The 54,956-nt window shown below is 61.9% G+C and carries 56 protein-coding genes and 3 pseudogenes (1 of these 59 only partly in view); 19 read left to right on the top strand and 40 right to left on the bottom strand.

Annotated features, from left to right (window positions below; translation table 11 throughout):
* Positions 1 to 34: 34 nt before the first annotated feature.
* Positions 35 to 646 carry a L,D-transpeptidase gene (locus tag FHX14_RS28865; RefSeq protein ID WP_184380343.1) on the top strand — a complete coding sequence of 204 codons (612 nt, stop codon included), beginning with the start codon at positions 35 to 37 and terminating at the stop codon, positions 644 to 646.
* A 175-nt stretch (positions 647 to 821) separates the two neighbouring features.
* Here the strand turns inward: FHX14_RS28865 and FHX14_RS28860 are convergent, their stop codons facing one another.
* The 3 genes from FHX14_RS28860 to FHX14_RS28850 form a co-directional block, all read right to left on the bottom strand.
* On the bottom strand, positions 822 to 1,232 hold the full coding sequence (locus tag FHX14_RS28860; RefSeq protein ID WP_184380341.1) for a hypothetical protein: 411 nt from the start codon (positions 1,230 to 1,232) through the stop codon (positions 822 to 824).
* Between the two features lie 119 nt (positions 1,233 to 1,351).
* Positions 1,352 to 3,520 carry a bifunctional diguanylate cyclase/phosphodiesterase gene (locus FHX14_RS28855; RefSeq protein ID WP_184380339.1) on the bottom strand — a complete coding sequence of 723 codons (2,169 nt, stop codon included), beginning with the start codon at positions 3,518 to 3,520 and terminating at the stop codon, positions 1,352 to 1,354.
* A gap of 216 nt (positions 3,521 to 3,736) precedes the next feature.
* Complete coding sequence (locus tag FHX14_RS28850) at positions 3,737 to 4,048, bottom strand: hypothetical protein (protein WP_184380484.1); 312 nt, start codon at positions 4,046 to 4,048, stop codon at positions 3,737 to 3,739.
* On the opposite strand from FHX14_RS28850, the gene FHX14_RS28845 reads away from it, so the two are divergent.
* From FHX14_RS28845 to FHX14_RS28830, 4 genes and pseudogenes are all read left to right on the top strand, one after another.
* Positions 4,024 to 5,388 (top strand): TadE/TadG family type IV pilus assembly protein, encoded by a 1,365-nt coding sequence (locus FHX14_RS28845; RefSeq protein WP_184380337.1) that lies wholly within the window; start codon positions 4,024 to 4,026, stop codon positions 5,386 to 5,388. The two genes, FHX14_RS28850 and FHX14_RS28845, sit on opposite strands and share 25 nt — an antisense overlap.
* Positions 5,385 to 5,915 (top strand): TadE/TadG family type IV pilus assembly protein, encoded by a 531-nt coding sequence (locus FHX14_RS28840; protein ID WP_184380335.1) that lies wholly within the window; start codon positions 5,385 to 5,387, stop codon positions 5,913 to 5,915. The genes FHX14_RS28845 and FHX14_RS28840 overlap by 4 nt, the downstream gene beginning before the upstream one ends.
* Before the next feature lies 1 nt (position 5,916).
* A complete protein-coding gene (locus FHX14_RS28835) occupies positions 5,917 to 6,501 on the top strand; it encodes a TadE/TadG family type IV pilus assembly protein (RefSeq protein ID WP_184380333.1) in 585 nt (194 codons plus the stop codon).
* A gap of 113 nt (positions 6,502 to 6,614) precedes the next feature.
* Positions 6,615 to 7,135: pseudogene (locus tag FHX14_RS28830) on the top strand (hypothetical protein).
* Positions 7,136 to 7,162: 27 nt separating this feature from the next.
* Here the strand turns inward: FHX14_RS28830 and FHX14_RS28825 are convergent.
* Together FHX14_RS28825 and FHX14_RS28820 are read right to left on the bottom strand one after the other, a co-directional pair.
* A pseudogene (locus FHX14_RS28825) lies at positions 7,163 to 8,016 on the bottom strand (hypothetical protein).
* Between the two features lie 115 nt (positions 8,017 to 8,131).
* Positions 8,132 to 9,184, bottom strand: a complete 1,053-nt coding sequence (locus FHX14_RS28820; RefSeq protein ID WP_184380331.1) for a proline racemase family protein — start codon at positions 9,182 to 9,184, stop codon at positions 8,132 to 8,134.
* Positions 9,185 to 9,410: 226 nt separating this feature from the next.
* On the opposite strand from FHX14_RS28820, the gene FHX14_RS28815 reads away from it, so the two are divergent.
* The gene (locus FHX14_RS28815; protein WP_184380329.1) at positions 9,411 to 10,412 is read left to right on the top strand and encodes an Ldh family oxidoreductase; all 1,002 of its coding nucleotides are present in this window, start codon (positions 9,411 to 9,413) and stop codon (positions 10,410 to 10,412) included.
* A 4-nt stretch (positions 10,413 to 10,416) separates the two neighbouring features.
* On the opposite strand, the gene FHX14_RS28810 is transcribed toward FHX14_RS28815, so the two are convergent.
* The 8 genes from FHX14_RS28810 to FHX14_RS28775 form a co-directional block, all read right to left on the bottom strand.
* The gene (locus FHX14_RS28810; protein WP_184380327.1) at positions 10,417 to 11,094 is read right to left on the bottom strand and encodes a GntR family transcriptional regulator; all 678 of its coding nucleotides are present in this window, start codon (positions 11,092 to 11,094) and stop codon (positions 10,417 to 10,419) included.
* Between the two features lie 184 nt (positions 11,095 to 11,278).
* Positions 11,279 to 12,193: a myo-inosose-2 dehydratase gene (gene iolE, locus FHX14_RS28805; RefSeq protein WP_184380325.1), complete on the bottom strand. Its 915-nt coding sequence runs from the start codon at positions 12,191 to 12,193 to the stop codon at positions 11,279 to 11,281.
* A gap of 18 nt (positions 12,194 to 12,211) precedes the next feature.
* Positions 12,212 to 12,586: a MurR/RpiR family transcriptional regulator gene (locus FHX14_RS28800; RefSeq protein WP_246713485.1), complete on the bottom strand. Its 375-nt coding sequence runs from the start codon at positions 12,584 to 12,586 to the stop codon at positions 12,212 to 12,214.
* A gap of 8 nt (positions 12,587 to 12,594) precedes the next feature.
* Positions 12,595 to 13,617, bottom strand: a complete 1,023-nt coding sequence (locus FHX14_RS28795; protein ID WP_184380323.1) for a Gfo/Idh/MocA family oxidoreductase — start codon at positions 13,615 to 13,617, stop codon at positions 12,595 to 12,597.
* A 26-nt stretch (positions 13,618 to 13,643) separates the two neighbouring features.
* Positions 13,644 to 14,438: a TIM barrel protein gene (locus tag FHX14_RS28790; RefSeq protein ID WP_184380321.1), complete on the bottom strand. Its 795-nt coding sequence runs from the start codon at positions 14,436 to 14,438 to the stop codon at positions 13,644 to 13,646.
* 85 nt (positions 14,439 to 14,523) lie between these two features.
* Positions 14,524 to 15,312 carry an ATP-binding cassette domain-containing protein gene (locus tag FHX14_RS28785; protein ID WP_184380319.1) on the bottom strand — a complete coding sequence of 263 codons (789 nt, stop codon included), beginning with the start codon at positions 15,310 to 15,312 and terminating at the stop codon, positions 14,524 to 14,526.
* Positions 15,312 to 16,433, bottom strand: coding sequence for an ABC transporter permease (locus tag FHX14_RS28780; RefSeq protein ID WP_184380317.1), 1,122 nt, complete (start codon positions 16,431 to 16,433; stop codon positions 15,312 to 15,314). Before FHX14_RS28780 ends, FHX14_RS28785 begins: the two co-directional genes overlap by 1 nt.
* A 123-nt stretch (positions 16,434 to 16,556) precedes the next feature.
* Complete coding sequence (locus tag FHX14_RS28775) at positions 16,557 to 17,510, bottom strand: sugar ABC transporter substrate-binding protein (RefSeq protein WP_012555813.1); 954 nt, start codon at positions 17,508 to 17,510, stop codon at positions 16,557 to 16,559.
* Positions 17,511 to 17,687: 177 nt separating this feature from the next.
* Here FHX14_RS28775 and FHX14_RS28770 point away from each other — a divergent pair, with 177 nt between their 5' ends.
* Positions 17,688 to 18,683: a LacI family DNA-binding transcriptional regulator gene (locus FHX14_RS28770; RefSeq protein WP_184380474.1), complete on the top strand. Its 996-nt coding sequence runs from the start codon at positions 17,688 to 17,690 to the stop codon at positions 18,681 to 18,683.
* Positions 18,684 to 18,694: 11 nt separating this feature from the next.
* Here FHX14_RS28770 and FHX14_RS28765 read toward each other — a convergent pair whose 3' ends face one another.
* From FHX14_RS28765 to FHX14_RS28715, 11 genes are all read right to left on the bottom strand, one after another.
* Entirely contained in the window at positions 18,695 to 19,450 is a 756-nt protein-coding gene (locus FHX14_RS28765; RefSeq protein WP_184380315.1) for an SDR family NAD(P)-dependent oxidoreductase, read from the bottom strand.
* A gap of 9 nt (positions 19,451 to 19,459) precedes the next feature.
* Positions 19,460 to 20,224 carry an SDR family oxidoreductase gene (locus FHX14_RS28760; protein WP_184380313.1) on the bottom strand — a complete coding sequence of 255 codons (765 nt, stop codon included), beginning with the start codon at positions 20,222 to 20,224 and terminating at the stop codon, positions 19,460 to 19,462.
* 8 nt (positions 20,225 to 20,232) lie between these two features.
* Positions 20,233 to 21,267, bottom strand: coding sequence for a proline racemase family protein (locus FHX14_RS28755; RefSeq protein WP_184380311.1), 1,035 nt, complete (start codon positions 21,265 to 21,267; stop codon positions 20,233 to 20,235).
* The gene (locus tag FHX14_RS28750; RefSeq protein ID WP_184380472.1) at positions 21,264 to 22,754 is read right to left on the bottom strand and encodes an aldehyde dehydrogenase family protein; all 1,491 of its coding nucleotides are present in this window, start codon (positions 22,752 to 22,754) and stop codon (positions 21,264 to 21,266) included. The genes FHX14_RS28755 and FHX14_RS28750 overlap by 4 nt, the downstream gene beginning before the upstream one ends.
* 31 nt (positions 22,755 to 22,785) lie before the next feature.
* Positions 22,786 to 24,036, bottom strand: a complete 1,251-nt coding sequence (locus FHX14_RS28745) for an FAD-binding oxidoreductase (protein ID WP_184380309.1) — start codon at positions 24,034 to 24,036, stop codon at positions 22,786 to 22,788.
* 15 nt (positions 24,037 to 24,051) lie between these two features.
* The gene (locus FHX14_RS28740; protein ID WP_184380307.1) at positions 24,052 to 25,086 is read right to left on the bottom strand and encodes a proline racemase family protein; all 1,035 of its coding nucleotides are present in this window, start codon (positions 25,084 to 25,086) and stop codon (positions 24,052 to 24,054) included.
* Positions 25,087 to 25,176: 90 nt separating this feature from the next.
* A complete protein-coding gene (dapA, locus tag FHX14_RS28735; protein WP_184380304.1) occupies positions 25,177 to 26,055 on the bottom strand; it encodes a 4-hydroxy-tetrahydrodipicolinate synthase in 879 nt (292 codons plus the stop codon).
* Between the two features lie 31 nt (positions 26,056 to 26,086).
* Positions 26,087 to 26,755: an amino acid ABC transporter permease gene (locus tag FHX14_RS28730; RefSeq protein ID WP_184380302.1), complete on the bottom strand. Its 669-nt coding sequence runs from the start codon at positions 26,753 to 26,755 to the stop codon at positions 26,087 to 26,089.
* 9 nt (positions 26,756 to 26,764) lie between these two features.
* On the bottom strand, positions 26,765 to 27,427 hold the full coding sequence (locus FHX14_RS28725; protein ID WP_179612470.1) for an amino acid ABC transporter permease: 663 nt from the start codon (positions 27,425 to 27,427) through the stop codon (positions 26,765 to 26,767).
* 10 nt (positions 27,428 to 27,437) lie between these two features.
* Positions 27,438 to 28,220: an amino acid ABC transporter ATP-binding protein gene (locus tag FHX14_RS28720; RefSeq protein ID WP_184380300.1), complete on the bottom strand. Its 783-nt coding sequence runs from the start codon at positions 28,218 to 28,220 to the stop codon at positions 27,438 to 27,440.
* 62 nt (positions 28,221 to 28,282) lie between these two features.
* Positions 28,283 to 29,113 (bottom strand): transporter substrate-binding domain-containing protein, encoded by an 831-nt coding sequence (locus FHX14_RS28715; RefSeq protein ID WP_184380298.1) that lies wholly within the window; start codon positions 29,111 to 29,113, stop codon positions 28,283 to 28,285.
* A 201-nt stretch (positions 29,114 to 29,314) separates the two neighbouring features.
* On the opposite strand from FHX14_RS28715, the gene FHX14_RS28710 reads away from it, so the two are divergent.
* Genes FHX14_RS28710 through FHX14_RS28700 form a run of 3 tightly spaced genes read left to right on the top strand, consistent with a single transcriptional unit; the run spans position 29,315 to position 31,279 of the window.
* Positions 29,315 to 30,034 (top strand): GntR family transcriptional regulator, encoded by a 720-nt coding sequence (locus tag FHX14_RS28710; RefSeq protein ID WP_003592247.1) that lies wholly within the window; start codon positions 29,315 to 29,317, stop codon positions 30,032 to 30,034.
* A 4-nt stretch (positions 30,035 to 30,038) separates the two neighbouring features.
* Entirely contained in the window at positions 30,039 to 30,824 is a 786-nt protein-coding gene (locus FHX14_RS28705; protein WP_184380296.1) for a pyrroline-5-carboxylate reductase, read from the top strand.
* Between the two features lie 5 nt (positions 30,825 to 30,829).
* On the top strand, positions 30,830 to 31,279 hold the full coding sequence (locus tag FHX14_RS28700) for a DUF5086 family protein (protein WP_184380294.1): 450 nt from the start codon (positions 30,830 to 30,832) through the stop codon (positions 31,277 to 31,279).
* 13 nt (positions 31,280 to 31,292) lie between these two features.
* Here FHX14_RS28700 and FHX14_RS28695 read toward each other — a convergent pair whose 3' ends face one another.
* Positions 31,293 to 31,841 carry a cupin domain-containing protein gene (locus FHX14_RS28695; RefSeq protein ID WP_003592244.1) on the bottom strand — a complete coding sequence of 183 codons (549 nt, stop codon included), beginning with the start codon at positions 31,839 to 31,841 and terminating at the stop codon, positions 31,293 to 31,295.
* 143 nt (positions 31,842 to 31,984) lie between these two features.
* Here FHX14_RS28695 and FHX14_RS28690 point away from each other — a divergent pair, with 143 nt between their 5' ends.
* On the top strand, positions 31,985 to 33,319 hold the full coding sequence (locus FHX14_RS28690) for an aspartate aminotransferase family protein (RefSeq protein WP_184380292.1): 1,335 nt from the start codon (positions 31,985 to 31,987) through the stop codon (positions 33,317 to 33,319).
* Positions 33,320 to 33,389: 70 nt separating this feature from the next.
* Here the strand turns inward: FHX14_RS28690 and FHX14_RS28685 are convergent, their stop codons facing one another.
* The 3 genes from FHX14_RS28685 to alr all read right to left on the bottom strand — a co-directional run bounded on the left by FHX14_RS28685 (position 33,390) and on the right by alr (position 36,940).
* Positions 33,390 to 34,409 (bottom strand): AraC family transcriptional regulator, encoded by a 1,020-nt coding sequence (locus FHX14_RS28685; protein WP_184380290.1) that lies wholly within the window; start codon positions 34,407 to 34,409, stop codon positions 33,390 to 33,392.
* Positions 34,410 to 34,490: 81 nt separating this feature from the next.
* Positions 34,491 to 35,777, bottom strand: coding sequence for a D-amino acid dehydrogenase (locus tag FHX14_RS28680; RefSeq protein ID WP_184380288.1), 1,287 nt, complete (start codon positions 35,775 to 35,777; stop codon positions 34,491 to 34,493).
* 29 nt (positions 35,778 to 35,806) lie between these two features.
* Positions 35,807 to 36,940, bottom strand: coding sequence for an alanine racemase (gene alr, locus FHX14_RS28675; RefSeq protein ID WP_184380286.1), 1,134 nt, complete (start codon positions 36,938 to 36,940; stop codon positions 35,807 to 35,809).
* Positions 36,941 to 37,066: 126 nt separating this feature from the next.
* Between alr and FHX14_RS28670 the strand changes: the two genes are divergently transcribed.
* Entirely contained in the window at positions 37,067 to 37,531 is a 465-nt protein-coding gene (locus tag FHX14_RS28670; RefSeq protein ID WP_003575601.1) for an Lrp/AsnC family transcriptional regulator, read from the top strand.
* A gap of 16 nt (positions 37,532 to 37,547) precedes the next feature.
* Here FHX14_RS28670 and FHX14_RS28665 read toward each other — a convergent pair.
* Positions 37,548 to 37,715, bottom strand: a pseudogene (locus tag FHX14_RS28665) (helix-turn-helix domain-containing protein); the annotation flags it as partial.
* A gap of 169 nt (positions 37,716 to 37,884) precedes the next feature.
* Between FHX14_RS28665 and FHX14_RS28660 the strand changes: the two are divergent.
* Entirely contained in the window at positions 37,885 to 38,403 is a 519-nt protein-coding gene (locus FHX14_RS28660; protein ID WP_184380284.1) for a hypothetical protein, read from the top strand.
* An 89-nt stretch (positions 38,404 to 38,492) separates the two neighbouring features.
* Here FHX14_RS28660 and FHX14_RS28655 read toward each other — a convergent pair whose 3' ends face one another.
* Positions 38,493 to 40,163 (bottom strand): HWE histidine kinase domain-containing protein, encoded by a 1,671-nt coding sequence (locus FHX14_RS28655; protein WP_184380282.1) that lies wholly within the window; start codon positions 40,161 to 40,163, stop codon positions 38,493 to 38,495.
* Between the two features lie 152 nt (positions 40,164 to 40,315).
* Here FHX14_RS28655 and FHX14_RS28650 point away from each other — a divergent pair, with 152 nt between their 5' ends.
* Complete coding sequence (locus FHX14_RS28650; protein ID WP_184380280.1) at positions 40,316 to 41,623, top strand: GGDEF domain-containing protein; 1,308 nt, start codon at positions 40,316 to 40,318, stop codon at positions 41,621 to 41,623.
* Positions 41,624 to 41,649: 26 nt separating this feature from the next.
* Here FHX14_RS28650 and FHX14_RS28645 read toward each other — a convergent pair whose 3' ends face one another.
* Positions 41,650 to 41,847 (bottom strand): hypothetical protein, encoded by a 198-nt coding sequence (locus FHX14_RS28645; protein ID WP_184380278.1) that lies wholly within the window; start codon positions 41,845 to 41,847, stop codon positions 41,650 to 41,652.
* A 216-nt stretch (positions 41,848 to 42,063) separates the two neighbouring features.
* Between FHX14_RS28645 and FHX14_RS28640 the strand changes: the two genes are divergently transcribed.
* From FHX14_RS28640 to FHX14_RS28630, 3 genes are all read left to right on the top strand, one after another.
* Positions 42,064 to 42,759 (top strand): GntR family transcriptional regulator, encoded by a 696-nt coding sequence (locus FHX14_RS28640; RefSeq protein WP_184380276.1) that lies wholly within the window; start codon positions 42,064 to 42,066, stop codon positions 42,757 to 42,759.
* A gap of 71 nt (positions 42,760 to 42,830) precedes the next feature.
* Positions 42,831 to 43,718 carry a dihydrodipicolinate synthase family protein gene (locus FHX14_RS28635; protein WP_184380274.1) on the top strand — a complete coding sequence of 296 codons (888 nt, stop codon included), beginning with the start codon at positions 42,831 to 42,833 and terminating at the stop codon, positions 43,716 to 43,718.
* Between the two features lie 2 nt (positions 43,719 to 43,720).
* Positions 43,721 to 45,067 (top strand): FAD-binding oxidoreductase, encoded by a 1,347-nt coding sequence (locus FHX14_RS28630; RefSeq protein ID WP_184380272.1) that lies wholly within the window; start codon positions 43,721 to 43,723, stop codon positions 45,065 to 45,067.
* 19 nt (positions 45,068 to 45,086) lie between these two features.
* Here FHX14_RS28630 and FHX14_RS28625 read toward each other — a convergent pair whose 3' ends face one another.
* From FHX14_RS28625 to FHX14_RS28590, 8 genes are all read right to left on the bottom strand, one after another.
* The gene (locus tag FHX14_RS28625) at positions 45,087 to 46,121 is read right to left on the bottom strand and encodes an L-idonate 5-dehydrogenase (protein ID WP_184380270.1); all 1,035 of its coding nucleotides are present in this window, start codon (positions 46,119 to 46,121) and stop codon (positions 45,087 to 45,089) included.
* A 9-nt stretch (positions 46,122 to 46,130) separates the two neighbouring features.
* Positions 46,131 to 47,537, bottom strand: a complete 1,407-nt coding sequence (locus FHX14_RS28620) for a TRAP transporter large permease (RefSeq protein WP_184380268.1) — start codon at positions 47,535 to 47,537, stop codon at positions 46,131 to 46,133.
* A gap of 4 nt (positions 47,538 to 47,541) precedes the next feature.
* Entirely contained in the window at positions 47,542 to 48,114 is a 573-nt protein-coding gene (locus FHX14_RS28615; RefSeq protein ID WP_184380266.1) for a TRAP transporter small permease, read from the bottom strand.
* Positions 48,115 to 48,363: 249 nt separating this feature from the next.
* Positions 48,364 to 49,338: a sialic acid TRAP transporter substrate-binding protein SiaP gene (locus FHX14_RS28610; protein WP_184380264.1), complete on the bottom strand. Its 975-nt coding sequence runs from the start codon at positions 49,336 to 49,338 to the stop codon at positions 48,364 to 48,366.
* 23 nt (positions 49,339 to 49,361) lie between these two features.
* Positions 49,362 to 50,120: a FadR/GntR family transcriptional regulator gene (locus FHX14_RS28605; protein ID WP_184380262.1), complete on the bottom strand. Its 759-nt coding sequence runs from the start codon at positions 50,118 to 50,120 to the stop codon at positions 49,362 to 49,364.
* 203 nt (positions 50,121 to 50,323) lie between these two features.
* Positions 50,324 to 51,100, bottom strand: coding sequence for a molybdopterin-dependent oxidoreductase (locus FHX14_RS28600; RefSeq protein ID WP_184380260.1), 777 nt, complete (start codon positions 51,098 to 51,100; stop codon positions 50,324 to 50,326).
* Entirely contained in the window at positions 51,097 to 51,939 is an 843-nt protein-coding gene (locus tag FHX14_RS28595; RefSeq protein WP_184380258.1) for a cytochrome b/b6 domain-containing protein, read from the bottom strand. Before FHX14_RS28595 ends, FHX14_RS28600 begins: the two co-directional genes overlap by 4 nt.
* A gap of 87 nt (positions 51,940 to 52,026) precedes the next feature.
* Positions 52,027 to 52,275, bottom strand: coding sequence for a pentapeptide MXKDX repeat protein (locus FHX14_RS28590; protein WP_003592215.1), 249 nt, complete (start codon positions 52,273 to 52,275; stop codon positions 52,027 to 52,029).
* Positions 52,276 to 52,461: 186 nt separating this feature from the next.
* Here FHX14_RS28590 and FHX14_RS28585 point away from each other — a divergent pair, with 186 nt between their 5' ends.
* Both FHX14_RS28585 and FHX14_RS28580 read left to right on the top strand, forming a co-directional pair.
* Positions 52,462 to 53,010, top strand: a complete 549-nt coding sequence (locus FHX14_RS28585) for a sigma-70 family RNA polymerase sigma factor (RefSeq protein ID WP_003592213.1) — start codon at positions 52,462 to 52,464, stop codon at positions 53,008 to 53,010.
* Entirely contained in the window at positions 53,007 to 53,651 is a 645-nt protein-coding gene (locus FHX14_RS28580) for a DUF1109 domain-containing protein (RefSeq protein WP_184380256.1), read from the top strand. Before FHX14_RS28585 ends, FHX14_RS28580 begins: the two co-directional genes overlap by 4 nt.
* A 115-nt stretch (positions 53,652 to 53,766) precedes the next feature.
* Here FHX14_RS28580 and FHX14_RS28575 read toward each other — a convergent pair whose 3' ends face one another.
* A protein-coding gene (locus tag FHX14_RS28575; protein ID WP_184380254.1) for a HAMP domain-containing methyl-accepting chemotaxis protein crosses the window boundary here: on the bottom strand, positions 53,767 to 54,956 show its 3' portion. The gene runs 688 nt beyond the window's last position; the window shows 1,190 of its 1,878 coding nt (coding positions 689-1,878); the start codon falls outside the window, past its right edge; it ends in the stop codon at positions 53,767 to 53,769.

Raw genomic sequence — 54,956 nt, 5'->3', positions numbered from 1 at the left:
CAATACCGCTTGTATAACAAGCGGATGGCGAAAAATGAGATTGCTGGCTCTTCTTGCTGTGGCCGTTTTGCTAACGGTGGTTCAAGCTCAAGCCCAAGTTTATGAACCATATGATGGATATGACGAATACGGGGGCTACGACTATGATGACCCGTATAGCCCGTATCCACCTCCGCCTTATTACGACCCCACCCCTCGCTATCAGGAACCCCTGTATGATCGCAGGAAACCCTCGACCCGAAGCGCAAGGGGAACCATCGTGATCGCCACGCGTGAGCACACCCTTATTTACACGACGGCAAGCGGAGAGCAGTTCGCTTATCCCATCGCTGTAGGCCGCGAGGGCAAGCAATGGTACGGAACAACGCGGGTGGTGTCGAAGCGATCGCATCCCGAATGGCGGCCAACCGCCAGCATGCGCCTGAAGAACCCAAGGCTTCCGACGGTCGTGAAGCCCGGCCCCAACAATCCGCTGGGCACACGAGCGATGTATCTTGCCGATGGGCTGCTGCGCATACACGGAACCAATGATCCTTCCTCCATCGGAACCAATGCTTCAAGCGGTTGTTTTCGGATGTACCGCGAGGACGTCGAGGAACTTTACGATATGGTCGAGCCGGGGACCCGAGTGATCGTCCAGCGGTAATCGGATCGGGTGCGGTCGCAGCCCCAGAGGTTCCTCGCCAGAAGCAGGTGAACGCGTTAGAGCGAGCCCTCCAGAACCATGATACCCGTGGTGCCCAAGGCCGCCACCCATATTTTGCAGCAAGCTGCTGCAAAATATGGCCATGCGCCGATGCGGCTACCCGCTGCGGGAAATATCAATCAGATACGGTAACGTCGATCCATCGTCCGGTTCCATGGCCACCGTAAATATCGACCTCAATCCATACGTTGCCACGCACGATCATATTGGCGGCCTCTCGCGTCATCGTTCCGTTCCGAAGCATCTGCTCCAGAGCTTGGCGATTTACCGGATCGGCAAAAAATGAGTCTGATTGATCGCCAGAATCCCGCACATGGTACTGATGGAAATTTGCTCTGTCCTGCCGGATAATCTGCCACGGCTGGGTAAGTCTAGACCCATTTGAATTGTAAAGATCAGCGTCGCCGATATACGCGCGATAGCTCTCAATCAAGCGGTTGCTGTGGGTGGCCTGGACTCTCGCTTGAGCCTGCGCAGTTCCCGCCACTATAACCGAGCAGAATAAAATCGATAATAATTTTCGCATGTTGCCCTCTTCCAAAAGAGGGGGTCTTACCGAGTGTTAAGCCAATTCACCAAGCAAAAAATGCATCTTTGGAAACGCCCATAGATACGCTTGTTAACGATATTCTCTGTAACCGCAATTCATCCGCAAAACCGCATCTCGCCCAGGTCGGCGCCGCTCTCTGGGCCGTGCAGCCACAGGGCGAGGATATCAGCCTTGGGCACGGCTTTGCTGTAGAGGAATCCCTGCGCCGTCCCGCATCCGTTTGCCACGAGGAAAGCGGCCTGTTCGGCGGTTTCGACGCCTTCCGCCACCACGCTCTGTCCGAGACAGCGCGCAATGGACAAGATCGCCTTCACCAGTTCCTCGTTGCGTTTGTCGGTGCTGTTGATGAACGACCGGTCGATCTTCAGCGTATCGATCGGGAAGCGCGCCAGATAGTTGAGCGCCGAATAGCCGGTGCCGAAATCGTCGATGGCGATCGAAAATCCCATGCTTCGGAGTTCGGACAGCGCCTGCAGCGTTTCATCCTTCTGATCGAGCAGGAGGCTTTCGGTTATTTCGATTTCGACCCATTCCGCGCAGCAACCGGTTTCGTCGAGAATTTCGGCGATCGACTTCACCAATCCGGCGGATTGAAATTGTTTGACCGACAGATTGATCGCCACCTTATGCGGTGAGCGGCTATCGGTATTCAGTTCGGTCGCGGTCTGGCACGCCTCACGCATCACCCATCGCCCAAGTTCCACGATCAGCCCCGTATCTTCGGCGACCGGAATGAAGCGGACGGGCGGAATCATGCCCATTTCGGGGTGGCGCCATCTCAGCAAGGCTTCGCAGCCGACCATGACGCCGCTGTCCAGAAGCACCTTGGGCTGATAGTGCAGTTCCAGCTCTCCGCGCTCGATCGCGCGGCGCAAATCCGATTCCAACCGCATGCGCTCCTCGGCACTTGCCGTCAGGTCCTTCGAATAGAAACGAAAACTGTTTCGCCCCGAGCGTTTGGCGAGATACATCGCCGAGTCGGCGTATTTCACCAGGTCGTTGGCATCGGCGCTGTCAGCGGGATAGAGCGCGATGCCGACGCTGCATGAAATGAACACTTCCTGGCTATCCAGCAGAAAACTTTCCCTGAATTTTTCGAGGATGTTGCTGGCGATCCGGCCGAGATCGTCGCCTTGGCTGATATCCGGCAACAGGATCGCGAATTCGTCACCGCCGAGACGGGCGACGGTGTCGTAATCGCGCACACTCGCATGGAGACGTGCGGCCGCCTGGCAGAGCAATTGATCGCCAACGGGATGTCCCATCGTATCGTTGACCACCTTGAAATGGTCGATATCGATCAGCATCACACCGGCCCGCTGGCGTCGCGATCCGGCCGAGGTGATCATCTGCCGCAGCCGATCGTTGAACAGCGATCGGTTCGGCAGCGAGGTCAAGGGATCGTAGAAAGCCATCTGGTGGATTTTCTGGCGGGAGACGTTCAACTCGGTCACATCGCGCGCCACACCGAGAACCCCGACGACGTTTCCGCCTGCATCCATGACCGGCACCTTGCGTGTTTCAAGAAGAATGGTTTGACCGTCCTCCTGCGAAACGACCCATTCCTCATCGCTGAGGATACATTCGCCGGCCTTGATCGCCGCTTTGTCCGATTGCTGAAAGAACCGAGCCCTTTCTATGTCGAACAGCTCGAAATCCGTCTTTCCGACAACCTCGGCCTCAGCCATCCCGGTCAGCCGCTCGAAGGTGTGGTTGCACAGCAGATAGACGCCATTCATGTCCTTGACCCAGATCATGTCGGGCATGGTCTGGAGCACACTGAGCAACTGCGTCCGCACGGAGTTGATGGCGTCCTCGGCTTGTTTTCGCTCGGTGATATCTCGCGATAATGCCAGGAGCGTGGTGGCCGCCGCCGGATCGGCACTCGGCCGCTTGGCGACGGACAGCTCGAACCACCGCGTCTCACCGTTCGGCAGGGAGATGCAAATGCATCGGCCGTCGGCAACTCCCTCTCTGCCGGCCTCCCGCAGAGCCTCCATCGCGATGGCCGCCTGATCGGGCGCAAGAACGTCGTTGACCGTCTTGCCGAGCAGCATCTCCTTCTGCTGGGCCAGCAGCTCGGGGTTTCTTGTCCAGACCTGAAGATAACGGCCGTCCTCGTCCACCTCAAAGAGAACATCCGGAATGGCGGCGATGATCCCCTCTGCGAATTCAAGCGCCTTCTTGAGCTCCCGCTCCGCCTGCTTGTGCTCGTTGTTGTCGACGGTAAGGGCCGGCTGCAGAAGCGATTGGGACAATGTCACGACGGATCTCCTCACCATGGGCATCAACCGAATGCATCATCCATCCAATCGAGAATTTTCTCGGAAAGCCGCTCAAGTCATTTGAGGCGAAACCAGCACTCCGAAGATGTGGCCGCAATGGCACCGGTCCGCGAGGACCGGGCACTCCGGCTTGACCCTGAATATGCGAAGAGAAAATTTAAGAGATTGCTGCCGTCTCCAGTGCCGGCGTCACTTTCAGCGCGCGATACGGATTGGACTGCGCAAAATGGATATCCAGGGTCTTCGCGGAGTTCCAGACAGCCCGCTCCCGGCTGCCATCGGCTCACCAACGTCATTCCAGTGAAAGACGATGAGGTGGCGTTGCGCGAATATCCATAATTCGCAGGCATGTCCGATACACGCAGCAAACGACGTGTGGACAATCCATTTCCCGCTGAAACTTGCAAGTTTTAACAAAGGCTTAAGTTTCGTAGATACATCTCGCATTAGTATTTTTTCATGTTCAGCGCGACGGTGGTTTTTTGAAATCAGCTTTTTCATTTTCATTAGGTCGATGCTTCCACACTCTTCGCGGTCTTAGAAGGGACCGAACCGGCAATGTTGCGATCGTCGTTGCCCTCAGCCTGGTGCCGATGCTCGTCGCGGTCGGCGCGAGCTTTGACTATATTCGCAGCTACAATGTCCGGCAGAAGATGCAAAGCGACCTTGATGCCGCTCTGATCGCCGCGGTCAAGCAGATCAACAATACCGCAGACGCCGACGCCCTCAAGGCGAAGGTCTCCGACTGGTTCCATGCACAGGTGGACAACAGCTACACGCTGAGTGAAATCGACATCGATACCGCCAATCATAACATCACGGCGACGGCAAGCGGCACCGTGCCGACGACATTCATGAAGATCGCCAATATCGACACTGTCCCCGTCAGCGTGGGAAGCGCCGTCAAGGGTCCGGCGACCTCCTATCTCAACGTCTATATCGTCATCGACACCTCTCCATCGATGCTTCTGGCGGCAACGACTTCAGGCCAGTCGACCATGTATTCCGGCATTGGCTGCCAATTCGCCTGCCATACGGGTGATGCACACACTGTCGGCAAGAAGACATACGCCAACAACTATGAATACAGCACGGCGAAGAACATAAAGCTGCGCGCCGATGTCGCCGGCGACGCCGTCAAGGACGTGCTCTCCCTGATCGATACGTCCGACAGCAATCATGAGCGGATCAAGGTCGGATTGTATAGTCTGGGCGATACGCTGACGGAGGTTCTCGCCCCGACATTGAGCACCGACACGGCACGCACCCGTCTCGCGGACAAAAGTTATGGCCTCACCAGCGCGACCTCCACGGCCGCCACCTATTTCGACGTCTCGCTGGCGACGCTCAAGCAGAAAGTCGGCGCCGGCGGGGACGGGACCACGTCGAGCACGCCGCTCAAGCTGGTTCTGCTGTTGACGGATGGCGTCCAGTCAAAGCGCGAATGGGTGACAGACAGCGTGGTATGGAAGAGCGGGCAGGCGGTGTCCGGGGCATACTGGAATAAAGTCGCTCCGCTCAATCCTGATTGGTGCGCCTATCTGAAGAATCAATCCAACACGATGGCCGTGCTTTACACCGAATATCTGCCGATCACCTCGGACTGGGGCTACAACGCAACCGTCGGCTCGACCATGGCGAGCGCCAACTGGAAGAACACCTGGGGCGGCACCATGGACAGCGGCGTGTCGACCAGCATCACCAGGCGGGACTACATCCCCTATGCGCTGGCCGACTGTGCGTCATCCAAGAGCCTGTTCCTGTCGGCATCGTCGTCGACCGAGATCACGGCAGGCCTGTCGACGCTCTTCACGCAATATCTCTCTTCCGTGCGGCTGACCCAATGAGGCGCGGGAAGAGGTTCGCACCGCTGCGCCGGCTGATCGGCGACCGGAAGGGGGCTGCTGCGATCGAATTTGCGATCCTGGCCCTGCCGCTCTTCATCATCCTGTTCGGCATTATCGAAGTGTCGCTGATGTTTTTCGTCAATTCCGCGCTTGATGCTTCGGTGCACAAGATCTCCCGGATGATCCGCACCGGCGAGGTGGCGTCCTCGAAGATCACACTGGCCGGTTTCAAGGCCAAGATATGCGACGACATGCTCTTGGCGTTCGACTGCTCCAGCGGTCTCGTCGTCAAGGTGAACGTGCTTTCCGACATGTCGTCCGCAGCCCACACCGATCCGATCGACAGCAGCGGCAAACTCGCCGTCACCGAGACTTATGATATCGGCAAGGGCAGCGACTACATCCTGGTTCAGGCGTTCATGCCATGGACGGCCGTCGTCAGTTTCTTCAACCTGTCGAGCGCCAAGCTTTCCGACGGCCGTTATCTCCTTGGATCTTCCGCTCTGTTCCGCAACGAGCCTTTCTGACATGAGCATGAAACCGAGCCTGTCCCTTTTCCGGTTCGCGCGGTCCCGCATCCGCCATCTCGTGCGCGACCGGTCGGCTGCTTCGGGCGTTGAATTCGCGCTCGTGCTGCCGATACTGCTGATGCTGCTGTTCGGCACCGCCGATCTCGGCCATGCGCTGACGGTCAGCCGCAAGATAGACGAGATCGCCTCGTCCACAGGCGACATGATTGCCCAGCAGAGTTCCTGGACGAAGTCCGATGTCGCCAAGCTTCTTTCCGGCGCCAGCTTCATCCTGCAGCCCTATGACACCACCGAGTTGACAATCACGGTCGCGGTCAACGATGTCAGCACGAGCGGCAGCGCGACCGTCAACTGGTCCGCCGCGCTCAACACTTCGGCGGTGAATTCCGGCACGGCGAGCGCGGTCACAATCCCCTCCACAATCCAGGAAACGGGCGTGCAGGTGGTGCTGACCCGGGTGCAATACACATTGACGACGCCGGTCTCGGCGTTTTTCTCAAATTTCACCGGGCAGAACGGCTACAGTTTCGACCGCTATTTCTTCAATCGTCCGCGCGTGAGTGACACGATCACTTACAAGTAAGCCGAAGGAACGCCCGCCGGATCGCCAACCAATGCGCCATACGCGCGGACCGGTTGTCGCCGTGCCGACAATGGTGCATTGCTACGGCCGATGAGAGCGTCAAGGATCAAGAAATGACATCAGGAAGGGTCCGCGGCGACATCGGGCGGTTGCCGGTCACGGTGGCGATCGCTCTGGCGGCCGCGCTCTATTTGCATGGCCCTGTCGGTGCGGCAGCGGGAGATCGGCATGGTCGCAAGATCCGGGCAGCCATTGCAAATTCGTGGTGCCGGTCTCCCTGACCAGCGGCCCCACCTTCTGGATCGGCGCCTGCGTCGACGGCAAGGCGTCGGGAGAAGGAATGCTGCGCCGCCGCGACGGCGGTCAAGCCGGGCCGGCTTTCTTCGGCCGGATAAAGGAAGGGGTCCCCGAGATCGGCGTCGTCGATCTGGCTGAGGGATTTCGAGCCGGCAGTTTCAGCGGCGACGACATCGGCGGGCAAGCGGAGTCCGATCCGCAGGACAGGATCAATGCCTTCCGTATCGCGGCGGAGGCGGCGCGGCAGGTCAGCGCCCAATATGCCGCCGAGAAGAACGCCGGATCCGCCCGCCACTACGAAGAGCTTGCCAAGACATTGGAGCTGCAGACCGATTGAAACGGCTTCGGCGCGAGGGTGCGCCACTCAGCCGCCGAGCCTGACGATGCCGTATGGATTGAACTTATATTCGTCCACTTCGTAGGTGGAATTGAAGGAGTGGCTTGCCTGGCGCGCCTTCAGCGTCGGCTCGAGCCCGCGCTCGGCGATCTCGTCGGCGACTGCATCCATGATGGCGACGATCTGCCGTTCGCTGCCTTCTGTGTCAGGCACATAGACATCCGGCAGTCCGACGAGATGGAAGCCGACGCTTTCGAGATACCCCCGCGCAGATAGCGGCCGCTTCGCAAAGGCCAACCGGCCGATCCGCTGCTCTGCGAGCCTGTCGGCGGATTTCTGCGCTTCGGCTCCCTGCCGGATCAGCTCTCTCCACCGGTCGAGCCCATGGGCGATGCCGGCGCTTTCGCCCTTCACGGCAACCGCTCCCGCGCCGATCAACCGTTCGACGAGGCGGAGCGCCAGCATCGAAACAGTCACCGATTTCGCCTGCGCCATGCTTGGTCCAAGGACGTAGAGCACCGACTGATGATCGGCGACGGCTTTCTCGTCCGCCTGATCCCAGGCATCGGGTTCGACCCGATCCCAGCAGACGTCGAACGACCGGCTCATGCGATCATCAGGCTCGGCCTGCGAATAATCCTCGTCAATGCTGAATCCGCTGGCGAAGTCACGGATCGCCTGCGATGCCGCCTCGGAGAGATGCTGAGGTCGCGATCCCGCCCGAGAAAACACAGGACATGCCTCGGTGTCACCGACGATGCCTCGGCCTCGGCCTGCATCGTTTCCTTGCCGGCATCCGAGCCGGCCTCCTTGGCAGATGCCGGCCTCCAGCCGATCAGGGCCCAGAGTGTCCCCAACAGCGCGCGACGCATGAGATTCACGATCGATGCCTTTCGTCCGGGCGAATGTTTTGAGCTGCCTCAGCCTTGTAAACATCTGAAATCCGAAACGAAAGACATCACCATCACCAAAGGTGATGCCGTCGCGCGCCGATGCTCAGGCCCAGATGTCGCCTGGGGTGAACCCCTCGGTGAAGGGATCGTCATTGTCGAGAACCAGGGTATTGAGGCCCGAGATCCAGCTGGTCCCGGTCAGCGTCGGAACAACGGCCGATTTGTCGCCGATCCTGGCTTCTTCGACCAGCCTGCCGGTGTAGATATTGCCCAGGATACCCTGATGCCGGAAATCCTGGTTGAGCGGCAATTCGCCCTTCGCATGCAGAACCGCCATCTTCGCGCAGGTGCCGGTGCCGCAGGGGCAGCGATCGAGCGCTCCCGTCCAGGTGGCGGGATCGTCCCAGGAAAGATCGCCCGTCGCCATCGTCACCGTATTCTTCCAGTCGGCGTTCGGATCGTCCGTCGGTCCCGACAGCTGTGAGATCGTAATGCCAACGCCGGGATAATGCGGATGAGCGACCTGCAATTGTTCGATGGCCGCCTGCCGGATCATCGCGGAAACACGCGCGATCTCCCGCCCATGCGCCGGGATCAGTTCGAGACCTTTGAACTGCCTGACATCGGCGATGACATAGAACATGCCGCCCCAGCCGACATCGACGGTGACCTTTCCAAGATGCGGCACGTCGATGACCGCATCGAGATGGGCGGCGAATGCCGGCACGTTCTTGAAGGTCACGCTCTTGACCTTGCCGTTGCTGCATTCCGCCTTGATGCGGATCAGGCCGGCGGGCGCCTCGAGAACCAGCTCGGTGACCGGTTCCTTCATCCGAAGCATGCCCATTTCCAAGAGGACCGTGACCACCGAGATGGTGTTGCCGCCCGACATCATCGGATATTCGATCTGCTCCATGATGACATAGCCGGCATCGGCCTCCGGGTGAGAGGGCGGCACGATGATATTGCAGCAATGGGCGGGATAACCGCGCGGCTCACGCAGCATCAGCTTGCGCAGCTGGTCGTCATTGCTCTCCAGCCATTTCATCTTTTCATAGACGGAATTGCCGGGAATATGCGGAACGCCGCCCGTAATCACGCGCATCGGCGTGCCTGCGTGTGTATCGACCGCGTGGATCGTTCTTTTAAATCCCATGTCCATTCTCCTTTGAAGTCGGGTTGGCCGTTGCTTTGTAATATCGTATACGATATCATTTGTACGAAGTCGCAAATTTGTCAATCACCAAAGTCATGTTTGTGGACACACTTGTACATTTTCTGTCGGCGTTTCCTCGCTTCTGCTAGGAACGCCTGCTGAGATAACCGCGCCGAAGGCTGAACAGCATCCGGCGGCCAAGGAAACAGAGAATTGGAGATTTGCGATGTTGGATGAGATCCTACTCGATCAGACGGAAGCCGAGGCCTTGGCGATGCGGGCCTGCCTGGCAGCAGGCGCTGGAGAAGCCACCGCGCGCTCCCTCGTGGACGCCACCTTATCAGCCGCGATCTATGGGCCTGCCATGCTCGGTTTTCCGCACATGGTCGATTATCTCGACAGCTTCCACGAAGGCCGCATCAACTGCAATCCCGCGCCGAGATGTGAGCGTCCCTATCCCGCCTTCTTCGTCGCGGATGCCGATCGGGGCATCGCGCAGCTTGGTTTCGATCTGGCATTCGATGATCTCGTGGCAGCGGTGCGCAATTTCGGGCTGGCAGTCTTCACGCAAACCAACAGCTATACGGCGGGAGAACTGGGCTATTATGTCCGCAGGCTTGCCGGCCAAGGGATCGTCGGCATCGCCGCCACCAACGCCAATGCCATGGTGGTCGCCAAAGCCGGCGGTCCGGCCGTCTACAGCACCAACCCGATGGCCTTCGGCTTTCCGCTGGGAGAAGGGTCGCTGCCTCTCATCATCGACCAGGCATCCAGCGCCACCGCCTATATCAATATCGTCGCGGCCGCAGCCGAGGGGCGCAGCATCCCGGAAGGATGGGCCGTCGATGAAGCCGGCAAGGATACCCAGGATGCGGCAAGAGCGCTCGGCGGAGCGCTTCTTCCTTTCGGCGGACGCAAGGGCGCCAATGTGGCGCTGATGGTGGAAATGCTGTCGGCCGGCCTCTCCGGCGGCCCCTGGTCATTGGATACGCCATCGTTCCGAGAGGGAAGCGCCAGCCCCGCCGTGGGATTGACCGTCGTCGCGATGATGCCGGGGCGCAGCGACGATGGCCTTGTCGAGCGCGCCCGTCGCCAGGCCGACCGCCTTCAGGAGAAGGGCGTCTTCGTGCCGGGGGTGAGCGGCATCGAATACCCGAGGCCGGCGTCGGAAAAGCTGAAAGTGCCGCGCTCGGTCTTCGAGGCCGTCACCAGAATAGCGGGCGCCTGACGGCTCAGCCGGGCTTCTTCGCAGGAAGATGTTGGAGAAGCGACTGGCAGGCGCTCATGATGTGGGCATAGAGCAGACCTGCCGCCTTTTCCTCATCGCGCTCGCGGCAGGCTTCGAGGATCTGCCGATGTTCGCGATCCGCCGTCTGCTTGCCATGCGACAGGGTCAACTGCACGCGGAGATATCGTTCCAGCCGGTCGTTGACGGAACGGATGGTGGTGACGAGAAATGGCCGCTGCGCATCCTCGTAAAGGCAGCTGTGAAATCGCCAGTTCAATTCCGACCACCGGGCGACATCGGTTTCGCCTGCAAAGGCGTCGCAATAGCCAAGCGCCCTTTCAAAGGTCTCTTCCGTCATGTGAGGGATCGAGAGCTTGATGGCATTCGATTCCAGGATCGCGCGCACCTCGAAGATCTGCACAATCTCGGGCTCCGAAACGCTGGTGACGATCGCGCCCTTGTTGCGGTGGAATTCCACCAGACCTTCGGCCTCCAGCCGTTTCAGCGCCTCCCGCACCGGAATCTTGCTGACGTTGAACAGCCGAGCGACATCGTCCTGACGGATCGGTTCCCCTTCGTCCAGAGAACCGTCGGCGATGGAATCACGGATGAATTTCAAAATGACATCCGAGGCTGTCGGCGCCTTTCCGAGATTTGTCACCTGAGCGGTGTTGAAAGGCATTCCCCAAGCTCCTTCTTTCCGGGACCACGTTCATGCTTGGGATATCGTAGACGATCTCATTCCTCAAGATCGATCAGCTTTTTCACGCCACGGCCTGCGCTCCCGTCATCTCCGGATCCAGCCGACGGTTTTGCGTTCACCGAGAAATTGCCGTGCAGGCCGATGGAGCGGCCGATTTCGACCGCTATTTCTGCTGACCGAAAAGCCCGGCAAGATGGGCGAATGCCCTGCCGACCGCCGGTCTCGGCGGTGCAACCGACGGGTCCTGCTCGGCCTCCACGACGAGCCACCCTTGAAAGGCGCTCTCGCGGACAAAGCGGGCAACCGGGGCGAAATCGATCGCGCCGTCCCCCGGCACCGTGAACATCCCGCATCGGACGCCCGCGTTGAACCCGAGATCATCCGTCCGGACCTGATTCATGACGGCCCTGCGAACGTCCTTGAGATGGATATGCACGATCCGGTCGCCGAAGCGCTCTATCAGCCGGTGATAGTCGAACCCCGCCCCCGCGGCATGGCCGGTGTCGAGGAGCAGCCCGACCTCGCGACCCGTCGTGTCGAACAGGCGCGAGATCTCATCGAAGGTCTCCGTCACCATCATTAGATGATGATGATAGGCCAGTTGGAGATCGTATTCACCCGCCAGACGTTTCGAGAATTCGGTCAAGCGCGAAGCATAGGCCGATATCTCGCCTGCCGGCATGATCAGGCGCTGGGACATGGGCGCGTCGAGAGGCGACCCGGGCGTCATCATGGCGACCTCGCCGTAGACCATCACCTTGCAGTCCATCGCATGGAGAAGGTCGGCATGAGCCGCGGCAGCGGCCATTTCGTCATCGACGCGGCGTTCCGCCAATTCGCCGGAATGCCACCCTGAAGCCAGCGCCAGTCCTTGATCGTGGAGCAACGGGCGCAGCAAGCCCTCCTCCCGAGGAAATTTTCGGCCGAGTTCGACGCCTTGGTATCCCGCCGCCGCCGCATCGAGCAGGCAGGTGTCCAGCGAGATATCGGCGCCCAGATCTTCAAGAACGTCGTTCGCCCATGACAGGGGGCTGACGGCAAGCCGCACGCCTTCGGGCAAGAAATCGAGAGGATTCATGCGTACTCCTGTGGCGCCTCAATGCGGCGCGGCAGACGCCGGTGGCTTGGAAATGACTGGACGGGCGGCGCCGGAGATCGATCGCAAATGCTGTTGAAAGCAACACTTCAGCTCCCTGAAGGTGTCGAAGCCCAACGCATTGGCAACGCGGACCACGGTGGAAGGCGACACCACGCATTCGCCCGCCACGGAACTTATCGTCCCGAAGGCGACGATGTCGGGCCGTGCCAGCATCTTGCGCGCCACGCGCTCCTGCTGCTCGGGAAGCCGCAACCCGGCTGCTGTAATCATGCCCTTCAGTTCGGCGATGCTGTTCGGCTTCTGCAATGTCTGCTGGGCGCTCATCGGTGTCGGCTCCTTGTTGAGGCGGGATGCGCCGACCAGGCGGCGCATCCGAGCTTTCATGGCAAAAGAACGGGCTGATTCTTCGAAACGGACTCGATGCTGGCGAGCGCGATCATCAAAGCGTTGCGCGCGTCCACGCCTGTCGGCGCATCCTTGAGTTCGCCGCCATTGCGCACGGCGTCGACGAACATGGCGAGCTGGGCGGTGTACCCCTGGACGAAATGATCGGTGTCCCGTCGCCACGTGTCGTTCGAGACGCCGTCTTTGTCGAAGAGGGTCATACTCGACCGCCGAACGTCACCCATGGTGACCATGCCCCCGGATCCGAACACCTCGCCGCGGATATCGTAACCGTAGAGCGCCGAGAAGTTCGCCTCCGCGACGGCAACCGAGCCGTTGTCGAAGCGGATGTTGACCACGGCGGTGTCGAGGAAGCCCTTCTCCTTTGCCTCAGGACGGAGGAGCGCGTCGGCCATCGCGAAAACCTCGACCGGCTTGGCGCCGGGATTGAGCCAAAGCAGAGTGTCAAAGTCGTGAATGAGCGTCTCGTAGAAAATAGTCCACTGTGGGATGCGGTCGGGATCGGTGCCGAACGGACCCGGATCGCGCGTCAGAGAGCGAATGAGCTGCGGGGCGCCGATCTTTCCGGCGTCGATGGCGGCGCGGCCCTCGGCAAAAGCCTGGTCCCAGCGTCGGTTGAACCCGACCTGGAGCGGCACCCCGGCCGAACGCGCCGCGGCGATCGCCCGGTCCGCATCTTCGAGGGTCAGGGCCATCGGCTTCTCGCAGAAGATCGCCTTGCCGGCTTCGGCGGCCTGCACCAGCACGTTTGTATGGAACCGCGCCGGGGTGGCGATCACCACCGCATCGAGACCCGGATGGGCAAGGAGTTCTGAAACCTCAGCATATGCGGCGTCCACACCGAGCGTTTCCGCAAGCTTCGCCGCCGCGCCCGGCGCCGGGTCTGCGATGGCGACGAGTTCTGCGTCGACCAGCCGGCGAGCGATGGATTGGCCATGGAAGGAGCCGATGCGGCCGGCGCCGATAAGGCCGACATTGACGGATTTGATCTTGGGCATGGGTCGGGTCCTGTAGGATTGAAACGTCAGAGAGTGAATGCGGAGCGGAAGGCTTCGAGCGCGGCGTCGGATTCACCGGCAGCCCAGGCTTCCAAGCCGACGGGACCGGCGTAGCCCATCGCCTTGAGCGCTTTGGCGACCCCCTTCCAGTTGACCTCGCCGGTGCCGGGTTCGCAGCGTCCCGGCACGTCGGCGACCTGAATCTCGCCAATCCATGGCAAGCACTTGCGGCACAGCTCGATCAGGTTCCCCTCGCCGATCTGGGCGTGATAGAGATCAAGGTTCAGGCGAAGACGGGGATGGTCGATACTGGAAACGAGCGCCATCGTGTCCTCCGCGCGCCCGAACGGCACGCCGGGGTGATCGACCGGCAGGTTCAAATTCTCGAGCGTGAAGACGACATTCTCATCCTCCGCCAGGTCGACGATCCGGCGCAGCGTGTCGCGCGCCTTCATCCACATCGCCCCTGTGACGACCTCGATCGGCTGAACCGGAAGGCCGCGGTCGCCAAGACCGGTGCCGTGAAGGTTCAGCCGCTGAACGCCGAGGCGCTTGCCGACCTCAGCGGTCTGGCGCGCCGTCCTCAGAAGTTCGTCCGCGCCCTCGTCATCGGTGAGCCGGCCAGTGAGATAGCCGTTCATGATGGTGAAGGTGGCGCCGGTCGCCTCCAGCTTGCGAATGTCGTGTTCCGGCCAGTTCCAGAGACCGACGCCGAAACCCTGTTCCTTGAGGCGCGAGGCACGCCATTCGATGGGCCGGTCGCGCCACAGCATTTCGGCGCAGGCCGCCAATGGAAAGGGGGATGATATTGAATTGCTCATTGCGGGGTCTTCCCTGATCATGGGTATGAGTGTCCGTGGTCCGGCACGAGGTGCCGGACCGAATTCGCTTGTTTTCACGGGAGCGTCAGATCGTTCCGCCAAGCTCCTCGGAGATCGACTGAAGCTCCTTGCCGCCCGCCATCAGGCTCTGCAGGCTGTCGAGATTGATCTCGCTTTTAGCAAAGGTTCCCAGCGTCTTGCCGCGGTTCAGCGCCGTGAATCGGTCGCCGACCGCATAGGCATGGCGGACGTTGTGGGTGATGAAGATCACGCCGAGCCCCTTGTTCCGCACCAGGCCGATATACTTCAGGACCATCGAGGTCTGGGCGACGCCGAGCGCCGAGGTCGGCTCGTCCAGGATGAGCACCTTCGCCCCGAAATAGACAGCGCGGGCGATGGCCACGCATTGGCGCTCGCCTCCGGAAAGGGTCCCGACCGCCTGATCGGGCTCGCGCACGTCGATGCCGATCTTGCGCATCTCGTCGCGGGTAACGTTATTGGCGAAGTCCATGTCCATGCTCTTGAAGGGTCCGAAGCCTTTCAGCGGCTCGCGCCCCATGAAGAAGTTCCGGGTCACCGACATCAACGGGATCATCGCAAGGTCCTGATAGACGGTCGCGATCCCGGCATCGAGCGCGTCGCGAGGTCCGCTGAAGGATCGCGGCTGCCCGTCGATGAGAAACTCTCCGGACGTCGGTTTGAACACGCCCGACAGCGTGTTGATGAGAGTGGATTTTCCCGCACCGTTATCGCCGAGAAGGCAGAGAACTTCCCCTGCGTTTACGCTCAGCGAGACACCGTTCAGGGCGATGATGGAGCCGAAGTGCTTTACGAGGTTCTTGACCTCGACGAGTGGCGCCTGGGACGTGCTCATCAGCGTTCTCCCGTTACGCGTTTGCGAATGACATTGTTGAAGATGACGGCGGTGAGAAGCATGCCGCCCAGGAAGACCAGATACCAGTCCTGGTCGATCGAGGTGTAGGTCAGCCCGATCAGCACCATGCCGAAGACGATGGAGCCGAAGAAGGCGCCGATCGCCGAGCCATAGCCGCCGGTCAGGAGGCATCCGCCGATGACGGCTGCGATGATCGCCTCGAACTCCTTCTGAAAGCCGCGGCGAGCGTCGGTCGAACCCGCATCGAGCACGGTCAGGATGGCGACCAGCGTGGCGCACATCGCCGTGACGATGAAGAGTGTGGTCTTGACGCGCGCAACGGGAACGCCGGATTTTCGGGCAGCGCGCGGATCGCCGCCGGAGGCGAAAATCCAGTTGCCGAAGCGCGTGCGCAGCAGCACCCAGGTCGCCAGCAAAGCGATGAAAACGAACCACAGGATCTCGATGGGGATTCCCGGAACCTTGGGCGCGCCGCTCGGGAAGGTCTCGATGAAGCCATGGGCGCCAAGCCACGAGAACAGGCCGCCGAAGGCGTCGCCGGAGAAGAGCGGCGCGAGCGGGCTGTTGGCGGCGGCCTCCTTCATGCCGCGAAGCTGCGTCGCGCCGCCGCTGGCCCATTTGAGGCCGACGAGCGTCAGGCCGCGCAGAATGAAGAGAAACGCCAGCGTCACGATGAAGGAAGGCAGGCCGGTGCGCATCGTCAGCTGCGCGTTGGTCACGCCGATGACGGCGGCGAAAGCCAGGGCGATCAGGATCGCGACACTCAGCGGCAGGTGCAGAACGACGAGCGCCGTGCCGAACACCAGGCCTGCGAAGGCGACCATGGAGCCGATCGACAGATCGAACTCGCCGCCGATCATCAGCAGGGCCGCGCCGATTGCAAGAATGCCGAGCTGTGCGGCAGGCGCCATGAAGTTGATCACGCCGGCAAGCGTGAACATGGCCGGATTTGCAGTGAAGAAAAAGAAGATGGAGACGAGCACCAGTCCCGCGACAGCGCCAAGTTCCGGGCGGCGCAGCAGCGCGGTCATGGTCGAAACCTTCTTCAGCCGCTCGTCGGACCGGGCCGCAGTCCCGTTCTGTTCGTTGGCCAGCGTCATGGTCGTTCCTTAGAATAGATCGTTATCCGTGCGCCGCGCCCGCCGTCCCGATCAATTGCGGATCGGGAGGCATGCGGCGATGAAGGCAGCCCCACCCGCAGGTGGAGCTGCCGCGGCGTCCGCCTAGCGGATGCCCTGGGAGGATTTCTCGATAACCGAAGCGGCTGCGTCCTTCTCGACGAAGCTCGGGCCGGAGGCGACGTTGCCTGCCGGGATCGTGCCGTAGCGGGCGTTGAGAGCGAGGAAGGTCACAGGCAGGTAGCCCTGCAGGTAGGGCTGCTGATCGACGGCGAAGAGAGCCTTGCCGTCCGCAACGGCCTGCAGGAAGCCGGCGGATAGATCATAGGATGCCACCTTGACCTTGTCGCCGTTGCCCATCTTTTCGACGACCGCGACGGCGCGCTCGCCGACGAGCGGAGCCGAGAGGCCGAGCACGACGTCGATCGACGGATCGGAGGTCAGCGCCGCCTGAATCTTCGCTTCGATTTCCGCCGGGTCCGCCGTGGTCGGCAGGACAGTGACCTTGCCCCCTTCGAAGCCCTTCTCGGTGCCGGCACAACGCTGGTCGAGCGCGGCGTTGCCGACTTCCTGGTTGACGCAGAGGACATGCTTCAGGCCCAGCGACTTGAGCTTCTCGCCGACCTTGATGCCGGCCGGCATCTCGTCCTGGCCGACATGCAGCTTGATGCCGAGCTTCTCGGCGGCTGAAATGCCCGAGTTCATCGAGATAACCGGAATGCCGGCGGCGACGGCCTTTTCGATAGCCGGGCCCAGCGCGTCGGGATCAGGATTGGAGATGACGATACCGGCCGGGTTCTGATTGACGGCGGCTTCGATGAGCTGAGCCATTGCGACCATGTCGAAGGTTTCCGGCGCGCGGTAGTCGACCTTCACGTTGCTGTCCTTGGCGGCCTGCATCATGCCGTTCTTGACGATCGACCAGAACGGATCCGACGCCTGTCCATGCGTGACGGCGATGATGCTCGGCTGCTCCTGCGCCTTCACGCCAACCGACCACGACGCTGCGATTCCTACGGCGACAACACCGTATGCAAGCTTCTTCAGAATGGATTTCATCTTTTCCTCCTCCAAGCCGTCCCCTCCACAGGGCGGATAAACGAATGCTACCGGGTGCAAAACGTTTGCTACCGGGTGCAAGCGGGTGCATCATATGCAGGAATAAGCTAAAAGCAAGCATTCATTTCACCGGAATCGGAAAATGGAATGTTTATTCCATTTTCTTCGGGAGGCGTAATGCGCAAGCGGGCAACGGCAAAACAGGTGGCGGAGGCCGCAGGAGTATCGAAGTGGACGGTCATCAGGGCCTTCACACCCGGCGCGTCCATCACCGAGGAGAGCAAGCGCAAGGTGCTGGAGATGGCTGCCGCGCTGAACTACACGCCGAACCTCTTGGCGCGCAGTCTCGCGACGAACTCGACGCGGCAGGTGGCAGTGTTCGTCGACGATTTTGCCAACCCGCAAAAGCTCCCTTTCCTCGAAACCTTGACGGAGCAGTTACAGGCGGCCGGACTGGTTGCGATGCTCATCAACATCAACAATCATTTCGACCATGTGAACGCGCTGCTCCATGCCGACCAGCGTCAGGTCGACGCCATCATCCTCTTCGGCACCGCGTTCCGCGACGAAACGCTGACCGACCTGCAGCTCGGCCATGGAATGCCTCCCATGTTCGTTCTGGCCCGAGACAGCCAGATCGACGGCGTCCCAGCTGTCGTATGCGACGCCGAACTGGCGCTTCGGGACATCGTCCGTCACCTTCATGAACGAGGCTATCGGCGCCCCGGTTTCATGAGTGGGGCTGCTGCTCTCTCGACAGCGCTGAGGCGACGTCAGCATTACGTCGAGGTCTGGGCCGAGCACGGCATCCAAAACATCTCACTTCTTTCCGCAGACAGGTACAGTGCGGACGCGGGCGCCGCGTCCGTCCGGGCATATCTCGCGAGCACGCCGGCGGACGAGCGGGTGGATGTCCTGATGTGCGAAAACGACATTCTCGCACTGGGAGCAATGGACGAGATTCGCGGAAACTTCGGACTGAAGATTCCCGAGGACATCGCTATCGTCGGCTTCGACAATTACGAACTCGGCGGATCATACGGGTACGGTCTGACAACCTACGAACAACCCAGGGAAGAGATGGTGCGGGCTGTCCTCGGCATGATCAAGGGCACTGTCGAACCGGAAACCGTGACGCTGCCGGGCCGGCTCGTCGTTCGAAGTTCGACATAGTGGTCCGAGCTCTATGAAACGGCCTGCGCGCCGGTGATCTCCACCAAAGAGCCGCACATGAAGGCAGCTTCATCCGATGCGAGGAATGCCACCAGAGCCGCCACCTCTTCCGGCTTGCCGATACGACCATAGGGAACGAGCTTGTCGAGATCGGCGATCGTCCGGCCGGAGCGCTTGACGCCGGCTTCGAGCATCGGCGTATGAATTTCGCCGGGGCAGACGGCGTTCACCCGGATCTTGTCCGGCGCGTAATCCCTGGCAAGGTTCTGGGTGAAGGCGGCAACCGCCGCCTTTGTCGTGTTGTAAGCGATATGGTTCGGCGCGGGGTAGAGACCCCATTGCGAGGCCGTATTGACGATCGCGCCGCTGCCGGCGGCGATCATATGCGGCAGGGCCGCGCGGCAAAGATGGAACATCGAATCCAGATTGACTGCGAAACTCAGCTGCCAGTCTTCCTCCGAGAGCGCCAGCAGATTGCCGCGCCGGTTGATGCCGGCATTGTTCACCAGCACATCCAGCCGCCCCCTGATCGCAAAGGCTTTCTCGATGAGCTCCACACATTCCGGCTTGCGGGAGATGTCGGCCGCAATGGCGGTCGCCGATCCGCCGGCCGCCTCGATCAGCGAAGCAACTTCGCCTGCCGCCTGGGCGTTGGCATCGGTCACCACCACCAGCGCGCCTTCCTCGGCCAACCTCTTCGATATGGCCGAGCCGATGCCACCGCCGCCACCGGTCACGATCGCGACTTTTCCCAAGAATCTTTTCATCTCGCTCTCCTACCTGATATAGCTGCCGCCGTTGATATCGAACGTCGCCCCATTGACCGACGCTTGCGAAGGACGAAGCAGGAAGGCCACCAGCTCGGCGATCTCGGCCGGCTCGGCCATCTCGCCAATCGGGATGTCGCCGACCGCTGCATCCTTTCCGTGCCTCGCCACGAACTCCTCGGCCATGTCGGTGCGCACCCAGCCCGGCGCGATGGAGACGGCGACGACCCCGTCGCGCCCGAAGCTCCTCGCGATCGACTTTGTGAGATTGATGAGCGCCGCCTTCGTCGCCCCGTAGGGCATCGCTTCGGCGGCGTATCCGCGCTGCCCGGCGCGGCTCGCCATATTGACGATCCGCCCGCCGCCCTGCTGCTTGAAATGCACGAGGGCCTCCTTGCAGAGATCGGCGGCTGCGAAGAAGTTCACCTGAAACTCTTTCTGCCAGGCGGCCCGCCAATCGGCGGGATCGGCATCGATCGAAATCTCACTGCGGATGCCGGCATTGTTGACGACGGCATGAATCCGTCCCGCCGCCGCGAGCGCGTCACGCCATAGCGCAAAGGCGCCGTCGGGGCTGGAGAGGTCGGCCTGGACGATCAGGCCGTTCCCACCGAGCTTGGCAAGCAAGGCTTGCGCCCTCTCTTTGTCGCGCCCGTAATGGATGACGGGCCGCGCGCCTTCGGCGGAGAGGCGCTCGACGATGGCAGCGCCGATCCCGCCCGATGCTCCGGTGACGAGGACTGTCTGGCCGGTCAGGGATTGAAGGTAGGACATGGTGGCTCCTAACCGAGCATGTCGACCTGGGGACCCCAGGTGTCGGACAGCGCGAAACCGGCGGCGAAGGGATCGTCGTCGGACAGGCGCAACTGTTCACGGCCATAGATGAAGGCGCGGCCGGTTATTCTCGGCAGCACGGCACGGCGGCCGCCGACCTCGGTTTCGCCGATCGCTTCCGCCAGGAATTCCCCGCCGATGATCGACCGCGACGTCCGCCGGTCGCCGACGGAGACCTCACCGCGGGCATAAAGCGTCGCCAGGTTCGCCGAGCTGCCGGTGCCGCAGGGCGAGCGATCGACGCGGCCGGGCTGCAGCGTCGTGCAGGTTCTGACCGCACCGTCGGCTTCCCGACCGCGGAACATTACATAAGCGATCTCATCGACGCCGGCGAGAACCGGATGAGCGACCGAAACCTGGCCAGCCAGAAGCGCCTTGAGCTCGATGCCGGCTTCCGCCAGCAGCCGGGCATTGGCCGGCGCGATATCGAGGCCGAGCTGATCGACGTCGACAAGCGCGTAGTAGACACCGCCGAAGGCGACATCGATTTTGATGCGACCCCATTTCGGCGTCTCCACCTCCCGGTCCAGCGCTTCGGCGAAGCTCGGCACATTGTCCAGGCTGACGGACAGGCAGCGGCCATCGCGGCAGGCAGCGCGGGCGACGATGAGACCAGCGGGGGTGTCCAGGCGCACCACCGTCTCCGGCTCCGACATCGCCACCCTCCCGCTTTCGAGAAGGGCAGTGACCACGCAGATGCAGTTGCTGCCGGACATCGGATGGGCGCGATCGGCTTGCAGCACGATAAAGCCGGCATCGGCATCGGCGCGTGTCGGCGCGACGAGCAGGTTCACCGACATGGCAACGCTGGCGCGCGGCTCGAAGGTGACGAAGCGGCGCAGGCTGTCGTCGGCCGTGTTGATGTGGTTCATCTTGTCGAGCATCGTCGCGCCCGGTATTTCGGGCGCGCCGGAGACGATGACCTTGCCGATCTCGCCCTGGCAGTGGACCTGCAGCAGATCGAGGCTGCGGTCCCAGTTCATTCGGCCGCCTCCGGCTTGATGTACCAGCCCCAGGGCTCCTTGCTGGCGAAGCGGGTGATCTGCTTGGTCTCGAGATAATTGTCGAGGCCCCAGCGCCCGAGTTCGCGGCCGATGCCGGATTCCTTGTAGCCGCCCCAGGGCGCCTCGGTGAAGGTCGGCTGCGAGCAGTTGATCCAGACGATGCCGGCGCGGAAGGCGGCCGCAACACGTTCGGCCCGGATGTCGTCCTTCGACATGACGGCGGCGGCAAGCCCGAAGCGGGAATCATTGGCGAGCGCGATCGCCTCCTCTTCGGTCTTGAACGGCCTTATGCAGACGACAGGCCCGAAGATCTCCTCCACCCAGGCGGCGCTGTCGAGCGGAACATCCGTCAGAATGGTCGGCTGGAGGTAGTAGCCCTTGTCGAAACCTTCCGGGCGTGCCCCGCCGCAGGCGACCGTTGCGCCGGCCTGCCGGGCCGCTTCGATCGCGGCAACGACCTGCTCGTGCTGGCGCTTGGAAACCAGCGGCCCGAGGAGGACGCCCTCGTCCAGACCGTTGCCGATCTTGATCTTGCTGGTTTCCTCGATGAGCCGTGCAAGCAATCGCTCGTATATGGAGTCCTGCACGAGGACTCTCGACGTCGCCGAGCAGACCTGGCCCTGGTTCCAGAAGATGCCGAACATGATCCATTCGACGGCTTTGTCGATATCGGCGTCTTCGAAGACGACGAAGGGCGACTTGCCGCCGAGTTCGAGACTGACACGCTTGATGTCGCGGGCCGCCGCCGCCATGATTTTCGAGCCGACCGGCCCGGAGCCGGTAAAGGCAAGTTTGTCCACCTGCTTGTGATCGATGATTGCCTGCCCGGCGACCGACCCGGCTCCCGTGACGATATTGAGCACGCCCGCCGGCAGCCCCGCTTCGTCGGCAACCGCCGCCAGTTCCAGCGCCGTCAGCGACGTCAATTCGGCGGGCTTCAGCACCACGGTGCAGCCGGCGGCAAGGGCCGGAGCGACCTTCCAGGCTGCCATCAGCAATGGATAGTTCCAGGGAATGATCGCGCCGGCCACGCCGAGCGGCTCGCGCACCGCCTTGGAGGTGAAGCGCTGATCGGGAAGCGTGATCGCCTCCTCGGGATTGTTGTCCAGCTGTTCGGCGAGCCCCGCATAGAAATCGAAGCAGCCCGCCGCGTCGGCAACGTCCCAATCGGCCTCGGGGAACGGCTTGCCGTTGTCGAGGACTTCGAGGCGGGCGATCTCGGCCTGTCGGGCCCGGATGCCATCAGCGATCGCACGGAGATACCCCGCGCGCTGGGCTCCCGTCAGCTTCGGCCAGCCGTCCTTGTCGAAGGCGCGGCGCGCCGCCTTGACGGCCAGATCGACATCCTCCGCCGTTGCGGCGCCGATCGTCTGGATCACCTTCTCCGTCGCGGGATTGGTCACCGCGCAAGTGCCGCCCTTGACCGGCTTCACCCACTGTCCGTCGATATAGAGTTCGCTTCGCATGTTCACTCCCTTTCTCCTGGCGTCGCCGCTCTCAGAAGCGGTCGACACGATAGGGTTTCATGTCCACGGGCGGTTCGACACCCGTGATGAGATCGGCCATCAACCGGCCGGTCGTGGCCGCATAGGTGAGGCCGAGATGCCCGTGGCCCGTCGCATACCAGACGTTGCGGCGCTTGGCGGATGGACCCATGACCGGCACGGTGTCGGGCAGCGCCGGGCGATGCCCCATCCATTCCGTCGCGCTCCGGGGCACCAGATCAGGCAAGGCTTCCCGAGCCCTCTTCACCAAGATTTTCGCGCGGCGATAGTCCGGCGGAGCATCGAGTCCGGCCATCTCGACCGTGCCGCCGACGCGGATGCCACCCGCCGTCGGCGTCACCATGAAGGCGCGCGCCGGCCAGATGATCGAATGGCGCATCGAAATGCCGGGCTCCATGATCTGCGTGTGGTAGCCGCGCTCGGTTTCGAGCGGGATATGTTCACGCAGCAGCGCAGAAAGCCGGGCGGTGAAGGCGCCGGCCGCAAGCACCACCTTGTCGGCCGCAAGGGTGCGCCCGTCCGCCAGGCGCAAAGCCGAGACGCCGGCCTCGCCTTGCTCGAAACCGACGACATCGCCCTCAACGATCCGGCCGCCGAGCGCCTGGAACTTTCCGGTAAGGGCGGCGACGAGCTTGTAGGGATCAGTGACCGACCGATTGTCGGGAAAGAGCACCGCCTTGCCGATCCTAGTGGTCAAGGCCGGCTCGAGATCGCGGATGGCGTTGCCGCCGAGAATTTCGTGCCGGAAGCCGAAGCGCTCCAGGATGTCGATATGCGCGCGATCCGCCCTGAACTCGGCCTCGTCGGTATAGAGGCTCAAGCACCCCTCGGCCGTCAGCATCTGCGTCAGGCCGGCCTCCTTCAACAGCGCGTCCAGATCTTCATAGACCCGGCCGCAAAGCACGGCGCCGGCCGCTTCCAGCTCCCTCAATTTTGAGGGGTGGCTGGCGGCAAGGAATCTCAGGAACCACGGCACCAGCTTCGGCAGGTAGCCGGGCCGGATGCGCACCGGGCCTTCCGGATCGAGCAGCCATTTCGGCATCTGCGCCCAGATGCCCGGGCGAGAGGCCGGCATGAATTCGGTGACGGCGATGCTCGCCATATTGCCGTAGGAGGCGCCCATGCCGGGGGTCGCCCTGTCCACCAGCACGACGGCCTGCCCACGACGCTGCAGCTCATGGGCAATGACGACGCCGATGATACCGGCACCGACGACTACCACGGGAGTTTTGTTTCCGCTCATATCCATTCCCAGGCTTCAGACCGTCGTCATCCAGGTATCCGCCACGGTGAACCCCTGCTGGTAGGGATCGGTCGGATCCATGCCCATCTGGTAGAAGCCGGTGATCCATGCCTGTCCTGCGATCGCCGGTATGACGGCATCATATTTTCCGACCTTCGTCAGCCCGTCGATGGCGCAGGTGAAGCGGCTTCCGGTGATGGATTCATGGATGAGCGTTTCGCCGGGGGCGATCAGACCCTTGGCATGCAGCAGGGCAAGGCGGGCCGAAGAGCCGGTGCCGCAGGGCGAGCGATCGCAGCGGCCCGGAGAGACGACCACGCAGTTCCTCGATATCAGCTGACCGTTTTCGCGGCGAAGCGGCCCCATGAACTCGGTGTTGGTTATGCCTGGGATATCGGGATTTTCAGGATGCTCCACCGCAAGCTGCTCGGCGGCGGCGAATTTCAGCTTCTGCCCGACCGCGCAAAGGTCGCGGGCTTCGGAGGGATCGATCGAAAAGCCGAGAGCCGCGGCATCGACCATCGTATAGGTCATTCCGCCATAGACGATGTCGACCTGAACGGTTCCCAAACCTTCGACTTCGATATGGCTGCCGAGGTGGTAGCAGAAGGCTGGCTGGTTCACGAGCCGGACGCTCGTCACCTTGCCGTCCGAACATTCGCAGCGGACCCGGATCAGACCGGCCGGCGATTCCAATGTCAGATTTGTCACCGGTTCCTGCATCGGCAGAATGCCGGTTTCGAGCAGGACGGTCGCCACGCACATGGTGTTGGAACCCGACATAGCCGGATATTCCGTGGTCTCCAGGATCACATAGCCGAAATCCGCCTCGGGGTGATTGGAAGGCAGGACGATATTGGCGTTGTGCCAGACGGCACCGCGCGGTTCGAAGAGAACCATCTTGCGGATATCGTCCATATGGGTTTCGAGATAGGTCCGCTTGTCGAACATGGTCTCGCCCTTGACCTGGCCGACACCGCCGACGATCACCTTGCCGCTCTCACCTTCCGCGTGACAATCGACGACGGACAGGACCTTCTTGAATCGCATCGCTTGAGCCTTCCAGGTCTTCGTGGGGAAGCAGGTGCATTTTCGGGATCGGCCGCCTGCGTGGCCGATCCCGCTCTCCGCAGGAAAACCCTACCAGTTGAGGATCGGCTCCATCGCTGCCCGGAACTCGGCCTTTTCTTCCGAGGTCAGCTCGCCGAGCGGCGCGCGGCACGTTCCCACGGGCAAGCCCTGAAGCTCGCAGCCATATTTGATCTTCTGCACGAACTTGCCGCTCTCGAGGATGTTCATCGCTCGGTAGAGGGTTTTCATCATCTCGCGGACCTTGCCGAGGTCTCCCGACTTGTAGGTTCGGTCGAGATCGCAGCAGGCCTTGGCCATGCAGTTGGATGGACCGCAGATCCAGCTTTCCGCGCCCCAGAACATGAAATCGAGCGCGATGTCGTCGGAGCCGCTGACAAGCTGGATCTTGCCCTCATAGCGGCTGGCGATGTCGATCGCGCGCTGCAACACGCCCGAGCTTTCCTTGATGCCGATCACCCGCGAATTATCGGCAAAATGATCCATCAGCTCGAAGCTGATGTCCGAACCATCCTTGGCCGGATAGGAATAGAGCACGAGGCTCACATCGACGGCGTTGAGCACGGCTTCATAGTGCTTGATGAGTTCCGCCTGGGTCGGACGGGTATAAAATGGCGGTGCCAGCAGGACTGTGTCATAGCCGATATCTCTGGCCAGCGCCGTCTGTTCGATCACCTCGCGGGTGGCGGGCGCATTGGTGCCGGCGATCAGAATTTCGCCCGGCCTGGCAAACTCCTTGACGAACTGCAGCACGTCACGGCGCTCTTCCCTGGATTGGCTGAAATACTCGCCGGTCGAGCCGTTTGGAACCCAGCCGGTGACGCCGGCCTCACGCAGATGCGTCAGAAGCTTTTCGAACGCCTTGAAGTCGATCCTGTTGTTCGCGTCGAAGGGGGTGATGAGGGCGGGCATGACGCCGGAAAGTTTCATGGGATTTCTCCTGTCCTGGGAATGACGGTTTTCAGATTGCGAGCTTCTTGAGGATGCGTCCCTCGATGAGGGAGACCGCCCGCGTCAGTGGGAAGGCGATAGCGAAGTAGATCAGCGCGACGACCGTCAGCACTTCGACCGGACGGGCCGTGTTGTTCGAGATGTTCTGGCCGACGAACATCAGGTCCGCCATGCCGACGGCGGAGACGAGCGCGCTCTCCTTGAACAGGCTGACACAGTTCGACAGCAGCGTCGGGATGGCCCGCAGCACCGCCTGCGGCAGCACGACGTTGATGACCTGGGCGCTGCGCGGCAGGCCGAGCGCGACGCAGGCATCCAACTGCTCGCGGCCGATGGATTTGAGGCTCGCCCGGAAGGTCTCGCTGGTGATCGCGCCCATATAAAGCGTCAGCGCGATGACGCCGGACGCCAGGTTCGAAAGCTCGACGCCGAGGATGAGCGGCAGGCAGAAGAATATCCAGAAGAGCTGGATCAGCACCGGCGTGCCGCGGAAGAATTCGACATAGGCGCCCGAGACCGCGCGAAGCGCCAGATTGCCGGATGCCCGGGCGAGGCCGACGAGGAAGCCGAGAGAGCATCCGAGCACGATGCAGATGACCGTCAGTTTGATCGTCATCCACAGACCGAGCAGCAGTGCGTGCTCGAAGCGCAGCAGGATCGAGAAGTCGAGCGTCATCATGCTGGCCTCCTAGCTGACGAGGATCTGGCGGCGGCGCTCAAGCAGGCCGACGATCTGGGTTATCGGGAAGGACACGGCGAAATAGATGAGCGCCACGACGGTGAAGGTCTCGATCGGCCGGTAGGTCTCCGTCGCCAGCGTCTTGCCCTGGTACATCAGGTCCTGGATCGCCACGATAGCAACCAGCGCGCTCTGCTGGAAGATGACGATGCCGTTGGTCAAAAGCACCGGGATCGAGGCGCGGAATGCCGTCGGAAAGACAATGTAGAGCACCCGCTGCAGCGGATTGAGACCGAGCGCGATGCCGGCGTCGAGCTGCTCGCGCGGAACCGCCTGGATGGATGCCCGGTAGGCCTCGGCGTTGAACGCCATCAGATTGAGCCCGAGCGCCATGATGCCCATCGTCATCGGGTCGAGGAAGACGTCGAACAGCATCGGTACGCAGTAGAATATCCAGACGATCTGCACGATGGCCGGCGTGCAGCGGAAGAATTCGACAAACAGCATGAACGGCAGCCGCACGATCTTGATCGGGCTCATGATGAGGAGGGCCAATCCGAAGCCCAGGACGATGCCGAGGACGTTCGCAGCCGCCGTCAGCTGCAGCGAAACCCACAGCCCCTGCAGAAGCGGAGCAATGGAGACGGCATTGAAATCGAACGTATAATTCATCTGTGCCTCCCTACTGCTTGATATGGAAGACGCGGTCGATGAATTCCTTGGTGCGCTCCTCGCGCGGGGCGCTGAGCACCTGCTCGGGTGGACCGTCCTCGACGACCACACCGCCGGCACAGAAGATGACGCGCGACGCGATATTCTTGGCGAACCACATGTCGTGGGTGACGATCATCATCGGCATGTTCTGGGCGGCGAGCTGCAGGATGACCTGCTCGACCTCGCTGACGAGTTCAGGGTCGAGGGCCGAGGTGACCTCGTCGAACAGCATCAGCTTCGGGTCGAGCATCAGAGCGCGGGCGATGGCGACGCGCTGCTTCTGACCGCCGGAAAGCTGGGCCGGATAGGCATTGGCCTTGGCGCCGAGCCCGAAGCGCTCGAGCAGCGCCTGGGCGCGGGCCGTGGCCTTCGCCTTGCTTTCTCCGCGCACTTTGCAGGGCGCGAGAACCAGGTTCTGAATGACGCTCAGATGCGGAAACAGCGTGTAGTGCTGAAAGACCATGCCGATCGAGCGGCGGACATTGGTGTCGATCTGGGTCTTCCGGGCAGCGCCATCGGAAGAAATATAGGCCTTGCCATCGAAACTGACCGAGCCGCTGTCGATCTGCTCGAGGCCCATCATCACCCTGAGCAGCGTGCTTTTGCCGCCGCCGCTCGGACCGATGACGACGACGCGTTCGCCGGGCTTCATTTCAATGTCGATGCCTTTCAGCACCTGGATTGCTCCGTTGCCGTAGCTTTTGTGGAGCGCCTGCATTTTCACGAGGGGAAGGCTGAAGGACGTGGTCATGGCCAATCTCCGATGATCGAAGCTGGAAGGGCCGGCGCGATCCCCGCACCGGCCCGGCGAGGTTACTTTGCGCCCTTGAGCACGTCGTCGACCGCCTTGCGGATCAGGTCATCGACGTGACCGGTCGCAACCTTCTCTTCGAGGAAAATATCGACCACTTCGACGTCGGCGGCCGAAAGCTGATGCGGCAGACCAAAAGCAACACCCTGCTTGGCAAGGGCCGGCGTCGGGTTGAGCGCGACTGCCCAATCCGGGTTCGACTGGGTGAAGAGCTGGTTGGTATCGGAGGCGTCGACCAGAATGTCGGCGCGCTTCGAGGTGACCGCCAGCCGGGTCTCGTCATTGCCCGGAAGGCGCATGATCGTGGCGTTCTTCACCGCAGCGGAAATGGCTTTGTCCTGCGCCGTGCCCGACATGACGGCGAGCGTCACGCCTGATTTGTCGATATCGGCGACCGAAGCGGCGCCGGCGGTAATCTTCGGATTGTTTTTGTTGTAGGCCAGCGAGATCTGGTACTCCATTGCCGGGATCGAGAACTGCACGGCCATGGCGCGCGTCGGCGTGCGGTTGAGCGCCAGCGACAGATCCCATTTGCCGGCCTGCAGGCCGGCAACGATATTGTCCCAAGTGGTATCGACGAATTCAGGCTTCACCTTCAGCACGTCGGCGAATTCCTTGCAGAGATCGGCAAAGAAGCCGGAATATTCGCCCGTCGCCGGATCGCGCATGACATAGGGCGGCGCGACGGCCGCGCCGCAGCGCAACGTGCCTGCCTTCTGCACGCCCTGCCAATATCCCTCGGCGGTCTGGGCGTGTGCGGCGGTTGCGGAAAGACCGCCCATCAGGGCGAGCACGGGCAGCGCCCGCAAGGCGGACGTTATCAAAGAAAGCATTGGGCATTCCTCTTTTGCTGTGCGCGAAAGCGCGCGGTTCCACTCGTCGGCTCTGGCCGTTTCTATTGTTTTATTGTCGGCTGCGTGTCGACTGACGGAAATATGTCAACAGCGTGTCGACAAAGTCAAGCGGAAAAATTACATTGCCGACACGCTGTTTTTCTGGCCCAATGGGATCCGCGCCTGGAGAAAGGGACTTAAGTGTCTGATGAATCGGAAGTGAAACGCATCCGCGGGACTGGCTGGAAGAGCGTTTATGAAACGCTCCGCAACGAGATTTTGTCGCTTGCTCTGCCGCCCGGTCAGCTTCTCGACGAGATGACGCTTGCCGAACGCTTCGACATGTCGCGCTCGCCGGTGCGCGAAGCGCTGATCCGGCTCGGCGCCGACGAGCTGGTGGTGACGCTTTCCAACCGCAGCACGATCGTCGCGCCGATCGAAGTCGCGACCTTTCCCAAATATGTCGAGGCGCTCGATATCGCGCAGCGCATGAATACGCGGCTTGCCGCAGCGCTCCGGACCGAGGCCGACCTGAAGACCATCGCCAAACGGCTGAAGATCTTCGAAGCCGCGGTTAAAACCGGCAATCATCTCGCCATGTCGGAGGCCAACAAGGAATTCCACATGGCGATCGCCCATGCCGGAAAGAATCAGTACCTGGCCTCCTTCTACGAGAAGCTGCTGTCGCAGGGACAGCGCATGCTCCACCTGCATTTCGAATATCTGGAGCGGACCCATGAGGGCTATCTGCTGACCGACGAGCACACGCTGATGCTCGATGCCATCCGGGACAAGAACGTCGAGCTCGCCGACGAGCTCGCCCACGCCCATACGCGCCAATTCCAGGATAATTTCATCAACTTCATGCGCGAGAACTACACGACGGATGTCGCGTTGGGGCCGTTGCGGGCTGCGGAGTAATCATATGAAAACCAACAACATCGGATTCGTCGGCACCGGCGCCATCACCGAAGCGATGGTTCGCGGGCTTCTGGCCGAACCGGCCTATGTCTCGGAGGTTCACGTTTCTCCGCGAAGCGCCCACATTGCCGCGACATTGGCGGAGGAGTTCGCCTCGGTCAGGATTGCCGGGGACAACCAGACCGTCGTCGATCGCAGCGACATGGTGTTCCTGGCGATAAGGCCGCAGATCGCCGAGGAAGTCGTGCGGGCGCTGTCGTTCAGGACCGGCCAGACGGTCGTCAGCCTCGTTGCGGCAACGGAGCGCCAGGCCCTGCTCGAATGGATCGGCGCCGATATCGATCTCGTTCAGGCCATCCCCCTGCCCTTCGTCGCACAGCGGCAAGGCGTTACCGCCATCTATCCCGCCAATGCCGCCATCGCGGCGCTGTTCGACACGCTCGGAACAGCTGTGCAATGTCAGTCGCGGAAGGAGTACGATCTCCTCGCGGCCGCAAGCGCCGTCATGTCGACCTATTTCGGCGTCATGGAGTCGATCACCGGCTGGCTGGAAAAAAGCGGCCTCGAAAGGGCAAAGGGCCAAGCCTATATTGCCCCGCTCTTTGCAAGCCTGGCGCAGAAAGCCAACAACCCCGGTAACGAGCCGTTCAGCGCGCTGAGCCGCGAATTCGCAACCAAAGGCGGCCTGAACGAGCAGGTTCTTTCAGACTTCGACAAGCAGGGCGGTCTTGCCGCACTCACCGCCGCCCTCGACGGCGTGCTTGCCCGCATCGAGGGCCGCAGGAGCTGAGGCGGATGGCATCGGCATGGATGCGAACAGGTCTCGGCGCCGTCGTTACAGCCGTCGCGGCCCTCCTCGGCGGAACTATCCTGGCGCATGCCGAGGCGGCAAAACCACCGGCCGTTTCCACCGTCATTCTCTCCCTCTCACCACGGACCGTTCGTTGGGCCACTATCTACAAGGTTCCCGACCCCGCCGATCACGATCCCTATTACCATCTTGAGGTGATTGAGAAGGAGCGGCATACGCCGCCTTGGCAATTCAAACGGCTTGCCGCATATCTCGTCGTGACGGCGGAGGCTTTGGACAGGAGCCGCCTCAAACGGAAGGCAAAGACCTATTTTTACAAGGACATCGAGTTCCGGATCGCCGACAAGGCCTGGCGTCAACAATCTCCGGCGCAAAGGGAGGCTGTGGTGTGCCGTACGGCAATTCTCGAATGCATCAAATCCGATACAGAATAGATGCCAACCTGCTCTAGAACGTCGGCGGCGTGCAGGCGCTGATGACTTCGCAGGGCACTGGTCCGACGCAGCGGAAGCGATGCGGTCGCCGGCTTTCGAAATAATAGGCATCCCCCGGCCCGAGGATACGCCGCTCGTCGTCGACCGTCACCTCAAGCCTTCCCGAGAGCACGATCCCGCCCTCCTCCCCCTCGTGAACAAGCGGAATCTTTCCGGTGTCGGCGCCCGGCTGGTAACATTCCTTGAGCATTTGCAGGCTGCGCCCGAACAGGTTTTCTCCGACCTGCCTGTAGGAGATGGCGCCCTTGCCGATCTCCACCAGTTCTTCGGCTGCATAGAAGGCCTTTCTCGGACGCTCGGGCTCAAAGGCGAAGAACTCCGCCAGACCGATCGGGATACCGTCCAAAATCCGCTTCAAGGCCCCGACCGAAGGGTTGGAGGCATTCGATTCGATCAGCGAAATCGTTGAATTGGGCACGCCGGTGCGCTTGGCAAGTTCACGCTGGGAAAGCTTATGGGCGATGCGCAGATGGCGAAGGCGGCTGCCGATGTCGACTGACATGATGCGGTCCGTTTGTGTTGTCCAGAATATCGAAAAACATATCCGGTCATTCATTCAATTTCAATGACTTGCGTCACCGAAGAAAAGGACTTGTTTGAAAGGGAGAAATTGCCATTCTCCCCGCTATCCCAATGGAGGCCAGCATGGACCAGATCAGCAAAACGAACGCGCCCGTACTCGACAATTTCTGGATGCCGTTCACCGCGAACCGGCAGTTCAAGGCTACGCCGCGCCTCCTGGCCGCAGCGGAGGGCATGTATTATACCGACGTCGGCGGAAACCAGGTGCTGGACGGCACCGCCGGCCTGTGGTGCTGCAATGCCGGCCATGGCCGCAAGAAGATCGCCCAGGCAGTCGAGCGGCAGCTTTCGACCATGGACTATGCTCCGACCTTCCAGATGGGCCATCCGATCGCCTTCGACTTCGCCGCCAAGCTGGCCGCGAACGCGCCGGGCGGCCCGGACGGCAAGCTCGACCGGGTGTTTTTCACGGGCTCAGGTTCGGAATCGGTCGATACGGCGCTGAAGATCGCCATCGCCTATCAGCGTGCCATCGGCCAGGGCACGCGCACGCGCATCATCGGGCGCGAGAAGGGCTATCACGGCGTCGGCTTCGGCGGCATATCCGTCGGCGGCCTCGTCAACAACCGGCGGGTCTTTCCGCAGATACCGGCCGACCATATGCGCCATACGCTCGACGTCGAGCGCAATGCCTTTTCGAAGGGCCTTCCCGCCCACGGCGTGGAACTGGCCGACGATCTGGAGCGCCTGGTGCAGTTGCACGGCGCCGAAACCATTGCCGCCGTCATCGTCGAACCGATGTCGGGATCGGCGGGCGTCGTCCTGCCGCCGAAGGGTTATCTGGAAAAGCTGCGTGCAACCGCCGACAAACACGGCATCCTGCTGATCTTCGACGAGGTCATCACCGGCTTCGGCCGCCTCGGCACGCCTTTCGCGGTCGATTATTTCGGCGTCGTGCCCGATCTCGTCACCACGGCAAAGGGGCTCACCAACGGGGCGATCCCGATGGGCGCAGTCTTTGCCAGCCGCAAGATCTATGACGGCCTGATGGTCGGCCCGGAAAATGCGATCGAACTCTTCCATGGCTATACCTATTCCGGCCATCCGGTCGCCTGCGCCGCCGGGCTTGCAACCCTCGAAATCTACGAGGAAGAAGGACTGCTGACACGCGCGGCCGTTCTGGCCGAGCACTGGCAGGAGGCCCTGCATTCGCTGACAGGCCTGCCGAATGTCGTCGACATCCGCAATCTCGGCCTGGTCGGCGCGATCGAATTGGCGCCCCGCAACGGCGCGCCGGGAACCCGCGCCTACGACGTCTTCGTCGACTGCTTCAACAAGGGCCTGCTGATCCGCGTCACCGGCGACATCATCGCGCTCTCGCCACCGCTCATCATCGAGAAGAGCCAGATCGACACGATCGTCTCCACGATCGCTGACGCGCTGAAGCGCGCGGCATAGACCTGCATCCGGCGCCCCCTCGTCGGCGATTTGAATCGCCGACGCAACCGCCCGGCTGCAAGCATGGCGATCAGCGCTTCAGGGCCTGTGACGGAAGTTGACCGAAACGCTTCCGATACTCGGCTGAAAATCGCCCCAGATGGGTAAATCCCCATCTGAGCGCGATGTCGGCGACGGCCTGTCGCGTGCCGGATTCGAGCAGATCGCGATGGGCGGCAAGCATCCGGAGTTCATGCAGGTAGGCCATCGGCGTCGTATCTCTGAACTGCCGGAAACCCTGTTGCAAAGTGCGGACGCTGACCTTGGCTGCGGTCGCGATGTCGTTGAGCGAGATCGGCTCGGCGATATATTCCTGCATGAATTCGATCGCCCATTTCACATGGCGAGGAGCCGGGGCCGGAGCGGGTAGCGCAAGCGCCTCCGAATAGCGATGGGGACAGGTCTCCAGAAGCAGATAGATCGTCGCATCGCAGAGCGCGCTCAGAGCCAGCGGCGACTGCAGCAGCGGCCCGTCGCCGCTGAGCCCGTAATGGAGGTTCGCGGCGAGTTGCTGCAACACGAGCCCTGAACCCGTCCTCAGATCGATAGAGGGACGAAAATCCGTGTCGCCGATAATCGTTCGCTCGAACATCTGCGTGAGGTGCCTGTTGATCCTCGCTTGATCGATGAACAGGCCGAGATGACGGCGTGGGCCGAGCAGGCGGGCGCCCGAGACGCGGCCCGCCCCGAGAATGGCGCCGCGGCCGGGAACCGAATGGATATGCTCCTTGCCCGCATCGAAGACAGCGTCCCCCTCCATCGGCAGGAATATGATCACCTTGCCGCTGGGCGCCTCCCGCCGGATCGCGATCGTGCCTTCGTAGGCGCAGTCGGCAATGGCCAGCTCTTCCGTCGCGACGAAATTGCAGCGGTAGGCGATGGGTGCGTCGGCTTTCGCCTCAGCCTTGATTGGAGAGTTCGGCGTCGACAATATTTCCGAGAGTGCGTCCGGATCCGTGCCGCTGAACGCCGTCTCCCAAAACGGCGGGCTCTGCCTCGCCGGATCGTGGAGGGAGCTGCCATTGACGGGCACAAGGGAACGACCGGACATTCATGACCTCGAAGACAAAGCCCATTGGGTATAAGCGATGGGCGCAATCATTTCTTTGCATTTTGCGCCGTTTGACGGGTTTCAGCCATATCGATTGATGGCGAGATCCCGAGCGTCGATTTCAGGCGCGCGACCGCCGACCAGATCGCTGATCAGCCGCGCCGAACCGGTGCTCATCGTCCAGCCGAGCGTGCCGTGGCCGGTGTTGAGAAAGAGGCCGCTGATCTTCGTCGGGCCGATGACCGGCGTGCCATCCGGCGTCATCGGGCGCAGGCCGGACCAGAAGGACGCCTTGGAAACGTCGCCGCCGGGGAAGAGATCGGTGACCGAATGTTCCAGCGTGCTGCGGCGGGCGAACCCGAGATCGTTGGTATAACCGGAGATTTCGGCCATGCCGCCGACGCGGATGCGGTCACCGAGCCGGGTGATTGCGATCTTGAAGGTTTCGTCCATGACGGTCGATTCCGGGGCGCGCGACGCATCGGTGATCGGGATGGTGAGCGAATAGCCCTTCACCGGATAGACCGGCAATTTGATGCCGAAGGGCTTGAGCAGCAGCGGCGAATAGCTGCCGAGTGCCACCACCACCGCGTCCGCACTCATCCGTTCGCGCTCGCGATCGGGATCGCCGTCGCCATCGCGATCGCGATCGGTGATGACGCCGCGTACTCGGCCGGCCTCGACATCCAGCGCCTTGATCGTCGTGTCATAGGCAAAGCGGACGCCGAGCGCCTCGGCTCTGGCAGCCAGCGCATTGGTGAATTTAAAGCAGTCGCCGGTTTCGTCCTTCGGCGTCAGCAGGCCGCCGACGATCTTGTCGCGCACGTGCTTCAATGCCGGCTCGAAGCGGATGCAGCCGTCCCGGTCCAGCACCTCATAGGGAATACCGTCGGCCGCCAGCGCCTTGACGTCCTTGGCCGAGGCCTCGAGCTGCTGCTGGGTGCGGAACAGCTGCAGCGTTCCCTGCATGCGTTCGTCATAGGCGATGCCGGTCTCGGCGCGAAGCTCGGCCAGCGCGATGCGGCTGTAATCGGCAAGACGCAGCATGCGGCTCTTGTTGATCGCATAACGCTCGGAGGTGCAGTTCGACAGCATCCTCGCCATCCAGGAGAGCATGGCCAGGTCGAGCTTCGGGCGCAGGATGAGCGGCGCATGTTTCATGAACAGCCACTTCATCGCTTTCGCTGGAATGCCGGGCGCTGCCCACGGCGAGCAATAGCCGAAGGAGACTTCGCCGGCATTGGCAAAGCTCGTTTCCAGCGCCGGGCCTTTCTGCCGGTCGACGACCGTGACCTCGTGACCTGCTTTGGCCAGCTGATAAGCGGATGTGACGCCGACGATACCGGCACCCAGAACAATGACTTTCATGATTTTCCCAATGATGGAGCCGCCGGCTCTCAGCGATATTGCCTGTCGTAACGATCGCCCAGACCGGTTAGGATTTCGTAAGGTATCGTGCCTGCGTCGCCAGCGATGTCCTCGAGCGTCTGTTTCGGGCCGATCACTTCGACCAGACTGCCCAACGTCAGGGCGCCTTCAGGCAGCGCCGACATGTCGACGGTCGCGCTGTCCATCGAGACGCGGCCGACGATCGGCAGGCGGATGCCGTTGCAATAGACGGCGCCGCGGTCGCCGAGCGATCTGGGCAGGCCGTCGGCATAACCGGCGGCGATAGTGGCGAGACGCATTTGCCGCTGTGTGACATGCGCACCGCCATAGCCGACCTTGGCGCCTGCCAGCAGGGTGCGGGTCTGCACGACGGCGACGTCGAGGCTGACGACCGGCTCCATCGGGTTTGTCTCGCCGGTGTTGGGCGCGCCGCCGTAAAGCGCGATGCCGGGGCGGGCGAGCACGCCGTGATAGGCGTCACCGAGGAAGACCCCGCCGGAATTGGCGAAGGATATGTCGAAGCCGGGGAATTCGTCAGCGATGCGGGCCATCTCGGCCAACTGTTCGCCGTTCTGGTCGCTCTCCATGTCGTCGGCCGAAGCGAGATGGCTCATGATGAACAGGATTTCGACATTGCTGCCGTCGCCAAGCGCTGCCGCCAGTTCGGCGCGTTCTTCCTCGGGAAAGCCGAGCCGCGACATGCCGGTGTCGAATTGCAGCACGGCAGGCAGGCAGCGCTTCAGCATGCGCGCCGTCGCCGACCATTGCCGCCACTGGGCCAGTGAGTTGAGAACCGGGACGATGCCCCTCTCGGCGCAAGCGATCTCGTTGCCCGGCTGCAAGCCGTTCAGCACAAAAATCTGGGCGTCATGCGCAAGGGTCGGCCGCAGTCTGACCGCCTCGACGAACTGGGCGACGAAGAAATGCCGGCAGCCTTCGCCGTAGAGGGTTGCCGCGACGCGCTCGGCGCCGAGGCCATAGGCGTTGGCCTTGACGACCGCCCCCGCACGGACCGGTGCCAGTATCGATACGAGCTTGCGGAAGTTGCGACCGAGCGCGGCAAGATCGATCGTCAGATAGCCCGTGGCGCCCTGCGCGGTCGTGGTGGTGCGTGTGCGGAAAACCAAAATATCGCTATCCATGTTCATCCCTTCTCGATCTCAAGAAGTTTATGAAACAATGCGCGAAATTGCCTATCATTCAGCAACAGGTTATTGCATGATTTGCCTATTATCCGCATAATCATCGAAAATTTGGAATAATCCATCATGCCCGCTCTCGACTCGATCGATCGCAATATACTGAGGCTGCTGCGCCTCGACGCGCGCATGAGCAATGCCAAGCTCGCCGCCGAGATCGGCCTGTCGCCATCCGCCTGCCTCAGGCGCATCAAGATCATGGAAAAGTCAGGGGTGATCCGCGGCTATACGGCGCTGGTGGACACCGGCAATGCGGACGAAATGATCGCCGTGATCATCAACATCACGCTCGAGCGACAGACGGAGGATCATCTCGATCGCTTCGAGGCGGCGGTCCGCCGGCATCCCGAGATCCGGGAATGTTTTCTGATGACTGGCGGTTCCGACTATCTCCTGCGCGTGGAGGTCGCCAGCCCGGGCGAGTTCGAGCGCATCCACAAGGAAATACTATCGACCCTGCCGGGCGTCCTCCGTATTCATTCCAGCTTCTCGATCCGGAATGTTCTGGCGACGCGCACCAGAGGCAGGCGTTAAAACGCGATCACCAAACTTATATCAATTCCAGCGCCGTCGCCTTGGCGACCGCTTCACTCGTCGTGGCGACGGTCAGCTTGCGGCGCGCCGAGGCGAGATAGAGCTGCACCGCGCTGGTCGAAATGCACAACCGGGCGCAAATCTGCTTTGCCAAGAGGCCATTGGCGGTCATCTGCAAACATTGTCGTGAACCGCCCGCAGGGGGCTCGATCAATTCTCAGCACCGCAGCCTTGCGGATCGCTTGTCAACGGCGGATTGTTGGCTGCGGCACTCAATGCCAGGGCCTGAACCTCTGAGGAACAATCGGCAGCGTTCAGCGGTTTGGTAGAGCCGCTTAAACGGGGAGGCTATCATGCGTGCTGTTCTGATCGCTGCTATATTCTCGCTGTCCTGCCTGCCTCACACAGCAAAGGCGTCGGAGTCAGGATTCTTGCGATCCCTGGCGGGCGATTGGCGCGGAACCGGCATGGTTCTCACCAAGATCGGCGGCACAAACTTCAATGTTTCCTGCACCCTCAAATCAGATGCGAGTGAATCCGCAGTCTCGATGAACGGGAAATGCCGCGGCCTTGCGGTTTTCACAAGAGCTTTCTCGGCCAATGTCAAAGCCTTGGGACAGCGATACACCGGCAACTACATCGGGCCATCGGGACAGCCTTCCAAACTGGTCGGCAGCAGGCAGGGCGACGCGCTCAATCTTCGCGTGACCTGGGCTCGCGTAGTCAATGGCGACCGAAACGCGACGTTGATGATCGAGAAAGTCGGACAGGACAGGCTTCGGCTTCAGACGGTCGATCAGGATCCGACGTCAGGCAAATCCGTGGTGACGAGCCGCATCGATTTGCAACGTCCCGCTGCAGCGGGAAGGTAGGGATGTCTACGCCGGAGTGCCGGCGGGCGCATGGGCGTCCTGACCGGCTTCAAGCCGCCCATGCTTGCGGGCACATCTGCTCGAAGACACTATGTCCCTATCGGGACGTCGCCTTCCGTCTTCGCTGCAGGTTCCCCAGTTAAGAAGACAACTTCGAAGACGAGCCCTTCGGGCCTGTAGTCCGATCTGGAACGCGCCTGCGCCTTGGAGGAAAATGCCCGCTCTATCAGGACGGAGCCGAAGCCTCTCTTCGTCGGAGGCGACACCGGCGGCCCGCCGGCTTCCGTCCAGACAAGCAGGACGCGGCCGTCATCGTGCTTCCACGCGATGGCGACGGTCCCCTGCTCGCTTCCGAGGCTTCCGTACTTCGTCGCATTGGTCGCCAGCTCGTGGAGCACGAGGGAAAGCGGCAGGGCGATGTCGGCCGGGAGAACCACGTCGGGGCCATCGAGACGAATGCGTTCCTGCGAGGCGATGTGCGCCCGCAAGGCGGCGGAAATAATCTCCCGGATGGGGGCGGCCGACCCCTCCCGCGACAGGATGAGATCATATGTGCCGGCAAGTGCGGCGAGCCTTTCGGCAAAGGCGTTGTAGCTTTCCGGATTGGAGCGCGAGAAGGTCTGCCGGGCGATCGCCTGAACGAGGGCGAAGCCATTCTTGACCCGGTGCGCCATTTCGCGGACGAGCAGCGTTCGCTCCTCCTCCGCCTGCTCGTTCCGGCGCCTCCGCTCGTCGAGTTCGTCAAGCAGCCGATCGAAGGTGGCGCCGACGACATCCAGTTCGTCCGGGCCCGTCATGCCGGTGCGCGCCGTCGTCTGGCCGTTGCGCCACTTCTCCATCACCTCTGCGATCCTGGAGATCGGCGCGAGGATGAAGCGGTTGCCGATGAAGATCGCTGCAAGAAAGGCGAAAAGCGCCCCGCCGATAATGGCAAGCGTATTCATCAGCGTCGCCCGGTTGATCGGCGCGAAAGCCTCCGGTTTCGAGAAGCCGGCGCTGACATAGAGGGGGCTGGACGGCAGCGCTATGGGTCGATAGCCGAGGATCCGCGCGGTTCCGTCCTGGCTCGTCACCTCGATCACATCGGGCTGTTCGGCGTGGATCAGGTGCTGGTATTCGTCGGGTATGACCGTGCCGACGAACTGTTCCGGAAGCGGAACGCGCGCGACGATGGTTCCCTTGCCGTCGGCGATCGTCACCGCGTTACCAGGGGCGACGCCGCGCTCGGTGATGCGGTTCTGCAGCCAGTCCAGCCTGATGCCGCTGACGATGAGGGCCTTGACGCTCTCGCCTTCCATCAAAGGCATGGCGAGCGGCAGGACGGGGCGGTCGGAAAGGCGGCTCTGCGTATAGGTGCCGACGGAAAAGTCTTTGGTCTCAAGCGTCTGCTTGAAGTAATCGCGATCGGAGAACACCACGCCGTCCGGAAAAGCCATGCTGCCGCAGACCGGCCGCCCGTCGAGCCCGACGACGAAGATGGTGCGGATGTTGGGAATGCTTTCGGCAACCGATTTGAGAGCCTCGTTACACGCCTGGACGTCGAGGTGCCGGACAGAAGGCATGGCGGACACCGACACCAGAAGGGCGTGCAGGCCCTCCACAATCCGTTCGACTTCCGACGATGCCTGCCTTGCGGCCTGTGCCGCGGATGCGCGCACCTCTTCGTTGCGCTGATGGCGGAGCGCGACTTCGTTGTATGCGAGCATCGCGACCACCGGCGCCAGCGCCGCGACCGCAACTGCAACCAGCTTGAGTCTCATCCTGTTCCCTCTCGGACGAGGGTTCGTAGCATGATCGGGACGATCTGGCCCAGATCACGCAGGGAATCTTATTTACAAAATATCAACATACGAATCAGGACGTCCGGGCATGCGCCTTGCCGAGCCTTCGATCGCGGCTACATAATCCAAGGATGAATGATGCCAAAAGCACGTCCTCCGAAGGTTCTGCCGCCGGGTCCTTCTCGCTGCGGCCGCTGAATGGTGCGATGGCCGACGAGGTCGAACGTCTTTTGTCGGGCCGAACTCGCGATATCCGCCTGACGGGGGATCTGCGCCGCCGCTATGACGAAAAGTCATGGCGGCAGACCGCGAAGGTCATCCGGTCCTGGATGATATGGGTGGCATTCGTCGATATCCTGACGCTGGCGCTGAACGCCATCCTGCTTCCCCCACAGGTCGTGCTGACGATGGTCGCTCCCGCCTGCCTTTTGCCGCCGGCAGCGATTTTGACAGCGCTCGTCTGGAGCAAGCCGCGCGCGGCGGCGGTTCAGCGCGCATCGCTGCTTGCGGGAATGTGCCTTATTCTTCTATCGGTGGCACTAGTCGGCGTCTTTGCCGGCGGCGAATTTTACGAGCGGCATTTGAGCATCATGCTGTTCGTCGCAACGAGCGCCATCACCATCTTCAGCGTGCCCTTAGCGTGGACGGTTGCCATCGCCTGTTACGCCCTTTGTCTCTATTTCATCCTTCAATGGCACAACCCGATCCTGGACGCCGGTAGCGTCGTCGCCGCGACCTTGTTCTTTTCCTGCGGGATCATCGCCACCGTGGTTGCCCGGCGCACGATGAACATCCTGGCGCAGAAGACATTTCTGCTGGACTGCAGGGACCAGCGCCGGGTTGCGGAACTGGCCGATGCAAACGCCCGGCTGGAGCGGCTGGCCAGAACCGATCCGCTGACGGGGATCGCGAACCGCCGCTGGATGATGGAAACCCTCGAGGGTCTGTGGCGCAACGACCGTGAAACCGGCGTCGTCGCAGCCATGCTCATGTGCGACATCGATCACTTCAAGGCGCTGAACGACAAGCTCGGTCATGGAGAAGGCGACCGCTGCCTCGTCAAGGTTGCCGGCATTATCCAGAGCTGCGTGCGCGCCGATCGCGACCTCGTCTCGCGCCATGGCGGCGAGGAATTCTTGATCGTGCTTCCGGATGTCGACGAAGACGAAGCCATCGCGGTGGCAACGCGTATACGCGAGAGCGTGGAAGCCGCCGCCCTTCCCAATCCTTCCTCTGGCGTTGGCCCCTCGGTGACGCTGAGCGTCGGGGTCGCCCTGAAATCGGCGCTCGACACGGACATTTCACTGGCCAATCTCCAGCACGAGGCCGACATGGCTCTCTACCGCGCCAAGGAAGCCGGCCGCAACCAGGTCTGCGTCTTTCGCCGGCCGCACCAGGCCGCACCTTCCGCCACCGAGCAGATCGCCGCCCGGCGTTAGAACGGATGTCACCTGGCTGATCGACGTCATCGGATCACCAGGATCGCAACCATGGCGACGGCAGAGACGAGGCCGGCCGCGTTGAACCCGAAGCTCAGATATCCTGCTGCCTTTTGCCGATGACCGGGCTCGACGATTCCGAAGACGGCCGTCAGACCGCCCGCGATCCAACTCGCCAGCGTCAAAGCGCCGAGAAGAAGGGCCCACTGCGTTGCTGTATCCATATCCTGCTCCCATGCGGGTGCACGCCCGGCCGGGAAATGCCTGCGCGGGTGAAGCGGTAACAAGCCAAGCCCGCTTTTGTTTCCGTGCGTGTCGCACTTTGACGTGAGCAAGCCTCGATTTGCAGGCGTCCGAGGATCCGCCTGAGCAATGAAGACTTGACGGCAACCGTATGTCTACATAATGTCTTCTAAAGAAATTATGAGGCAGGCTGAGATATGAATGCCGAAGTCGCCATTCCGGACCGCAAGTCCAGCCTCGAGCTCGCACTGCGCAGGCGCATCCTGACGATGCAGCTGCCTCCAGGTGCGGTGCTCGATGAAGTGGCCTTGAGCGAGGAATTCGGGCTTTCGCGTCCGCCGGTGCGCGAGTTGATGCGGCAGATGGCCGGCGAGGGCTATATCGAGCTTGAGACGAACCGCGCCGCCCGTGTCAGCTCCATGAGTTACAACTCGCTGCGCGATTTCTTCCTGCTCGCGCCAATGATCTACATTACCGCCAACAAGCTCGCGGCCGAGAACCGGACGAAAGCGGAGCTGGAAATTCTCAAGGAGATCCAGCGCGCCTTCCGGAAGGCGGTCGATGATTGCGACGTCGAGGGCCGGGTATTCCACAATGATCAGTTCCACCGCCAGATCGGCGAGATGGCCCATAATGTCTACGTGGTTCCAAGCCTGCGCCGCCTGCAGATCGACCACGCAAGGATCGGCAAGATCTTCTACCAGCACCCGAACACGCCGCGCATGCAGGAAGAACTCGAGTTGGCGTCGGATCAGCACGACGAGATGATCGAGGTCATCGAGCGGCGTGACGCCGATGCCTCCGGGGAGCTGGCGCGGCTCCATATCGAACTCTCCCGGCGGAACATGGCGATGTACGCCGCTCCTGAGGGACTGCAGACGCCGACCCTCTAGGTCAGGCAATCAGACACGCAGCCAAGACAATCCAGATCGACCTTCGGCCTAACGCAACGGGATTTCTATCAATGACGACCTTTCCCTTTCCAGGACTCAATCTCGCAATCACCACCCCGTTCGACGATGCCGGCCGCATCGATTACGGACGGCTTGAAACCAATGTCGAACACTATCTCGCCGCAGGCATCCGCAGCTTCCTGTTCAGCTCGGGAACCGGCATGCATGTCTATCTCTCCAAGCAAGAATCGGAGGAACTGGTCCGCCGTGGCGCGAAGATCGTCAATGGCCGCGCCAAGGTGATCGCCCAGACCTCGGCACTGCTGGTGGAAGACGTCGTGGAGCGGACCGCCCGCGCCCGCGACGCCGGCGCCGAAGGCGTCATGGTGCTTCCGCCCTTCTTCGAAGGCCCGACCGACGACCAGGGCATTCTCGATTTCTACACCGAAGTTGCCAAGGCTGGCCTTCCGGTCATCGGCTATAACGTGCCCCAGGCAGTCGGCGTCGCGATCACGCCGGAACTCTTGGATAAGCTGAACGACATTCCGGGCTTTTCAGCCGTCAAGGACAGCAGCGGAGATCTGGGAAGACAGGCAGCCCTCATCCGCACCGGCCGCTTCGTCATGAACGGCGCCGACCCGCTCGTTCCCTATGCGCTCTATGCCGGATGCGACGGCCTGATCTGGGGCGGGGCAAACTTCGCGCCGAAAACCTGCGTTGCCCTCGTCGAGGCAGCCGCTCAGCGCAAGTGGGACGAGGTCCGCGAGCTCTGGAAAATCCTGGAGCCGGCCATGGGCCTGATCTGGGAGGGCGATTACGTGCAGTCCGTCTACGCAGCCGCCGAGCTGGTCGGCTATGGCGCGGGTGCCCCGAGAAAGCCGCTGCGCGCCCTTGCCCCGGAAAAGCTTCCCGCCCTCCGGCACTCCCTCGAAACGCTCATGGAGCGGGAAGCGATCTGATCGTGAGCCAGGCCGCAAAGAATGTCTTCGTCGCATCGAGGCTTCCCAAACGCGCGGGCGTGTCGGGATGGGTGGCGACGCTTCCGCCGCGCACGCCGCGCCCGGCATTGGGCGAGGCGATCAGCGTCGATGTCGCGATCATCGGCGGCGGCTTTGCCGGCCTGTCGGCGGCCCACCGCCTTTCGCGTCTTGATCCATCCGTCCGGGTCGCCGTTCTCGAAGCGGGCATTATCGGTGAAGGTCCGGCCGGCGCCAATTCGGGCTTCATTATCGATTTGCCCCACGAGGTTTCCTCGGACGATTTCAGCGGCGAGTCGGAGGGCAAGTTCCACGACTCCGTGCTCCTGCAGCGCTCGGCCATTGCGCTCGCGACCGAACTCGCCGCGGAGAACGGCTGGGGAAAGGAGCTGTTCGACCCTTGCGGCCGTTACAGCATCGCGATGAGCGCCGAAGGCGACAAGCATCTGGAAGCCTATTCCCAGCAGCTTGCGAAGATGGGGGAAGCGCATCGCCTGCTCAAGGGGCAAGAGATCGAGGCAGTGACCGGATCGAAGGCCTTTACCTCCGGCCTGTTCTCGCCGGGCACCGTCATCATCCAGCCTGCCGCCTATGTCAGAGGGGTGGCCGACTGTCTGAAGGAGCCGGTGCGGCTGTTCGAGCAGACGCCGGCCCTCTCCTTCGAGCGCTCCGGCGACGGCTGGCTGGTGAAGACGCCGAAGGGTTCGGTGCGGGCGGGCAAGATCATCATGGCCAATAACGGCCATGCGGAAAGCTTCGGCTTCTTCCGCAGGCGCCTCCTCCATGTCTTCACTTACGCATCGATGACGGAGGAGTTCGATCCGGCAAGGCTCGGCGGTGAAAGAAAATGGGCGGCAACCCCGGCGCTGCCGATGGGAACGACGGTGCGGCGCATCAACACCGACGGCGGTGACCGCATCCTGGTGCGTTCACGCTATAGCTACAATCCGAGCATCGAGATCGGCGATGCCGATATCCGCAGCGCCGGCCGCCTGCATGACGGCAAATTCGCCCATCGTTTCCCCGGTCTTGCCGGCGTCGGCATGCAGTATCGCTGGGGCGGCGCAATGGCGCTGACGCACAACCATGTGCCGGCCTTCGGAGAGATCGAACGCGGTGTCTTCGCCGCTTGCGGCTGCAACGGTTTGGGGGCGTCGAATTCGACTGCCGCCGGCATCGCCGCGGCCGAACGCGTGCTGGGGCACAACTCCGAACTCGGCCGTGTGTACAGCCGCCTGGCGGCGCCGGTTTTGCTGCCGCCGCAGCCGCTGACGACGATCGGTGCGAAGATCCATCTCGCCTATCGCGAATGGCAGGCCGGGACGGAGTGAGGCGGAGCCGAGCTCTACGCTAAAACGTAAGCTGCACCTTACAGGCGGCTGTGCGGTCGCCGGCTAGCGCGAAGGCCGCGTTCGCCTCTTCCAGCGGCAGGCTGTGACTGATGATCGGTCGGACATCGATCTTGCGGCTGGAGATCAGCGCGACGGCGGTGGCGAACTCCTCGTGGAAGCGCTGCGTGCCGTGGATATGGAGCTCCTTGCCGACAATGGCGTTGAGCGGGATCGGGATCTCACCGGTGACGCCGACCTGGACGATCGTGCCGCGCGGCCGGATGGCCGCGATCGCGCTGCGGATGGCCGGAGCGGCCGCCGAGCATTCGAAGACGAGATCGAAATAGCCTTTGCCCGCCTCGAATGCGGCAAGTGCTTCGGCATCCCGGGAAACATTGATCGCGCGGCTGGCGCCCATCGCCTTCGCCCTCTCCAGCGCCGCGTCCGCAAGATCGGTCACCACGATCTCGGTGGCACCGTGATAGGCAGCAACAGCAACCATCAGCGCGCCGATCGGGCCGGCGCCGGTGATGAGGACGCGTTTGCCCGGTATCTCTCCGGCACGTGATGCGGCGTGCAGGCAGACGGACAAGGGCTCGCTGCAGGCCGCTTCTGCCGGAGTCGTCGCGGCTCCCACTTCGAAGCATTGTTTGGCCGGTACCACCAGCCATTCCCGGAACATCCCCTGCTCATGCGGCAGGCGCATTGCGCTGCCCATGAAACGCATCTCCAGGCAGTGGATCGGCAAGCCCTTCTCACAATATTCGCAATGTCCGCAGGGCTGGCTGGGATTGACCGCCACCAGCACGCCGGCCTTGAGGTCGACGCCCTCGCCTGGCTGGCTTACCGTTCCCGAGGCCTCGTGGCCCGGGATGATCGGCTCACGCACCCTGACTGGCCCGAAGCCGCCGTCCTGGTAATAATGCAGGTCGGAGCCGCAAATGCCGGCGGCTGCCATTTTGAGCAACACCTCGCCTGGACCGGGGGCCGGAACGGTGTCGGTTTCGATCCTGAGATCGCCCTTTTGGTAAAGCCGTGCCAGACGTGTCAGCATCATATGCTCCTATCGCAGCAGCCCGAGCTGCTGCGGCAGCCAGAGCGATACGGCGGGGATGAAGGTGATCAGGATCAGCGCCAGGAAGAGCGGCACCAGCCAGGGCAGGATCGCCATGGTGGTGCGTTCGACCGACAGTTTCGCGACCCTCGACAGCACGAAAAGCACCATGCCGAGCGGCGGATGCAACAGTCCGATCATCAGGTTCAGCGTCATGATCAGGCCGAACTGAACCGGATCGATGCCGAATTTGGCGACGATCGGCAGCAGGATCGGCACGAGGATGGTGATCGCCGCGATCGTATCCAGGAAGCAGCCGACGAAGAGCATCAGCAGGTTCACCAGGATCAGGAATACCCATTTATTGTCGGTGATCGACAGGATCGCATCCGACAGCAGCTGGGCGGCCTGGCTGACCGTCAGCAGCCATGCGAAGACCGAGGCGGCGGTGACGATGAAGAGAACCGATGCCGTCGTCTCGATCGTGTCGAAACTTGCCTTGGCGAGCGTCGAGAACGTCATGGTGCGGTAGCGCACCAGGCCGAGGAACAGCGACCAGAGCACGGCGGCGACGGCGGCCTCCGTCGGCGTGAACCAGCCCATCGTCATGCCGCCGATCAGGATGACTGGGGTCATCAGCGCCATGACGGCGGAAAAGCCGAAATACCAGTCGAGCGCCAGAAGCAAGAGAAGGGCGATGCCGGCCGCGGCGTTCATCGATAGGCCGGCCTGCATCATCAGATAGATCGCCACAGGCACCATCAGGACAACGACGATTTCCATGCCGGCCGACAGCAGCTGCCTGATATCGAAGGGCGCGTCGGAGCCCCAGCGCTTCTTGTAGGCGAAGGCGGCGACGGTGATCATCATCAGCAGCGTCATGACCACGCCGGGCAGGATGCCGGCCATGAAAAGCGCGCCGATCGAAACATTCGCCATCATGCCGTAGATCACGAAGGGCAGCGACGGCGGGAAGATCGGCCCGAGCGTGGCCGAGGCCGCCGTGACGCCGACAGCCGCCTCGACGGGATAGCCGTGATCCTTCATCGCCTTGATCTCGATCGTGCCGATGCCGGCGGCATCGGCAAGTGCGGTGCCGGACATGCCGGAGAAGATGACGGAGCCGATGATATTCACCTGCGCCAATCCGCCCTTCATCCAGCCGACGAGGGCGACCGCAAAGGAATAGATGCGGCCGGTGACGCCGGCCGAGTTCATCAGATTGCCCGCCAGGATGAAGAACGGCACGGCGAGCAGCGGGAAGCTTTCGACGCCGGCGATCATGCGCTGGGCGACGATGATGTCGGGCGCGATGCCGTAAAGCACGATATAAAGCACGGATGCGACGGCCATCGAGATGGCGACGGGCACGCCGACGAGCATCAGCACCAGAAACGAACCAAGCAGCAGCAGCATCGGATCAACCCTCGACAGTCTGGAATTCTTCGGGGCGCTCCAGAACGGAGTAGCCGCGGCGCATATTGGCGATGAAGACGATGACCGCGCGGATCAGCATCAACACGAAAGCGGCGAGCACGGAGTAGAAGACGATGTTGCGTGGCAGCTCGACGGTGACCATCTGCTCGTCGGCGACGATATCGACATAGCGCCACATCAGGTGACAGCCATAGGCGAAGAAGCCGATGCGGACGATATCGACGAAAGTGGCGAGCACACGCGCCAGCCCTGCCGGCATATAGTGATAGAACACATCCACCTGGATATGCCGCGAGGTGCGCACGCACATGACGGCGCCCAGGAAAACAACGCCGATCAGGCAGTTGATGGCGATCTCCTCGGTCCATGCATAGCTGTCGTTCAGCACATAGCGCGTGAAAAACTGCAGGAAGACGCAGCCCGCCATCAGCCAGAAGACGATCAGCGTGATCCAGTCTTCGATGGCGTAGTCCGACATGTTCGCTGTCGGCGCATGGCCCTCGAACTCGTGACCGATTTCCTCGGCCGTGATTGGCGTATGAATTTCTTGCGACATGATCGGCCTTGTTCCGGTTGGGGAAGGAGTGCGCGGCGCTGGCGGCGCGACCTTTGATCTGTTGACGAGCCTTGTTCTTTGCTGGGAGGTACGGCCCCTCATCCGGCTGCCGCCACCTTCTCCCCGCATGCGGGGAGAAGGGATATGCCGCACCGGCTTCGCTGAACCTCAACGCAGCGTTTGGCACGTCCCCTCTCCCCGCGAGCGGGGAGAGGGTTAGGGTGAGGAGCATCTATTGTTGACGAGCCCTTATTGGATCGCCCGGATGGCTTCCCAATCGGCCTTCTCGTAGCCGAAATCCTCGAATTTGACCTTTTCCATTACGTTCTTTTCGAAGTCTGATTTGTCGACCTCGGTGACATTGAGACCCTTTTCCTTGAAGGTCGCGACGAGGCTGTTTTCCTTGCCGGCGATCGTCTTGGTCGTGCGCTCGGCCGCCTGCTGCATGACCTCGCCGAAGATCTTCTTGTCCTCGTCGGAGAGCTTCGCCCACAGCTGCTTCGAGATCACCGTGTTGAGGTGGTCGACGATGTGGCCGGTCAGGATGATGTTCTTCTGGACTTCGTAGAACTTCTTCGCCTCGATCGTCGTCAGCGGATTTTCCTGCGCCTCGACAGTGCCGTTCTGCAGAGCGAGATAGACTTCGGCAAAGGCGATCGGGGTGGTGTTGGCGCCGCAGGCGCGCGGCATGGCGAGATAGGCCGGAACGTCGGGCACGCGGATCTTCAGGCCCTGCATGTCGGCGCATTTGGCGATCGGCTTGTTCGATGTCGTATGACGCGTGCCGTAATAGCTGACGGCGGCGATGTGATTGCCGGTCTTGTCTTCATAGCCTTTAGCGAGGCGCTTGAAGACATCGCTCTTGGTGTAGGCGATCAGGTGATCGGGGCTGCGGAAGATATAGGGGAAGTAAGTGACGCCGATCGGCTTGTAGTCGCGTGCGGCAAAACTCGATCCCGAGATGATGATGTCGACCGTGCCGAGCTTGAGACCCTGATTGATGTCGGCTTCCTTGCCGAGCTGCGAGGCCGGATAAACCTCGATCTTGTAACGCCCGTCGGTGCGCTTGGCGATCTCTTCCGCGGCCCAGACGGAATCCGTGTGGAAGGGCTCGGAGGTTTCATAGACATGTGCCCATTTCAATACCGTTTGGGCATGTGCGACCGCCGTCGTCGCCAGCATCGCGGCTGCGGTGCAAAGTATCGTTGCCAGTCTGCTCTTCATCGCTCTCTCCTCCCGAGCTTGGGTTAAATCTTGTCGGTTCCTTTCGCCGGCCCCTTTTTGCGGCCGCGCTCCTCCTCTCCCGAAAACTCCTCCCCGAAGCTCTCGGAAAACCTCTTCTGCGATAGGGTGAGATGAGCGCGCATGGCCGCCTTGGCGCCTGCCCCATCGCCGGCGGCGATCGCATCGCGAATGGCCCGATGCTCGTCGACGGCGCTGCGCCATGTGCCCGGCCCCTCGAAGTGACTGGCGAGCTTGGCAAAATAAGGGGTCATGCGCATGTCGAACATCTCGCCCGTCACCCGGATCAGTGTCGCATTGCCGACGATGGCGGCAATGCCGGTGTGGAAGGCGCGATCGGCGGCAAGCACCGTGCTCGCATCGTTGACGCCGCCGCTCATGCGCGTCAGCGCTTCATCGAGCAGCGCGATGCCTTCCGGCCCGGCGCAGCCTGCCGCTTCTTCGGCAATGGCGCACTCGATGATAGCGCGCGCCTTCAGCAGCTCGAAAGGCCCCTCCACCGGCTCGCGCTCGCTCCCCGCCGCAGTCGCGGCATGCTGGCGCACCACGTAGATGCCGGATCCCATGCGAATGTTGACGAGGCCTTCGACCTCCAGGACGATCAGCGCTTCGCGCACAGTCGGGCGCGATACCGACAGTTGCTCAGCGAGATCGCGCTCTGCCGGCAACCGCTGGCCGACGGCAAGCTCGCCGCGCGCGATCATAAAACGGATCTGGTCCGCCACCTGCCTGTAGAGGCGGCGTGATTCAACAGGCGAAAACATCGTGGCCTCCCCGGCGGCTTCTCCTCGAGCACGCATCTGGTCAACTGGCCTGACCAATTAGCATATGGGTATCATCGCCGGGGTTGTGCGTCAATCCGCCGCATAAAACTTAAACAGGAGAGACTAAGCCATCGGTCCTGACGTGACCATCGATGGGTCGAAACATGGATTCGGCGGCGTGCGCACCACGGCCTGACCGCGGCTTATATCCCGGCGTACCATTCATAGCCGCGATCTTCCCAGAAGCCGCCGCTGCCGCCATAGAGCCGGCCGAGATCGGCGACCGCTTCGATACGGGTCAGATATTTCGCCTGTTTGTAACCGAGCTGCCGCTCAACCCTCAGCCTCAGCGGCGCTCCATGCGCCACTTCCAGGTCGCGTCCGTTCATCGAATAGGCAAGAATCGTCTGCGGATGAAAGGCATCGACCAGATCGATACTCTCATAGTACCAGCCGCTGCCATCCAGCGTCTTTTCGTATTCGTCGGCGCAGTGGAACACGATATAACGCGCCTCGGGCTTCAGCCCGACCGATTGCAGCAGGGCGCCGAGCGGCAGGCCGGTCCATTTGCCGATCGCGCTCCAGCCTTCGACGCAGTCATGCCGAGTGATCTGGGTGCGCGACGGCATCGCCTTCAGCTGCGCCAGCGAGAACTGCGCCGGCTTATCCACCAGTCCGCCGACATCAAGGTTCCAGGTCGAGAACTGTCGGCTCATCCAGTCCAAATATTGCGGGTTGTCAGGCATGCTGGTGCCGTTCGAGCGGAAGATCGGTGACAGATCGGCCTCGCTGAACTCGCGGGCCAGCGCCTTGTCGCCGAGCAGGAAGCGCTGCGTCTTCATGCTGAAGCCCTCGGCGATCTTCAGGACCGACTTCGTCCGGTCGCTTTCGACCAATGCGTCGCAGCCGCTCAATCCCAACGCGGAGGCGGTCAGCGTCGAGCCGATCAGGAAGCGGCGGCGGGTGATCAGGCGGCTCATTGTTCGTCTCCCTGTTCGATGGCGTAGTAGCCGGTGATCATCGAACGCAGATTGTTGATGACACCCGACAGGATCACCATGGCGACATGCACCACGACGAAGGCAACGAGCGAAAAGGCCGTGAGGAAATGCAGGGTGCGGGCCGATTGCCGCCCGCCGAAAACATCGAGTAGCCAGGGCGCAACGGCATTGAAGCCCGGCGACATGGTCAGCCCCGTCGCCACCATCAACGGCAGCAGCAGAAAAATCACCGCGAGATAGGTCAGCTTTTGCAGCGTGTTATAGTGGCGGGCCTCGGCGCCCTTCGGAAAACGCAGACGAGCATGGTTGGCGACCTCATGGCCGAGATGGGCAAGGGTCAGCTCCTTGCCCTCAGGGGCGAGATCCCGGCGGAAATGCCGGCTGATCATCCCATAGAGGAGATAGACGAGGCCGTTGAGCACAAAGAGCCAGGCGAAGAAGAAATGCCAGCGCCGGCCGGTCGAAAGATCCTGATAGCTCGGAAGCGTGAGCCAGCTTGGAAAACCTCTTGCTGTCGCCTCGCCGTCGACATTCGAAAGACCGAGGAAGCCCGTCGTATCGAAGGTGAATGAACCGACATGCGTCAATCCTTTCGCCTGGTCGCCGTCTTCGGCAGCTTCCAGGGAGATGAACGAAGGATCTTTATCGGCGCCATATTGGCCCCAATAGAGCGCCGGATGGGCGTTGAATATCTGCAGGCCGCTGAACAGCAGCACGGTAAGGCACAATACGTTCACCCAATGCGACAGGCGAACGGCAAGGCTGTGGCGGTAGATGAGCATGCGGCCGGTTTTCGTGCCGGCATCGATCGTCGCCATGATTGTTCTCCGGATGAAGGGGCCTTTCAAGAGCAGAAGACGCGACCGCTGCTGATAAAGTTTCAGCGGCCGCGCAGACGCGAACGCCTACTTCATCGCGTCGCAGGCCTTCATCATGTCGGTCTTTTTCATCGCGTCCTTTTCCATGCCGGCCTTGTGCATGCAGTCCGTCTTGGTGCCTGACATCTTCATGGCATCCTTCGACATCGTGCTCGTCTTCATATTGTCCTTCTTCATCGTATCGGACTTCATGGCGTCCTCAGCAGAGGCGGCGCCGGCGAGCGAAAGGCCGACGATGAAGGTGCAGGCGGCAAGGCTGGAAAAAAGCTTGGTCATGGAACTCTCCTGAAAATGGATTTCGTGTCCGCCGGCGGATTGCCGATGGCTCACATTTGGCTATTCGGGGGAGCGCCGGGATGCGTTACAGCCTCACGCGCTTGTGATAGAGCTGTGATACCGACATTGTTTTTGATCCTCCCTGTAACCGATCGGCAGCTTCCAGCGAATGAACCCTCTGACAGCATGACAACCGCCCATTCGGAAGAAGCCCTGAAAGCATTGATGCTTCTCTCCCTTGACGGGGACGAGGCGGCCTATCGGCGTTTGCTGGCGGCTTTGCGCCTGCTGCTTGTCGGTTATTTCAGCCGCAGGATGGCGGCGGCGACGAAAGCGGATATGGAAGACCTGGTTCAGGAGACATTGCTGGCACTGCATTCGCGCCGATCCACCTATGACCGGAAAAGACCATTCACGGCCTGGTTCTTCTCGATCGCCCGCTACAAGCTGATCGATCATCATCGCGGCCGCGGCGGACGCAGGCTCGCCGAGACCGAGCTTGGCGAGGAGGTTGAAAGCGACTTCAGCGAGGATGCGCTGACGGCCCGCATGGATGTCGAGCGACTGCTCAACGGGCTGTTACCGAGACAGCGTGAGCTGATCCGGCAGGTGAAATTGGAGGGCCAGTCGGTCGCGGACACCGCAAGCCGCACCGGTCAGTCTGAATCGGCGGTGAAGGTCGGCATCCACCGGGCGCTAAAGGCGCTCGCAGAGAGATTGCGAGGCGCATCGTGACAAAAACGGACGACATTATCGAACGCCTGGCAGGTGACCTGAAGCCGGTGCCGCGCGATATGCTGCGGCGCCGGTTCGCGCTCGGCATAGTGCCGGCGCTCGGGCTCTCCCTGCTGTTGATGCTGGCCATTCTCGGTCCGCGGGTCGACATGCCTGATGTGCTGATGCTGCCGGTCTTCTGGATCAAATCGGCCTATAATGCGCTGATTGCAGTCGTGGCGCTCCTCGCCGTCTATCGGCTTTCCCGCCCCGACGGTACCGAGGGCCGTTTTTTCGATGTGCTTGCCTTAATCTTCGCCGCCATGGCCGCCGTCGCAGCCATCCAGCTGATCATGGCTCCAACCGAGACTTACCCGGTGCTGATCCTCGGCTCCTCGGCACTCCATTGCCCGCTGCTGATCCTCGGCTTTGCCTTACCCGTTTATGCCGGCTCCGTCTGGGCACTGCGCCAGGCGGCACCAACGGATCTGCGGCTGACGGGCTTCGTCGCCGGCGTTGCCGCAGGCGCCGCGGGCGCCTGGGTCTATTCGTGGTTCTGCACCGAGAACGGCATGCCCTTCGTGCTGATCTGGTATTCCCTCGGCATTTTGCTTACCGGCGCGCTCGGCGCCGCCACCGGCCCTCGCCTGCTGCGCTGGTAGATTCCTCTCCGCTGCAGATCAGCTGCGCGTGAACGCGGCATGACCTGCATCCAGTATGAACCCACCCGATTGCTTTTCCGGGCTCCTCCACTGCATGGTCAATCTCAGGCGCGCCTCATCGTTGCGTCACGCGCCTCGGAGCGACCAATCGGATCGACATGTTGCCTTCGAAGGCCCGCCCGTTGGGCTCCGCGCCCGCCGTGCTTTTGTCGCCGTCCAATTGAAATTGATTGACCAGATCCCTCAGGCGGCCTGCCTCGGAGGACAGCGAAGCGGCAGCAGCCGTCGACTGCTCGACCATCGCGGCATTTTGCTGGGTCGCCTGGTCCATTTGGTTGACGGCAGTATTGATCTCGGCAAGTCCAGTCGACTGCTGTCGCGCCGATGTGGCAATCGCGTCCATCAGTTGGTTTATCTGCGCAACGTATTCGCCGATCGACTTGAGCGACGTACCGGTTTCGAGAACCAGTTTCACGCCATTTTTCACGTCGGTTGACGACTTTTGAATAAAGCCTTTGATCTCCTTGGCTGCTTGCGCGGCGCGCTGTGCAAGCTCGCGGACTTCTTGTGCGACCACTGCAAAACCTTTGCCGGCCTCACCCGCACGGGCAGCTTCGACGCCGGCGTTCAGCGCCAGCAGGTTCGTCTGGAAGGCGATTTCATCGATTGCACCGATGATGTTCGAAATCTGCTCCGAACTATCCTCGATGCGTCGCATGGCCTGCTCCGCCTCCGACACGACTGTTGCCGACCGCTGAGCGCTGACATCGGCTTCCAGGGCCACTTTGCGCGCCTCGTCGGTGCGTTGGGTCGCCATCGTCACATTCGAGGTGATCTCGTCCAAAGCCGCAGCGGTTTCCTCGAGAGAGGCAGCTTGCTGTTCGGTACGCTTGGAGAGGTCCTGTGCGGCAGAGGCAATCTCACCGGTGCCATTATCGATGCTGTGGACCGTCTGCAGCACTGCCCCGATCGTCGCCCCCAATTGCCGGAGTGAAGCGTTGAAGTCTTGGCGCAAGGTTTCGTATTCGGCTGCAAATTGCTCCGAAAGCTGAAAGGATATGTCGCCGGCTGCAAGCCTCCGGAGGCCTCCGCCCAATGTCGTGGTTGCAAAGCGCAACTGTTCCGCTTCGCGTTCGGCGCGTTGCTGGGCTGCCGCGCGCACTGCTTCGCTCTCGCTGCGGGAGGCGGCCGCCTCCTTCTCAAGCCTGACGACATTAAGGGCATTCTGGCGGAAGACTTCGACAGCACCGGCCATTTCCCCAACCTCGTCGGCGCGGCCGGCACCGGGTATGTCGCTATCAAGGT

The organism is Rhizobium sp. BK619 (assembly GCF_014195245.1).
Taxonomy (GTDB): domain Bacteria; phylum Pseudomonadota; class Alphaproteobacteria; order Rhizobiales; family Rhizobiaceae; genus Rhizobium; species Rhizobium acidisoli.
This window is presented reverse-complemented; position numbering and strand designations above follow the sequence as displayed.

Bases quoted from the DNA above. Each gene is read 5' to 3' on its own strand.
- FHX14_RS28605 (WP_184380262.1), bottom strand. From the start codon at position 50,120: ATGTTTTCGCCTGTTGAATCACGCCGCCTCTACAGGCAGGTGGCGGAC.
- FHX14_RS28720 (WP_184380300.1), bottom strand. From the start codon at position 28,220: ATGACCACGTCCTTCAGCCTTCCCCTCGTGAAAATGCAGGCGCTCCAC.
- FHX14_RS28700 (WP_184380294.1), top strand. From the start codon at position 30,830: ATGGCATCGGCATGGATGCGAACAGGTCTCGGCGCCGTCGTTACAGCC.
- FHX14_RS28740 (WP_184380307.1), bottom strand. From the start codon at position 25,086: ATGCGATTCAAGAAGGTCCTGTCCGTCGTCGATTGTCACGCGGAAGGT.
- FHX14_RS28790 (WP_184380321.1), bottom strand. From the start codon at position 14,438: ATGAGCAATTCAATATCATCCCCCTTTCCATTGGCGGCCTGCGCCGAA.
- FHX14_RS28600 (WP_184380260.1), bottom strand. From the start codon at position 51,100: ATGAGCCGCCTGATCACCCGCCGCCGCTTCCTGATCGGCTCGACGCTG.
- FHX14_RS28815 (WP_184380329.1), top strand. From the start codon at position 9,411: ATGTTGGATGAGATCCTACTCGATCAGACGGAAGCCGAGGCCTTGGCG.
- FHX14_RS28670 (WP_003575601.1), top strand. From the start codon at position 37,067: ATGCCCGCTCTCGACTCGATCGATCGCAATATACTGAGGCTGCTGCGC.
- FHX14_RS28765 (WP_184380315.1), bottom strand. From the start codon at position 19,450: ATGAAAAGATTCTTGGGAAAAGTCGCGATCGTGACCGGTGGCGGCGGT.
- FHX14_RS28860 (WP_184380341.1), bottom strand. From the start codon at position 1,232: ATGCGAAAATTATTATCGATTTTATTCTGCTCGGTTATAGTGGCGGGA.
- FHX14_RS28745 (WP_184380309.1), bottom strand. From the start codon at position 24,036: ATGAGCGGAAACAAAACTCCCGTGGTAGTCGTCGGTGCCGGTATCATC.
- FHX14_RS28800 (WP_246713485.1), bottom strand. From the start codon at position 12,586: ATGCGCCGCCTGGTCGGCGCATCCCGCCTCAACAAGGAGCCGACACCG.
- FHX14_RS28780 (WP_184380317.1), bottom strand. From the start codon at position 16,433: ATGACGCTGGCCAACGAACAGAACGGGACTGCGGCCCGGTCCGACGAG.
- FHX14_RS28850 (WP_184380484.1), bottom strand. From the start codon at position 4,048: ATGAAAATGAAAAAGCTGATTTCAAAAAACCACCGTCGCGCTGAACAT.
- FHX14_RS28755 (WP_184380311.1), bottom strand. From the start codon at position 21,267: ATGAACTGGGACCGCAGCCTCGATCTGCTGCAGGTCCACTGCCAGGGC.
- FHX14_RS28730 (WP_184380302.1), bottom strand. From the start codon at position 26,755: ATGATGACGCTCGACTTCTCGATCCTGCTGCGCTTCGAGCACGCACTG.
- FHX14_RS28590 (WP_003592215.1), bottom strand. From the start codon at position 52,275: ATGACCAAGCTTTTTTCCAGCCTTGCCGCCTGCACCTTCATCGTCGGC.
- FHX14_RS28585 (WP_003592213.1), top strand. From the start codon at position 52,462: ATGACAACCGCCCATTCGGAAGAAGCCCTGAAAGCATTGATGCTTCTC.
- FHX14_RS28760 (WP_184380313.1), bottom strand. From the start codon at position 20,224: ATGTCCTACCTTCAATCCCTGACCGGCCAGACAGTCCTCGTCACCGGA.
- FHX14_RS28660 (WP_184380284.1), top strand. From the start codon at position 37,885: ATGCGTGCTGTTCTGATCGCTGCTATATTCTCGCTGTCCTGCCTGCCT.
- FHX14_RS28725 (WP_179612470.1), bottom strand. From the start codon at position 27,427: ATGAATTATACGTTCGATTTCAATGCCGTCTCCATTGCTCCGCTTCTG.
- dapA (WP_184380304.1), bottom strand. From the start codon at position 26,055: ATGAAACTTTCCGGCGTCATGCCCGCCCTCATCACCCCCTTCGACGCG.
- FHX14_RS28655 (WP_184380282.1), bottom strand. From the start codon at position 40,163: ATGAGACTCAAGCTGGTTGCAGTTGCGGTCGCGGCGCTGGCGCCGGTG.
- FHX14_RS28810 (WP_184380327.1), bottom strand. From the start codon at position 11,094: ATGCCTTTCAACACCGCTCAGGTGACAAATCTCGGAAAGGCGCCGACA.
- FHX14_RS28680 (WP_184380288.1), bottom strand. From the start codon at position 35,777: ATGAAAGTCATTGTTCTGGGTGCCGGTATCGTCGGCGTCACATCCGCT.
- FHX14_RS28785 (WP_184380319.1), bottom strand. From the start codon at position 15,312: ATGAGCACGTCCCAGGCGCCACTCGTCGAGGTCAAGAACCTCGTAAAG.
- FHX14_RS28865 (WP_184380343.1), top strand. From the start codon at position 35: ATGAGATTGCTGGCTCTTCTTGCTGTGGCCGTTTTGCTAACGGTGGTT.
- FHX14_RS28595 (WP_184380258.1), bottom strand. From the start codon at position 51,939: ATGGCGACGATCGATGCCGGCACGAAAACCGGCCGCATGCTCATCTAC.
- FHX14_RS28635 (WP_184380274.1), top strand. From the start codon at position 42,831: ATGACGACCTTTCCCTTTCCAGGACTCAATCTCGCAATCACCACCCCG.
- alr (WP_184380286.1), bottom strand. From the start codon at position 36,940: ATGGATAGCGATATTTTGGTTTTCCGCACACGCACCACCACGACCGCG.
- FHX14_RS28835 (WP_184380333.1), top strand. From the start codon at position 5,917: ATGAGCATGAAACCGAGCCTGTCCCTTTTCCGGTTCGCGCGGTCCCGC.
- FHX14_RS28650 (WP_184380280.1), top strand. From the start codon at position 40,316: ATGAATGATGCCAAAAGCACGTCCTCCGAAGGTTCTGCCGCCGGGTCC.
- FHX14_RS28615 (WP_184380266.1), bottom strand. From the start codon at position 48,114: ATGTCGCAAGAAATTCATACGCCAATCACGGCCGAGGAAATCGGTCAC.
- FHX14_RS28685 (WP_184380290.1), bottom strand. From the start codon at position 34,409: ATGTCCGGTCGTTCCCTTGTGCCCGTCAATGGCAGCTCCCTCCACGAT.
- FHX14_RS28820 (WP_184380331.1), bottom strand. From the start codon at position 9,184: ATGGGATTTAAAAGAACGATCCACGCGGTCGATACACACGCAGGCACG.
- FHX14_RS28715 (WP_184380298.1), bottom strand. From the start codon at position 29,113: ATGCTTTCTTTGATAACGTCCGCCTTGCGGGCGCTGCCCGTGCTCGCC.
- FHX14_RS28620 (WP_184380268.1), bottom strand. From the start codon at position 47,537: ATGCTGCTGCTGCTTGGTTCGTTTCTGGTGCTGATGCTCGTCGGCGTG.
- FHX14_RS28795 (WP_184380323.1), bottom strand. From the start codon at position 13,617: ATGCCCAAGATCAAATCCGTCAATGTCGGCCTTATCGGCGCCGGCCGC.
- FHX14_RS28645 (WP_184380278.1), bottom strand. From the start codon at position 41,847: ATGGATACAGCAACGCAGTGGGCCCTTCTTCTCGGCGCTTTGACGCTG.
- FHX14_RS28770 (WP_184380474.1), top strand. From the start codon at position 17,688: ATGCGCAAGCGGGCAACGGCAAAACAGGTGGCGGAGGCCGCAGGAGTA.
- FHX14_RS28840 (WP_184380335.1), top strand. From the start codon at position 5,385: ATGAGGCGCGGGAAGAGGTTCGCACCGCTGCGCCGGCTGATCGGCGAC.
- FHX14_RS28775 (WP_012555813.1), bottom strand. From the start codon at position 17,510: ATGAAATCCATTCTGAAGAAGCTTGCATACGGTGTTGTCGCCGTAGGA.
- FHX14_RS28610 (WP_184380264.1), bottom strand. From the start codon at position 49,338: ATGAAGAGCAGACTGGCAACGATACTTTGCACCGCAGCCGCGATGCTG.
- FHX14_RS28640 (WP_184380276.1), top strand. From the start codon at position 42,064: ATGAATGCCGAAGTCGCCATTCCGGACCGCAAGTCCAGCCTCGAGCTC.
- FHX14_RS28750 (WP_184380472.1), bottom strand. From the start codon at position 22,754: ATGCGAAGCGAACTCTATATCGACGGACAGTGGGTGAAGCCGGTCAAG.
- FHX14_RS28705 (WP_184380296.1), top strand. From the start codon at position 30,039: ATGAAAACCAACAACATCGGATTCGTCGGCACCGGCGCCATCACCGAA.
- FHX14_RS28695 (WP_003592244.1), bottom strand. From the start codon at position 31,841: ATGTCAGTCGACATCGGCAGCCGCCTTCGCCATCTGCGCATCGCCCAT.
- FHX14_RS28690 (WP_184380292.1), top strand. From the start codon at position 31,985: ATGGACCAGATCAGCAAAACGAACGCGCCCGTACTCGACAATTTCTGG.
- iolE (WP_184380325.1), bottom strand. From the start codon at position 12,193: ATGAATCCTCTCGATTTCTTGCCCGAAGGCGTGCGGCTTGCCGTCAGC.
- FHX14_RS28625 (WP_184380270.1), bottom strand. From the start codon at position 46,121: ATGCTGACACGTCTGGCACGGCTTTACCAAAAGGGCGATCTCAGGATC.